The sequence below is a fragment of the Mesorhizobium sp. C277A genome (assembly GCF_040324395.1).
Classification (GTDB): Bacteria; Pseudomonadota; Alphaproteobacteria; order Rhizobiales; family Rhizobiaceae; genus Mesorhizobium.
In genome coordinates, this window is record NZ_JAMYVW010000002.1 from 5,963,860 (window position 1) to 6,009,018 (window position 45,159).

Sequence of the window (45,159 nt, forward strand, 5' to 3'; positions counted from 1 at the left end):
GACCTTCCTGCGCGCTCTCTGGAACCATGATCTCGGCATCAAGGTCAGGCTGCGCTTCGACCCCTATTTCCTCGCCTGGAGCCTGCGCTTCCTGCGCCAGTGCACGGTGGAGCGCCTGCGCGCCAACAGCCAGGTCAAACTGCGCCTGGCGCTCTATTCGCGCGACTGCATCAACGCGCTCTCCGACGCCACCGGCATCCACTATGACGAGCGCAAGAAGGGCATTCTTTATTTCTTCCGCTCGCAGCACAGTCTCGACACCGGCACCGACAACTACCAGTTTCTGGCAAAGCATGGCCTGCCGATCGAGATCGTCGGCCGCGACCGGCTGGTCGAACTTGAGCCCGGGCTCGCCGGAGTGAAGGTAAAGATCGCCGGCGGCGTTTATTCGCCAATCGACCAGACCGGGGATTCCAGGATATTCGTCGATGGGCTGGCCGCCTATGCCGCCGAAAAGCTCGGCGTCAGATTCCTGTTCGACACCACGGTCGAGGGGCTCGACATAGAGGGCGACTGGGTGCGTGCGGTCATGACGTCGGCCGGCCCGGTGACGGGCGACGCCGTCGTCATCGCCATGGGCCCCGAGAGCGGCCTGATCGGCCGCCGCTACGGTATCGACCTGCCCGTCTATCCGGTTAAAGGCTATAGCGCGACCATCCCGCTGGAGGACGAGAGCAAGGGACCGACCATGGGCGGCGCCGACGAGGACCGGCTGGTTGGTTACTCCAGGCTCGGAAACCGCCTGCGCATGTCCTCGACAGCCGAGTTCACCGGCTTCGACCGCAGCTTCAAGCCCAGCGACTTCAAGTCTATGCTGAGCACCGGCAAAGACCTTTTCCCTGGCGCTTTCGACGAGAAGAAGGCGCTGTTGTGGGCAGGTCTGCGGCCGATGATGCCCAACTCGGTGCCGGTCATCGGCAAGGCGAAATACAAGAACCTTTACCTCGACACCGGCCACGGCCATGTCGGCTGGACCATGGCCTGCGGCTCGGGCAAGTTCCTGGCCGACCTCGTCGCCGGCCGCAAGCCGGAGATCGACCCGCAAGGGCTGGTCTACGGGAACTGAGGGAGCTCTAGTCGTCGTGTTGGCATCGAGTCCATTCGCCGTGCACCCATTCGGCAAGCCATCCGCGCTCAAGCTGGCCAATCTGTGCCAAGTTTTCCTGCCTGGAGGTCAAATGGCCGAGACCGATAACTTCGAAATCTCCACAGTCCGCGGGATGATCATGTTCGCCGCAGGTCAGTTGCCACTCACCATCGAAATGATGAACGACCAGCGTCACCGGCCTCTCCGATCGAAAGACGTGCCCACATACAATTGCTCTGGTTTCCAACATTGAGGCCGTCACTGCGCAAAGTTTGACAAATATCGTACGACGATCTGGAAGATGCATCTGGCTGACAGATTCTACAAACCCTGAGTGACGAAATGTCGGGACCGCAAGTCGCTATCGACCTTGGCCGCATCGAGCGCAACGCCCGCACCATCGTCGAGCGCTGCGCGCTGTCCGGCATCAAGGTGTTCGGAGTTACGAAGGGCACATGCGGCATGCCGCAAGTGGCGCGGGCCATGCTGCGCGGCGGTGTTGCCGGCATCGCGGAATCGCGCTTCGAAAACATCCGCCGGCTGCGCGACAGCGGCATCAATGCGCCGGTCATGCTGCTGCGCAGCCCGCCCATGGCGCGCGTAGAGGAGGTCGTGCGCACCGTCGACATCAGCCTGCAGTCGGAACTGACCACCATCCGCGAGATATCGCGCATTGCCGAGCGCATGGGCCGCGTCCACGATATCATGCTGATGATCGATCTCGGCGATCTCCGCGAAGGCATCTGGCCAAGCGACCTGATCCCCACCGTCGAGCAGATCCTACAATTCAAGGGCGTGCGCATCGCCGGCATCGGCACCAATCTCGGCTGCTTCGGCGCCATAATGCCGACGCCGGAGAACCTTGGCCAACTCGTCGCCCATGCCTACAAAACCGAGCGCCTGTCCGGCAAAAGCCTCGACTTCATTTCCGGCGGCGCCTCGTCATCGCTGACGCTGCTGCTCGAAGGCAAGCTGCCGCCCGGCATCAACAATCTGCGCGTGGGCGAGGCGATCCTGCAAGGCGGTGTCGAAACCTTTCGCGACGTGCCGTGGCCCGAACTCGAACCCGATGCCTGCCGGCTGACCAGCGACATCATCGAGGTCAAACTCAAGCCTTCGCGGCCGATCGGCACATCCGGCTACGACGCCTTCGGCAACCAGCCGGTCTTCGCCGACGAGGGCGACCGGCTGCGCGCCATCGCCAATATAGGCCGCGAGGACGTGCTGGTCGAAGGGCTGACGCCGATCGCCAAGGGGGTGAGGGTGCTCGGCGCTTCCAGCGACCATCTGCTGCTCGATGTGCAGGATGCCGATCCGCGGCCTACCGTCGGCGACCGTGTCGCCTTCCGCATGAATTATGGCGCCATGCTTCTGGCGATGACCTCGGAATATGTCGAGAAGGCGCCGATGCACGACGTCGCGGATTTCTCCGGCCGCAAGATGGTGTCGATTTCGGCCGAACCGGAAGCCGGCGGGATTATCGCCCGCGAGGGAACCGGCGCGCGGCTGGAGGCAATGAATTTCGACGTGGTCGAACTCGCCGACGTCGAGCGGCCGCCCTCGGGCCTCGTCCGTCTCGCCGCCGGCGCAGATCGCCGTATCGCCCACAAGGCGCTGACCGCAACGGCGCGCGCCACGCATTCCTTCGGCCTGATCTGGATCGATTCCCTCGCCGCCCTGATGCCCGAGGACGAGGAGGCCGAAGACATGCCTGAAGTCTCGGTGCTGGCCCGCGCGCTCGGTCTCGATCACAAGCCCGGCGCGCTGCAGCCGCAGCTGTCGCCGGAAAATGTCGTCATCGTCGGCCTGCGCCATGCCGATCCGGCGGAGGCAAGGGTGCTCAAGGATTCGCGTGTCTCGGCCTTCACCATGACCGACATCGACGCCATGGGCATGCGCGACCTCATGCACGAGGCGATCCGCATCGCCACCTCGGGCACGCAAGGCTTCCATCTCAGCTATTCGCCGACGGCGACCGAATTCGCCGGCTGGGCTGCGGGCTCGGGCGGGCTGACGGTGCGCGAGACGCATCAGGCAATGGAGGCGATCTCGCTGTCCGGCGGTCTGCTGTCGATGGATGTTTCCGGGCTGACCGCCGGTCTGGAGCCGCGGATCGGCGCCGACGCCATCAACTTCGTCATGTCGGCCTTTGGCAAGCGGATTTTGTGATCAGCCTTGCGCGTCGACTGCCGCGCGCCACGCGGTGACATAGGCCGCCCAGACCGGGTCGGTCTGCGGCTCAATTCTTTCGCCCTTGCCGTGCGTCACTGGCTGATCGGATGCGAGCAGTGCCGCGCCGATGCTGGTGCCGGTGGCCGCCTCGGAGGCGATGACGATGCGCGCGGTCGCTGCCGCCAGCATGCCGACAAAGAGCCGGTTGCGAGCAAACGGTCCTTCCACGGTGGTCGGGCCGTCGGCGCCGATCAGCTCGAGGCAGGTCGCCGTCATCAGTGCTAGATAGAAGGAAATGGCGGCGAACCGCTCGCCTTTGCTGATGCCCTCGGCACCAAGCCATGCCGCGGCATGGTGCGGGAACGGTCCTGATCCCTGCTGGGTAGAAGGCAAAAGCAGCATCTTTTTTGTCAGAACGGCCAGCACCTCGCTGCCGCTGCAGTCCTGCGGCTTGTCCTTGGTCAGCTGGGAAAACTCACGGCCACCCATGAAACGCGCCGAGGGCACGGGGTCGCCCAGCGCGCTGACATTGACCAGCGTGTCGCGCGCAGCATCGAGCGCAATCTCTCTGCCGCCGACCGCCATCGATACCACCCAGGTGCCGGTCGAGACGACCGAGAAGGGCGGCTCGTCGGACAGAAGATGCGGCAATAGGGAGGCGTTGGAATCGTGCAGTCCGCAGAAAACCGGGGTCTGCGGATCGAGCCCGGTGCGCGCGGCAAGCGCCGGCAGGATCGGGCCGAGCTGGTCCCTGGCCGGCCGCACCGGCGCCATCAGCCTGCGCCAATCCAGCCTGTCGACCATCGAGGAAAAGTCCGCCTCCCAAGGGCTCCACAGATCGGTGTGGCAGCCGAGCGAGGTCACCTCGTTGGCGGCAACGCCGGTCAGGCGCAGCGCCCAGTATTGCGGATACATCAGCATCGCGGCGGCCCTGGCGAATTCGGTGGGAAAACGCTTCTCAAGCCAGAAGAATTGCGCACCGAGATTGAGGCCGAGCGGCAGGCGCGGCGTCCCAGTCTCAATGAAGGGCGGACGGATCGCACTATACTCTGTAGCCAGCCTGTCGGGGCCGTCGAACTCATAGTCGAGGACAGGCAGCACCAGTTCGCCCGCTGCGTCGACCAGCACGCCGGTCGCACCATGCGTGGTGATCGAAATCGCTTCGATACGCTGTTCGCGGTTGAGGCTGGCAAGGCTGTTGAGGATGAACCTCCACAGCGACTCGACATCGTGATGCGGGTAGGGCGCTTGCCGCAGCGGCGCGTTCGCCATGCGGCGCAACCCCACTTCGCTCAGCGTGACGAGATCGACCAGCGCCACCTTGGCGTTGGTCTTGCCGATGTCGATGACGGCGATGTGGCGCAGCGCACTCATGCCATATGGAACATTGTTTCCAGGGGGATGGCCACCGGTTGGTTGTCCGGCCTGGTCTCCATGATGTCGGCCATGTGCGCCCACCAGCGCTGCATCACCGGGTGCTTCGGCAGGTCGGCCATGCCATGGTCGTCGCGCCGCCACAGCACGCCGAACAGGATGTTGGTGTCTTCATCGAGATGGATCGAATAATCGGCGACGCCGGCCTCTCTCAGCAGCGCCACCAGCGACGGCCAGATCTCATCGTGGCGCTTTTTGTACTCGGCTTTCATGCCGGGTTTGAGCTGCATCTTGAAGGCGTATTTCTCAGGCATCAGCTGTTACCACGCAGCTGTCGCCAGACGATCGGCAGCGCGATGACGACGATCAAGAGCAGGCCGATGAAGATCGACATGACGATGCCGGGCACGTTCAGCAGGCCGAGGCCGAAGGTCACCAGCCCCATGATAAAGGCGGCGAGCACGACGCCAACAATGCTGCCGGAGCCACCCAGAATGCTGACGCCGCCCAGCACCACCATCGTGATGACCTCAAGCTCGTAACCCTGCGCGATGGACGGTCGCGTCGAGCCGAGCCGCGAGGTGATCAGCACCGAGGCGATGCCGGCCATCAGCCCTGTCAGGCAAAACAGGATGAATTTGATGCGGCCGACGCGAACGCCGGAAAACTGTGCCGCGACCGGATTGTTGCCGATGGCAAAGACACGGCGGCCGAAGCTGGTGCGATGCAGCAGGAACCAGTAGGCGACGGCCGCGATGAGGAAGAGCACCAGTTCGAACGACACCACCCACCAGACGTAACCCTGGCCGAAGAAGGCGAAGCTCTCGGGATAGCCTTTGTAGGCCTGGTCACCGAGGATGATGAAGGCAATGCCGCGAAACAGGCTCATCGTGCCGATGGTAACGACGATGGACGGCAGGCCGAGCCTCGTCACCAACAGGCCGTTGAAGGCGCCGCAACCGAGCCCGACGACGATGCCGATAGCCACCAGCACCGGCGTGTCGGCGCCGGCCTGTACCGCCATGCCCATCATGGTCGAGGCGAGCGCGATGATGGCGGCGACCGACAGGTCGATCTCGCCCGAAATGATCAGCAGCGCCATGGCGAAGGCGATCAGGCCTTTCTCGGTGAAATTGAAGGTCAGGTCCGACAGCGAATAGGCATCGAGGAAATAGGGCGATGCGAAGCTGTTGATGGCGAAGATGGCGACCGCCACGAAGACCAGCAGCGCTTCCCAGGAAAAGATCGCTGAAGAGAGCGGCTTGTCGAGCCGGTCGGGAATGTGGCGCGGGGCGGGGGTGTCGGTCATGCCGCCTCCGCCTTCCTCAGAATGATCCGCCCCTGCTGGCGTTCGCCGCGCGCGTTGAGCACGACGGCCAGGATGATGGCGCTGCCTGAAATCGCCATCTGCCAGAAGGGCGAGATGTTGATCACCGGCAGTGCGTTGGAGATGATGCCGAGGAACAGCGCCCCTAACACCGCGCCCCCGACCGAGCCGATGCCGCCGGCAATCGAAATGCCGCCGATGACGCAGGCGGCGATGATATTGAGTTCATAGCCATTGGCGACCTCGACCGAGGCGATGACATAACGAGAAATCCAGAGATAACCGGCGAGCCCGCCGATCATGCCGGAAATGCAGAAGACGATGAATTTGGTTCGGCCGACATCGATGCCGGCATAGACCGACGCCGTCGGGTTGACGCCGATGGCATAGATCGAACGGCCAAGCGCGGTTCGCGTCATCACCACGAAGAACAGCGCGATGACCAGTATGGCGATCCAGGACAGAACCGGAATGCCCAGGAAAGCTGCGCGCTGGAAGCCGATGAAGTCCGGGCTCATCTTGTCGGCATTGACCCAGGCGCCGCCGGAGAGGACGAAGGTGGCGCCGCGATAGATGGTGAGCGTGCCCAATGTCACCACGATCGAAGGGATGTTCAGCCGCCACACCAGCAGGCCGTTGATGGCGCCGAGCACCAGTCCGACGGCCAGCGCAATGACGATCAGCAGCGGGATCGGGATCGCCGGATGTGCGGCGTTCAGCATCGCCACCACCATGCCGGTGAAGCACAGGTTGGAGGCCATCGACAGGTCGATCGAGCGGGTCAGGATGACGACCATCTGTCCCAGCGCCAGGATCATCAGGATCGAGGTGTCGTTGAACACCTGGGCGAGATTGCCGGGGTCGGCAAAGGCCGGGAAGCGCGTCGAGATCAGAGCAATCAAAACGACGATCGCCGCTGCCAGCCAGATCTCGCGGAATTTCAGGAGAGCCTTCATGCCGCGATCCCCGCTGCCGTCCGGACCAGCGTTTCGGCGTCCAGCCCCTTACTATCGTAGACCGCCGCAACCAGCCCTTCGCGCATGACGACGACGCGGTCGGACATGCCCAGAATCTCCGGCAGTTCCGACGACACCATGATCACCGACAGGCCCTGCGCGACGAGCTCCGCCATGAAGCCGTGCACGGCGGCCTTGGAGCCGATGTCGATGCCCTTGGTCGGCTCGTCCAGGATGATCACCTTGGGCGCTGTCGCCAGCCATTTGGCGATGACGATCTTCTGCTGGTTGCCGCCCGACAGCGTGCCGACATCCTGGCTCAGCGACGAGGCGCGCAGGTCTAGCCGCTCGGTGTAGGAGCGGGCGAGCGCGAATTCGTCCGACAATCGCAGCAGGCCGGATTTGGAGGTGCGCTTGAGCGAGGGAAGCGAGACGTTTTGGAAGATCGGCAGGCCGATCACCACGCCCTGCTTGCCGCGTTCCTCCGGCACGTAGACGATGCCGGCTTCGATGGAATCCGCCGCCGATTTCGGCGTGATCGTCTTGCCTTCCAGCGTGATCGTTCCACCCGATATGCGGGTGATGCCCGATATCGCCTGCATCACCTCTGACCGCCCGGCGCCGACAAGGCCGTAGAAACCGAGGATCTCGCCCTTGTGCAGTTCGAAGCCGATGTCGTTGAATTCGGTCGGGTGCGAAAGGCCAGCGACCGACAGCACAGGCGCGCCGATCTCGGCCTTGCGTTGCGGAAAGATGTGATCGACCGAGCGGCCGACCATCATGCGCACGATCTGGCTCTGGCCGGTATCCTTGATAAGGCCCTCGCCAACCATCTCGCCGTCGCGGAACACGGTGTAGCGATCGGCGATCCGATAGATCTCGTCGAACTTGTGGCTGATGAACAGGATCGCCTTGCCTTCCTCCTTGAGGAATTCGATCAGCAGGAAAAGCTCCTCGATCTCCTTCATCGAAAGGGCTGCGGTCGGCTCATCCATGATGACGATCTGCGCATCGATCGACATCGCGCGAGCAACCGCTACCAGATGCTTGTTGGCGATGCCGAGGTCTTTCAGCCGCGCATCGGCGTCGATATGGCCGGCATGCATGGTGTCGAGCACTTCGCGCGCGTGTTTTCGCATGGTGCGCCAGTCGATGGTGCCTAGCCGCGTGCGCGGCGCATGGCCGAGAAAAATGTTTTCGGCGACGCTCAGATCGTCGAACAGCACGGTTTCCTGATGAATGGCAGTGACGCCGTGGCCGAAGGCGGCATGCGCGCTGGGCAGGGTGACGGCCTGGCCGTCAATGCTGATCGTGCCGGCGTCCGGCTGGTAGATGCCGGTCATGATCTTGACCAGCGTCGACTTGCCGGCGCCGTTTTCACCGATCAGCGCCGTAACCTGGCCGGGGTAAAGCGACAGGCTGACATTGTGCAGCGCGCGCACGCCGGGAAAGCTTTTGGAGACGCCGGACAGCGTCAGGCGCGGGGCAGGACCCGTGGGCTCCTCCTTCGCAATGCCGTGCTGGGCTGTCGTGTCCATATCCGTATCAAGCCCTGAAACAAGGTCCGTTTAAAGTCGCGGCGGGATTTTGGTCCCGCCGCGCTTGGTCCGAGACGTCCGAGATCAATAGATCTTGGAGAACTTTTCGATGTTGGACTTGTCGAACTGGAAGGGCGGAGCCATCGCAGCCGAGTTGCTGTCATCGAGCGTGACCTTGCCGACGCGGCCGATCGACAGCGTTGCGCCCGGCTTTGCCTCTTCCTTCTTCACCGCCAGATCATGAGCGAGGTAGACGGCGGAGTAGCCGAGGTCGATCGGATTCCAGAGGGCAACCGCCTGGCTGGAACCGTTGTCGATGAACTTCTTGAATTCCGACGGCAGCGCGAGACCGGTGACATTGACCTTGCCGATCAGGTTCGCGTCGGTGACGACCTGGGCAGCGGCAACGACGCCGACGGTGGTCGGCGCGATGATCGCCTTGAGGTTCGGATAGGATTTCAGCAGGCCCTTGGCTTCGTCGGTGCTCTTGGCCGAATCGTCATCGCCGTAGACGGTGGCGACGAGTTTGATCTTGGGGAATTTATCCGGCAGGATTTTCTTGGCCGCGTCGATCCAGGCGTTCTGGTTAGTCGCGGTGGACGAAGCCGACAGAATGGCGACTTCGCCGCCTTCCGGCAGATAGTCGGCGGCAAGCTTGATGATGGTCTCGCCGATCAGGCCGGTGTCGGACGGGTTGAGGTGCAGCTGGCGGCCTTCCTTGGCGACGCCCGAATCCCACGAGATGACGGTGATGCCGCGCTCCATCGCCTTCTTCAGCACCGGCACCAGCGCGTCGGCGTCATTGGCCGAAATCGCAATGGCGTTGACCTTCTGCGCGATCAGCGAATTGACCACTTCGATCTGCGCTTCGGCGGTCGCCTTGGTCGGGCCGGTGTAGATGATGTCGACATCGCCGAGTTCCTTGGCCGCCTCTTCGGCGCCCTTGTTGGCGGCGTCGAAGAAGCCGTTGCCGAGCGACTTCACCACCAGCGCGATCTTGACGTTCTCGGCATAGGCGGCATTCACGAACATGGCGGCCGAGAACGCGGCCGTCACCATCAATTTCTTCAGAAAGCTCATCGTATTTCCTCCCTTGAGCGTTGCATTCCATCGTCGCTGCGGTTGGCCTCAGGCCTGCAGCGAGGATTCTTCCTTTGCCGACTTGCGGGCGACGATCATCGTCACACCCGCGGCCTCCAGCATGTTGGCTTCGCGATCCTCGATGCCGTCATCGGTGATGACGGTGGCGATGCGCTTCAGCCCGCACAGGATCAGGCTCGAGCGCTGGCGGAATTTCGATGAGTCGACCAGCACCACCAGTTCGTCGGCCTGGTCGATCAGTTTCTGCTCCGCCTGGATCAGCAGCGGGTCGCCTTCCATCAGGCCAAGCGGCCCCAGCCCTTGAGCGCCCATGAACATGCGGCGCGCGTAGAAATTACGCGTCACGTCATTGTCGAAGGGCGAGAGGATGATGTTCTGCTCGCGGTAGATGGTGCCGCCCGACAGCATGACGGTGTTCTTCGAATGCTTGAGCAGGTGCTCGGCGATGGGGAACGAATTGGTGAAGATCGGCATGCGGCGTCCGGTCAGGAAATGCACCATCTGGAAGGTGGTGGTGCCGCCATTGATGATGATCGGCTCGCCGTCCTTGCACAGCTCCACCGCTTCGCGCGCAATCGCGCGCTTCTGCGAAGCATTAAGCGTTTCGTTGACGGAAAAGGGCCGGCCGGCGAGGCCGATGAACTGCGGTGGCGAGATCGCCTCGGCGCCGCCGCGCACGCGGCGCAGGCGCTTTTGCACATGAAGAGCCGCGATATCGCGCCGGATCGTCGCCTCGGAGGAGTCCGTCAGGTCGACCATCTCCTGCACCGTCACCACAGGCTTTTCCTGGACGGCGGACAGAATGATCCTGTGGCGCTCTTTTTCGTGCATGGTTCCTCCCTGCATGGTCATGAGGCACTAGAAAACCACCAGTGTCAATCATTTTCGCTCATATAATTTCATTGTGCAGTGCAATATGATCGATCTTGATCGTTTATGATTGACAACCGAGATGCTTGCGTAGACATTTCCGGCAAAATGGACCGCGCCTTTTGCGTCCCAGGGAGGATAATCATGCTCGACAAGCGCTCCGGCTCGCGCCTTGCCAACCTTTGGGACGATGCGAAAGCCAAGGGGCTGAGCGAGCCTGAGCTTCTGGTCTATCGCTCCAACACGCTCGGCTCCGACAAGCGTGTCACCAATTATGGCGGCGGCAACACCTCGTCCAAGATCCGGCAGAAGGACCCGCTCTCCGGCGCCGAAGTCGAAGTGCTATGGGTCAAGGGCTCGGGCGGCGACAGCGCCTCGATCAAGCTGGACGGTTTCGCCACGCTCTACATGGACAAACTGCAGGCGCTGAAAGGCCTCTATCGTGGCGTCGCGCATGAGGACGAGATGGTGGGCTATCTTCCCCACTGCACCTTCAATCTCAACCCGCGCGCGGCCTCGATCGACACGCCGCTGCACGCCTATGTGCCGAAGCCGTTCGTCGATCACATGCATCCCGATGCCATTATCGCGATTGCCGCGGCCAAGGATTCCAAGGCGCTGACCAAGGAAATCTTCGGCGACGCCATCGGCTGGCTGCTATGGAAGCGGCCGGGCTTCGAACTTGGCCTGTGGCTTGAGAAATTCTGCGTCGAACACCCCGAGGCCAAGGGCGTCATCCTCGAAAGCCACGGCTTGTTCACCTGGGGCGACACACCCAAGGAGTGCTACGAAACGACCATTTCGGTCATCAACCAGGCGATCGAATGGTTCGAGCGCCGCTCCGAGGGTCTCGCCATCTTCGGCGGCGAAGTCGTCAAATCGCTAGACGCCGCTGAGCGCCGCGCCATCGCGGCGAGACTGATGCCGAGGATCCGCGGCCTGATTTCGGAGAAGAGCCACAAGCTCGGCCATTTCGACGATTCCGCCGCCGTGCTCGAATTCGTCAACTCCAGGGATTTGCGCCCGCTGGCGGCACTCGGTACCTCATGCCCGGATCATTTCCTGCGCACAAAAATCCGCCCGCTGGTTATCGAGTTCGACCCAGCGAAGCCCGACGTCGAAGCCGTAATTGCGCGCCTCGCCGACGATATCGCTGAGTACCGTGTCGGCTACCAGGCCTATTACGACAGCTGCAAGCATCCGGACTCGCCCCCGATCCGCGATCCCAACGCCGTGGTCTACCTGATGCCCGGCGTCGGCATGTTCACCTTCGCCGGCGACAAGGCCACCGCCCGCATCTCTGGCGAATTCTACGTCAACGCCATCAATGTCATGCGCGGCGCCTCGACCGTTTCGTCCTATGTCGGCCTGCCGGCGCAGGAGGCCTTCGACATCGAATACTGGCTGCTCGAGGATTTGAAGCTGCAGCGCATGCCGAAGCCGAAGTCGCTCGCCGGCCAAATCGCGCTGGTCACCGGCGGCGCCGGCGGCATCGGCCGCGCCACCGCCAGCCGGCTGCTGCGCGAAGGCGCCTGCGTCGTGCTGGCCGATATCGACGAGACCGCACTTGCCAACGCCAACGACGAACTGGCGAAAGCCTATGGCAAGGACTTCGTCCGGCCGGTGCTGATCAACGTCACCGCGGAGGAGCAGGTGATTTCCGGCTTCGCCCAGACAGCCGTCGAGTTCGGCGGCATTGATATTCTCGTCTCCAACGCAGGCCTCGCCTCCTCGGCGCCGATCGAGGAGACAACGCTGGCGCTGTGGAACAAGAACATGGACATATTGTCGACCGGCTATTTCCTGGTCTCGCGCGAAGCCTTCCGGCTGTTTCGCGCCCAGAAGATCGGCGGCAATGTCGTCTTCGTCGCCTCCAAGAACGGCCTTGCCGCGTCACCCAACGCCGCCGCCTATTGCACCGCCAAGGCCGCCGAAATCCATCTCGCCCGCTGCCTCGCGCTGGAAGGCGCGGAAGCCCAGATCCGGGTCAATGTCGTGAATCCGGACGCCGTGCTGCGCGGTTCGAAGATCTGGACCGGCGAGTGGAAGGAACAGCGCGCCGCCGCCTACAAGATGTCGACCGACGATCTGGAAGAACACTACCGCTCGCGCTCGATGCTGAAGCGCTCGGTGTTTCCGGAAGACATTGCCGAAGCGATTTATTTCCTGGCGTCCGACATGTCGGCCAAATCCACCGGCAACATCATCAACGTCGACGCCGGCAACGCGCAGAGCTTTACGCGCTGAGTTAAGGGCGGAGCGCTTCTCTTCTCCCCGTCACTATAAGGGGAGAAGGTGGCCCGAAGGGCCGCATGAGGGGCAGCGCTGACTGAACGCATTGGGAGGAATAGCACTTGTCCGAAACCATCATCGCCGCCGATCTCGTCTCCAGCCACAACGCCCAGCGCAAACCCGACCTCGAGCGCGACTACGCCTCTCTCGGGGAACGCCTCGACCGTCGCGGCATCGCCATCGACGCCATCCGCGGCAAGGTCGAGAAATTCGCCGTCGCCATTCCGTCCTGGGGCGTCGGCACCGGCGGCACACGCTTTGCCCGCTTTCCCGGCGCCGGCGAGCCGCGCGACATTTTCGACAAGATCGAGGACTGCGCAGTCATCAGCCAACTGACGCAGGCGACACCGACCGTCTCGTTGCACATCCCGTGGGACAAGGCCGATCCGAACCGGCTGAAGCAGGCCGCCTCGCGCTTCGGCCTCGGCTTCGACGCCATGAACTCCAACACCTTTTCGGATGCCAGGGATCAGACGCTCTCCTACAAATTCGGCTCGCTTTCGCATGCCGATGCCGGCACGCGCCGCCAGGCCGTCGAGCACAATCTCGAATGCATCGAGATCGGCAAGACGCTGGGGTCCAGGGCGCTGACAGTGTGGATCGGCGACGGCTCGAATTTCCCCGGCCAGGTCAATTTCGCCAAAGCCTTCGAGCGCTATCTCGACGCCATGAAGGAGATCTATGCCGGACTGCCCGCCGACTGGAAACTGTTCACCGAACACAAGATGTACGAGCCGGCTTTCTACTCCACGGTCGTGCAGGACTGGGGCACCAATTACATGATCGCCAAGGAGCTGGGCGACAAGGCCTACTGCCTGGTCGACCTCGGCCACCATGCGCCCAACGTCAACATCGAGATGATCGTGTCGCGGCTGATCCAGTTCAAGAAACTCGGCGGCTTCCACTTCAACGATTCCAAATATGGCGACGACGACCTCGATGCCGGCTCGATCGATCCCTACCGGCTGTTCCTGGTCTTCAACGAACTGGTCGATGCCGAGCTGTCCGGCGCCGAGGGTTTCGATCCCGCCCACATGCTCGACCAGAGCCACAACGTCACCGACCCGATCGAAAGCCTGATGCTGTCGGCAGTCGAGGTGCAGCGCGCCTATGCGCAGGCGCTGCTGGTCGACCGCAAGGCGCTCGAAGGTTTTCAGGACGGCAATGATGCGCTGATGGCGACGCAGACGCTGAAAGCTGCCTACCGCACCGATGTCGAGCCGATCCTGGCCATGGCGCGGCTGAACACAGGCGGCGCCATCGATCCAGTCGCCGCATATCGCGCGGCGGGCTACCGGGCGAAGGTCGCGGCGGAACGGCCGGCGGTTGTGGCCGGTTCAGGCGGGATTGTTTGAGATTGGCTAATCTCCACCACAGGGGGGAGATCAGCTTGCCTCCGCCAGCAGGCGAACACCAATGTTCGCTCACATTGATGATGGACTCGGCCGCTCCATGTAGGTCTTCTAGGCACACTGCACTTGGAGCACCGCCATGCCCTTGACCCGCCGGACGCTGATTGGCGTCACCCTTTCGCTCGCAATTGCGCTCGCGCCATCCGGCGCGCTCCATGCCGCCTCGCCTCAACCGGCGAAGGGCGAGCACGGCATGGTCGTCACCGCCCAGCATCTGGCGTCGGAAGCCGGCGTCGAGGTGCTGAAGAAGGGCGGCAATGCCGTCGATGCGGCGGTCGCCGTCGGCTATGCGCTCGCCGTCGTCTACCCCAATGCCGGCAATATCGGCGGTGGCGGGTTCATGACCATCCGCTTCAAGGACGGCAAATCGACCTTCCTCGATTTCCGCGAGCGCGCGCCGCTGGCGGCAACCAAGACCATGTATCTCGACAAGGACGGCAATCCGGTGAAGGGCGCCAGCCTTGATGGCTACCTCGCGGTCGGCGTACCGGGCTCCGTGGCAGGGTTCGAGATGGCTCGTGAAAAATATGGCACGCTGCCACGCCAGGATTTGATGGCGCCGGCAATTGCCTATGCCAAGGATGGCTTCATCCTCGACCAGGGCGACGCTGCTTCATTCGCAAGCAATGTCGCACGGCTGGCGAAGGACCCTGCCGCCGCCGCCATCTTCCTGAAGCCGGACGGCAAACCCTATGGCGCCGGCGAGCGTCTCCTCCAGCCCGATCTTGCAGCCTCGCTCGCCGCCATCTCCGAAAAAGGCGCCGACGCCTTCTACAAAGGCGCCATTGCCGACGCCATCGTCAAGGCGAGCGGCGCCAGGGGCGGCATTCTGGCCAAGGCAGACTTCGAGCAATATAAGATACGCGAGCTGCAACCGGTGAGCTGCACCTATCGCGGCTATGAGATCACGTCCTCGCCGCCGCCAAGCTCCGGCGGCGTTATCATCTGCGAAATCCTCAACGTGCTGGAGGGCTACCCGCTGTCCTATCTCGGCGCCGGCTCGGCCGAGACGGTGCATGTCATGGTCGAGGCGATGCGTTACGCCTATGTGGACCGCAACTCGGCGCTCGGCGATCCCGATTTCGTCGACAATCCGGTCTCGAAACTGCTCGACAAGGGTTACGCCAAGGAGACCCGCGACAAGATCGACCCGTTCCGCGCCGGCGTCTCGCAAAATTTGATGCCGAAGGGCTTCGGCGAGTCGAAGGAAACGACGCACTATTCGATCATCGACGATGACGGCAATGCGGTCGCGGTCACCTATACGCTGAACGGCTCGTTCGGCGCCGGCGTGGTCGCGGACGGCACCGGCATCCTGCTCAACAACGAGATGGATGATTTCACCCAGAAGCCTGGCGTGCCCAACCTCTACGGTCTCGTGCAGGGAGAGGCCAATGCCATCCAGCCGAAGAAGACGCCGCTGTCATCGATGAGCCCGACCATCGTCGCCAAGGACGGCAAGCCGTTCATGGTTATCGGCAGCCCCGGCGGCTCGCGCATCATCACCATCACGCTGGAAGCCATCGTCAACGTCATCGACCACGGCATGAACATCCAGGAGGCGATCGACGCATCGCGCATCCACCATCAATGGCTGCCCGACACGATCTATGTCGAACCCTTCGGCCTGTCGCCCGACACGGAAAAACTGCTGGCCGGCATGGGCTACCACCTCGATCTCGCGGATTCTACCTGGGGTCAGGCTGCCGGCATTCTTGTCGGCGGCAAGAGCCTGGCGGAAATCGAGAAGGGCGGCGGCGCCCGTTACAACGGCGCCATCGACAGCCGCGCCGCATCCGGCGAGGCGATTGGCTACTGATCAAAACAAGAGATTGATCAGAGGACGAGCGTAAGCGTCGACCCGACGAGCATCAGCGCCGCGATCACAACGAACGCCGCGTAGATGCGGGGACGGTCGAGGAGCAGCGCATTGCCCGATATCCAGGCCGCGGTTGCGCCGCCAAGCGCAAACAGGAAGCCGTTCCGGTGACCAAAGGTCATGGAAGCGGCCATCAGCCCGCCAATGATCAGCGCGCCGAAGACGATGATCACGGCAACGGCGTATTTCTCGAAGTCGTTGCCGCCGCCCATGGCCGGGCCGATCGCGTTCAAATTCGTCAGATCGTCCGGATCGAACGGGTTGGTCGATCCATATTCATCTTGACCGACAGGTTCTCGCATCATTCATTCTCCGCTGACCGGCAACAAATCATCAACATCTGCCGAGCGCAACCGGATCGCGCCGTGCCGAAGGCCGCCGATGCGGTCTTCAACACTTTCTGATGCCGACTTGCCACGGTTTTTTTGCGCCGGTTCACAATATCTACCCTGCTTTCGGTTCCACAGGCCTGAATTACCTGGAAAATGAATTACCTGGAAAAATCGCTGCGCACGATGCCGTGCCGCTGCAGCTTGTCGTAGAAGGTCTTGCGCGGAATGCCGAGCGCTTCGATCGTGCGCCGGACATCGCCGTCATTGCGGCCAAGTGCCTCGCGGATGACATCGGCCTCATAGCGTTCCAGCCGTTCCGGCAATGAACTGGCGTCATCCGGCTCCGCCGATGCGGCAGGTGGCGCTTGCGCCGCTTCCTCCAGTCCCAGCACGAAACGCTCGGCGAAATGCGCGAGTTCACGCACATTGCCCGGCCAGTCGTGCTGGCTCAGATGGCGGTGCACTGAGGCAGGCACTGCTGGCATTTGCCGGCGGAAGCGGGCGGCTGCACGCTCGGCGAAGTAGAAGAACAGCAGGGCGACGTCGTCGCGGCGTTCGCGCAGCGGCGGGATCGAGATCGTCACCACATTGAGCCGGTAGTAGAGATCCTCGCGGAAGGCGCCGCGCCGGCTGGCATCGCCGAGATCGACCTTGGCGGCGGCGACGACGCGCAGGTCGACCGGCCGGATTTCATTGGTGCCGAGCGGCGTCACCTCGCGCATTTCCAGCACCCGCAGCATCTGCACCTGGGTCGAGGCCGGCATGCTTTCGATCTCGTCGAGAAACAGCGTGCCGCCGCTCGAATGCTCGATGCGGCCGATGCGCTTCTTCTGTGCGCCGGTGAAGGCGCCGGCCTCATGGCCGAACAGTTCGCTTTCGATCACCGTGTCCGGCAGCGTGCCGCAATTCAGCGCCACGAAATTGCCCCTGGCGCGGCGGCTCCAGCGATGCAGCAGGCTCGCCACCACCTCCTTGCCGGAGCCGGTCTCGCCGGTCACCAGAACGTCGACATCGGTATCGGCGATTTGCCGCAGCGTCCGGCGCAATCGCTCCATCGCCGGCGTCTGCCCGATCAGCGGCAGGCCGTCCTGCGCCTGTTCGGCGCTTTCGCGCAAGGCGCGGTTCTCCATCACCAGCCGGCGCTTTTCCGCCGCCCGTGCCACACTTTGCGCCAGCCGGTCGGCGGCGAAAGGCTTGGTGATGAAGTCGTAGGCCCCATCCTTGATCGCCTTGACCGCAACCGCGATGTCGCCATGCCCGGTGACCAGGATTACCGGAATATCGGCATCGAGCTGCAAGACGCGGTCGAAGAGCTGCAGGCCGTCAATGCCGGGCATGCGGATGTCGGACACCACCACGCCGGGAAAATTGGCGTCGAGCCCGGCCAGCGCCTCGGCCGCCACCGCAAAGGCCGAGACGGAAAAACCAGCGAGTTCCAGCGTCTGCCGAGTGGCCCTCAGCAATTCGCTGTCGTCGTCGATCAATACGACCGGTGCGGTGTCCATCATGCTGCCCTGGCGAGGTGAACGGTGAAGCGCGTGCCGTCTCTGCCGCTCGCCACCTCGATGCGCCCGCCATAATCGGCGACGATGTCCTGCGAGATGACGAGGCCGAGCCCCAGGCCTTTTTCCTTCGAGGTGTTGAACGGCGTGAACAATGACTTGAGGATGGCAGGCGAAATGCCCGGCCCATTGTCGGCGACGGCAAGCGCCACGCCGTCGGCCGTCTCCTGGGCCGACACCTGCACCCTGGCGCCGTCGCGCCCGTCCAGCGCTTCCAGCGCATTCTGGAACAGGTTGATCAGCACCTGTTCGAGCCGCAGCCGGTTGCCCATCACCTTGAGCGTTACCGGCGGCAGCGTGATATCGAGCGCGTCCAGCCGGCCGGCAAAGCGGCTTCTGAGCAGCACCACGGCGCCCTCGATGACGCCGCGCAGTTCGACCGGTTCGGCTGCCGTGCGCCCCTTGCGGGCAAAGACCTTCAACTCTTCGGTGATGCCGCCGATGCGCTCGGTCAGCGCGGCAATCGCTCCAAGGTTCTCCTCGGCCGAGGCGGTCTGCTTGCGCTCCAGGAACACACGCGCATTGTCGGCATAGGCGCGGATGGTCGCCACCGGCTGGTTGATCTCATGCGCGACGCCGGCGGCAACCTGGCCGAGGGTAGCAAGACGGTTGGCCTGCACCAATTCCTGCTGCATGACCTGCAGCTTGGCTTCGGTGCTGCGGTGATCGGTGATCTCGGCCTGCAGCCGGTCGCGAGCCAGGCTGAGGTCATGCGTACGCTCGACGACGCGGCGCTCGAGCTCTATGCGCGCTGCCTGTTCGGCGGCGATGCGCATCTGCGCCGACTGACGGCGCCACAGGAGGTAGCCGGCCAGCGCCAGCAACGGCACCACGACGCCCAGCGCCAGCAGCCGCATCTCACGCACCGCAGCCGCGATCGGCGCTTCGACCGGCACGAGATAATCGAGCCGCCATGGCGTCGATTGGACCAGTGTCGAAAGCCTGAGATATTCGGCATCGCTGCCGCCCGGTGTTATCGCATGCACCATCGACACGTCAGGGCTCAATGCCTCGGGGCGTGTGATCGGCAAGGGGATCAGCGGCGCGTTGCCGAATTGCTGGCTGCTCCGGATGGCGGCAGCCACCGGGCCGGTCAGCGGCGCGGTGGTCATGAAGCGCCAGGACGGCACGCTGGTGATCAGCACGACGCCGTGGTCGTCGCTGACATAGGCCGGCCGGTTGGCCTCATGCCAGTCGGCTTCAAGCTGGTCGAATTCCATCTTGACGACGACGACGCCGAGCGGTGCCGCCGCATTGCCGACGCGACGCGAAATATAGAGGCCCGGGCGCTTGCTGATGTTGCCCAGCGCAAAATATTCGGCCGTTCCCGATTGCATGGCGCCGGAGAAATAGGCGCGGAAACCATAGTCGTTGCCGACGAAGCTGGTTGTTTCGCGCCAGTTGCTGGAGGCGATCGCAAACCCGTCGACGCCGGTGACGTAAAGCACCGAAGCCTTGGTGCCGGAGACCAGCCCTTCGAGCTTGCGGTTGAGCACGTCGATCGTGACAGCGCCCTTGTTCTGCAGGGCGTCATGCACCTGCTGGTCCTCGGACAAGAGCAGCGGCAGCGCCCGCGGGCTTTCCAGCACGGCGCGCAGCAACGCAACCTTCAGATTGGCATCGGTGCGGCCTTGCGCCGCCAGTGCCGCGACCTCGGCGCGGCGCGCGTAGAGGCCGGCGCCGGTGAGCGCCGTGGCAACGATCACCAGCGCGATCGCCGCAAACAGCAGCCAGGCGCGACGCGCGCGTTTGCCGAGTTGCTCGGGCGTCGGCGACAGGACCGCGACAGGGCGTTGCAGCATTCCCTATTTGTGCATGATTTCGCACAAAGCACAATTCAGTCATGCGGATGTCCGCACTTGCGTTGAGCGGCAGCAGCCTCGATCGGACGAATACTCAACAAAATCAATGGCTGCGGTATGCCGCACAGTCTGGCACGGCAGTTGCAGTGACCAATACGGCAGTCGCAAGGCTGCGGAAAACAACTGCCCCGGGAGGTCGAGCTTTCGATCGGGGCGCCATGGAGGACGTCATGCAGCCAGCATTCGCTGCCGCCGAACCGCGCGGCAAGCTACCCTTTTACCGTCATCTCTACGTGCAGGTCCTGACGGCGATCGCCGCCGGCGTGCTGCTCGGTCATTTCTATCCCGAACTCGGTGCTTCGCTGAAGCCGCTCGGCGATGCCTTCATCAAGCTGGTCAAGATGGTGATCGCGCCGGTCATCTTCCTGACGGTGACCACCGGCATTGCCGGCGTCTCCGACCTGAAAAAGGTTGGCCGCGTCGCCGGCAAGGCGATGATCTATTTCCTGGTCTTTTCGACCCTGGCGCTGGTCGTCGGCATGGTCGTCTCCAACGTCGTCCAACCGGGCGCCGGCATGCACATCAATGCGGCGACGCTCGACCCCTCGAAGGTCGCCACCTTCACCGAGAAGGCGCATGACACGACCATCGTCGGCTTCCTGCTCAACATCATCCCCGACACCATCACCGGCGCCTTCGCGCAAGGCGACATTCTGCAAGTGCTGTTCTTCTCGGTGCTGTTCGGCATCTCTCTCGCTCTGGTCGGCGAGCGCGGCCGCCCGGTCGTCGATTTCCTGCAGGCGCTGACCTCGCCTATCTTCCGCCTGGTCGCCATCCTGATGAAGGCCGCCCCCATCGGCGCCTTCGGCGCCATGGCCTTCACCGTCGGCAAATACGGCATCGGCGCGATTGCCAACCTCGCCTTTCTGATCGGCACCTTCTACCTGACGTCGCTGCTCTTCGTGCTGGTCGTGCTCGGCGCTGTCGCTTGGTACAACGGCTTCTCGATCCTCGCCTTGATCCGCTACATCAAGGAAGAGCTGCTGCTGGTGCTCGGCACCTCGTCCTCGGAAGCCGCTCTTCCCGGCCTGATGGCCAAGATGGAGCGCGCAGGCTGCAACCGCTCGGTGGTCGGCCTGGTCATCCCGACCGGCTATTCCTTCAACCTCGACGGCACCAACATCTACATGACGCTGGCGGCGCTGTTCATCGCCCAGGCGACCGATACGCCGCTCACCTATGGCGACCAGATCCTGCTGCTGCTCGTCGCCATGCTGAGCTCCAAGGGTGCCGCCGGCATCACCGGCGCCGGCTTTATCACGCTGGCCGCCACGCTCTCGGTGGTGCCTACTGTGCCGGTCGCCGGCATGGCACTGATCCTCGGCGTCGACCGCTTCATGTCGGAATGCCGGGCGCTGACCAACTTCGTCGGCAATGCAGTGGCGACGATCGTCGTGGCGCGCTGGGAAGGCGAACTCGACCAGACCAAGTTCGCCGCCGCCATGGCCGGCACATTGTCCGAGGAAGCCGACCTGGCGCTGTCGGGCGATCTGCAGCCCGCCTGACCGCTCCGGGCACTGACGTTTGAGCACAAGGCCGCAGCCGATTCGGTTGCGGCCTTTCCTTTTCCGCCTGCACGTGGCTGGCGCTGGCCGGGCCCTCCCGGGTAGGGTGCGGACGTAAAACCGAAAGGCCGGCGCATGAGCAATCCGTACCCCGAAATCTACCTCGTCCGTCACGGCGAGACGGAGTGGAGCGCTTCGGGAAAACACACCGGCCGCACCGACATACCGTTGACGGCAAAGGGCGAGGCGGCAGCTCGCGGCGTGGCGGACCGGCTCAAGGATCTGTCCTTCCAGGCGGTGTGGTCGAGCCCGTCGCAGCGAGCCTTCAGCACCTGCACGCTTGCCGGCTTCGGCGCTGCTGCCGTCAAGAAGGACGACCTGCAGGAATGGGACTATGGCGCCTATGAGGGCGTTAAGACCAAGGAGATTCTTGTGCAGCGCCCCGGCTGGCAATTGTTCCATGACGGCTGTCCCGACGGCGAGTCGGTAGCGGATGTTGGTGCCAGGGCCGACAGGATCATCGCCGGGCTGCGGGCAATCGAGGGCAATGTGCTGGTGTTTTCAAGCTCGCATTTCCTGCGCGTGCTGGCCGCGCGCTGGCTCGGTCTGCCACCCGAAGGCGGTGCGCACTTCGTGCTTGATACCGCGAGCCTCAGCATCCTCGGCTATGAGCACGATCTGAGCGAGCCGGTGATACGCAGGTGGAACCAGAAGTAGTGTTTCTCAGCAAGCCTGCCTCTTAACGCGCGAGCACCGCCAATTCCTCCGATGTCAGATGCCGCGCCTTGCCCATGGCGAGCTCGCCGAGCTGCAAACCGCCGATCGCCACCCTGACCAGCCTCAGCACCTCGATATCGAAGGCGCCGAGCAGGCGGCGGATCTGGCGGTTGCGGCCCTCGTCGAGCACGATTTCCAGCCATGCGGTGCGGCCGCCGCTGCGCAGCAGCTCGATCGAACTTGCGGCCAGCAGCTCGCCATCGACGATCGCGCCGTCGCGAAACCGCTTCAGCATCGCTTCGTCTGGCGCGGCACCGATCTGCACATGATAGGTCTTGGCGACATGCGAGGCCGGATCGAGCAGGCCGTTCGCCCAGCGCGTGTCGTTGGTCATCAGCAACAGACCTTCGCTGGCCTTGTCGAGGCGCCCGACCGGCGACACGAAAGGCAGCTCGAGCCCGGTGAGGCAGTCATAGACGGTGCCGCGATCCTGTGGGTCGTCGCGGGTGGTGACCAGCCCGCGCGGCTTGTTGATCATCAGGTAGACTTTTGCCTCGGCGACGATCTGCTCGCCGTCGACGTTGATGCGGTCGCGGCCGAGATCGACGCGCAGCGACGGATCGCGCACCACCTTGCCGCCAACCCGCACGCGCCCTTCGGCGATCAGCAGCTCGGCCTGCTTGCGCGAACACAGGCCGAGTTTGGAAAGCGCCCGGTTCAGGCTGACGCCTGCGCTCGCGGTCTGGTGTTGGGCGGTGTCTGGTGGCCGTGCCATGTCCTGCTTGCCATCCCAATGATCGGCATCGACAAATGCCACGCCCCGCATTGGCTTCGCAACCTGCCGCGGCATCAACATCACGGGTCGCGGGAGCGGGGCTGTTCTCAAATACGATGTGTCAGGGGGTCGGGCTCAACAGCCCGCCATGGAACGCTGCCCCGCGACGGACGTTGTTGCCGACGAGCGATTTGTCGCGAAAGGCACCGCCATGAAGAAAATCTACCAAAAGCCGACGCTCGTGAAGCGAGGCAGGCTCACCAGCCTGACGGCTCAGATCGTCGCTTCTGGGGTCATTCTGGGGAATGATCCCCCAGATAACGGAAGGGATAAATCGATGAGCGAGCGCGGCGTTGATTTCCTGCAGGGCTGGATCCACGAGCACCTGCCGGGCGAACTGCCTGCCGACAAGGCAACGGCTCGAACCCTAACCACGCGAGCTGCCCTGGATGCTCGGCATTTAGGCCTTGAGGTCAGCGAGATCGAAGAGGATCTCGGTCCGCTGGAACGGGTGATTTTCGAGGCGCTGGATCAGCCCGATATCTGAGCCCCCGATATGAGCCCATTGCAGGCGATATTGGCCCATCGCCATCCTGGCGGGGGCTTTTCCGTGATGGCATCCGTGGGTGCGCAGCCCTAGGCAGCCCGCGCAGCTGACGCTCCCCGTGCCGGCGGCAATTCGAACACAGTGGCGCCGTCCCGTGGAACCGAACTTGCCTCCCCCGAATTGACTCGCGATCGCGTTCGGGAGGGGAAGCATGCAAGATCAGCATTTCGATGAGCCGGTTCGCGTGGCGCTCGGCAGGTCCAGAAACACGATCTACAAGGTGGAGCGTGTCGCGCAGGCCGCTGACATCCTCATGAACCGATGGCCCGTGAAGACAGGCGGCTATCACGTCGCCGCCCGCAAAGCCTGCCTTGGCGTTCTGGAAGGCCTTCAAGAGGCGCGCTATGCCCGCGCCGCCTTCGTCAACGCGGCGATCGAGGCCGATATACTGCTCGAGCGCGACCGCGAGGGTTGAGCGGTCCATCGCCTCTTTGTTTGGCGTGAGGTAAACTGGCAGACCGGTCGGGAGCCTTCCATGTGCAACGACTATGAGCAGCATATTCTCTGGGCTGAATATTGCCGGATGCTGGAGTCGCTGGCACTCGAGATCCCGACCCATCAGACCGAACTTGACCTGCCGCGGGTTGATGACATCCATATCAACGATCCAGCCCCGATCATGCGCGCCGCCGGCGACACTGGCGTTGTTGAACTGACGTCGATGACGTTTGGATTTCCGCCGGCCGGCCCGAAAGGCGGACCAGTGTTCAACTTCCGCTCCGAAGGCCGGCAATTCGCCGGCAGCAAACGCTGCCTCGTGCCGGCATCCGCCTTCTTCGAGTTCACGGGCACGAAGTATCCGAAGGCAAAGCATCGCTTCACGCTCAACGGCTCGCCGTTCATGGCCATCGCAGGGCTTTGGCGTGAAGCTGCCGGCAACAAGCCGCCAACCTTCACCATGCTGACAACCGAGCCTGGACCGGATATTGCGCCCTATCACAGTCGGCAGGTCGTGGTGCTTCGGCCTGAGAATTGGTCCGCCTGGCTCAGTCTGACGAAGCCGGAAGCCGAACTGCTGCAGCCGCTTCCAGCCGGCTCGCTGCGCGTGGAGACCGTGCGCCCCGAAAGTTCATAACTCGGTTGCGCAGGCTTGCCGGCACAGCCGGCAGGCCGAAATCAGGAATCCGTCGGTGCGGCGCCAGGAAGTCAAGCCCTTGATGTTCAGAGAAAACTGGTGCCCAGAGGCGGATTCGAACCACCGACACGCGGATTTTCAGTCCGCTGCTCTACCAACTGAGCTATCTGGGCCTCGCCGGCAAACGAGACATCGCCTGACCGGATTTCAGGAAAGCGCCGTGGGGCACCCCTTGAAAGCGCGTGGGTTATAGCACGGGAATCCGGCCTGTCCAGCGCCTAAGCGCTGATTTTCCGGGGCAATTGTCGCAGACAATACCGACGCCGGCAAAGCAGCAATTGCGTAAGGTCGGCGAAGTGGAATTGCGCGGCCGGCACCGCCCAAACCCTACTTCGGCTCGTCGCTCTCGTCCTCGTCATCCCGCGCGGTGATGACATAGGCGCCCTTCAGCCAGCGGTTGAGGTCGATGTCCTTGCAGCGCTTCGAGCAGAACGGATAGGTCTCGCGCGCCGACGGCTTGCCGCATTCGGGGCAGGGGCGCTTCGGGCGCAGTGGTGTGACCTTATCGTCCAGGCTCATGGCCGCGCGGTATGCCAGCTGGTGTGGACCTTGAAGCCTTCGCCCGAAAGCAGCGCCACCGTCTCGTAGAGCGGCAGGCCGACAATGTTGGTATAGGAGCCGACCAGCTTGACGACGAACGAACCGGCGAGACCCTGGACGGCATAGCCGCCGGCCTTGCCGCGCCATTCGCCGGAGGCGACATAGGCGTCGATCTCCTCGCGTGGAAGCCGCTTGAAGCGTACCCTGGATTCAACCAGCCTTTGGCGCAGCTTGCCGCCCGGCGTAATCAGGCAGATGCCGGAATAGACCCGGTGCGAACGGCCCGAAAGCAGTCCAAGGCAATTGGCGGCGTCGTCCAGCGTCTCGGCCTTGGGCAGGATGCGGCGTCCGACCGCGACCACCGTATCGGCGGCCAGCACGAAACTTGGCGCATAGTCTTCCTCGCTTTTCAGCGAGGCCAGCGCCTTCTCGGCCTTTTCCTTCGACAGCCGCTTGGCCAGCGAGCGCGGATGTTCGGCGCGCAGCGGCGTTTCGTCGACATCGGCCGGCAGCACGCGGTCCGGCTCGATGCCGGCCTGTTGCAACAGTTCGATCCGGCGCGGCGAACCAGAGGCAAGCACGAGCTTCTGCAGGATGCTCATCGCGGTTCGCGCCGGACTGTTACTTGAAACGGTAGGTGATGCGGCCCTTGGTCAAGTCATAGGGCGTCATCTCGACCAGGACCTTGTCGCCGGTCAGCACACGGATGCGGTTCTTGCGCATGCGGCCAGCCGTATGGGCGATGATCTCGTGTTCGTTTTCGAGCTTCACCCGGAACATCGCGTTGGGCAACAATTCCGTCACGACACCCGGAAACTCGAGGACTTCTTCCTTCGGCATTCGATACCTTTGCTTGGATTGCAGTTCCGGCGCCCTGGAGCGCCCAGGCCGGAATTTCGGCGGAACCTATATGATAATCGTGCGCTTGTGAACACGCTTAGATCGCGTCATATGCGACGCGCTCCACGCTTTCGTTTTATGCATGTCGTTGTCTCAAAACCGGGACCGCTTATGAGCGAGATGCATCAATCCGCCGCGTTTTTTACCTCCGGAAGCAGAAAACGTCGGCTGATGCGCGCTTTCAGCCGTTCTCTCACGTCGCGATAGCTGGCCATGATCTGCTCGCGCCTGCCGCCGACATCGGTCGGATCCGGCATCGGCCAGTATTCGACGTCGACGGCAAGCGAGCGGGTGAGCTCGAGCGCGGCGTGGTGGGCTTCCGGCGCCAGGGTGACGATCAGGTCGAAATAATCGTCCTCGAGATCGTCCATCGAGCGCGGCTGGCGCTCGCCCAGCGTCAGGCCCTCTTCGGCCAGCACCGCGTCGACGAACGGATCGCGCTCGCCCCTGTGCACGCCGGCAGAGGCGACGAAAGTGGCCGGCGGCAGCATGCGCCGCGCCAGCTGCTCGGCCATCGGCGAGCGCACGGCGTTCATGCCGCACAAAAACAGGATCGAGCGGGGCGCCCCAGTCAGGTCTAACCCCGCCAGTGCAGCACGCAGACCAGCGTGAACAGCCGCCGCGCCGTGTCGAAGTCGATGTCGATCTTGCCTGCCAGCCGGTCCATCAACGTCTGGGAGCCTTCATTGTGCAGGCCGCGCCGGCCCATGTCTATCGCCTCGATATGGCTCGGCGTCGAGGAGCGGATGGCGTCGTAGTAGCTTTCGCAGATCAGGTAATAGTCCTTGACGATGCGCCTGAGCGGCGTCAGCGACAGGATATGGGTGACGACATCAGCACCATCCTCGCGGGCGACCGCAAACACCAGCCGGGATTCGGCCAGCGAGAGCTTCAGCCGATAGGGCCCGGCGCCGTCATCATTGACCGGCTGAAAGCTGTTTTCTTCGATCAGGTCGAAGATCGCCACCGCGCGCTCATGTTCGACATCGGGCGTCGAACGGCCGATCGACTCGTCGAGCTCGACATCGATCAGCCTTGCGCGGGTTTGATCGCCGTCCGCCATCGCCGCCTACATGTTCAGCCGGATGGCGACGGAGCGGCCATGCGCGTCGAGGCCTTCCGCCTTGGCCAGCGCAATCGCCGCCGGCGCAAGTGCTCTCAGCTGCTCCGGCCCGAGCTTCAGGATCGAGGTGCGCTTGACGAAATCGAGCACCGACAGGCCCGAAGAGAAGCGCGCCGAACGCGCCGTCGGCAGCACGTGGTTGGAGCCGCCGACATAGTCGCCGATGACTTCGGGCGTATGGCGTCCCAGAAACACAGCACCCGCATTGCGCATCCTGGCCAGGAAGCCCTCGGCATCGTCGATGGCGAGTTCCACATGTTCGGCGGCGATGCGGTCGACCAGCGGCAGCGCGGCCTCGATGGTCTCCACCAGGATCACCGCACCGAAATCGCGCCAGCTGGCAGCCGCCGTCTCGGCGCGCGACAGGCTCTGCAGCTGCCGCTCGACCGCCTGTTCGACGGCCTTGCCGAAGGCCGGATCGTCGGTGATGAGGATCGACTGCGCCGACACGTCATGCTCGGCCTGAGCGAGAAGATCAGCGGCAATCCAGTCGGGGTCGTTGCTGCCGTCTGCCACCACCAGCACTTCAGACGGTCCGGCGATCATGTCGATGCCGACCGTGCCGAACACCTGGCGCTTGGCGGCGGCGACATAGGCATTGCCGGGCCCGACGATCTTGGCGACCGGCCGGATCGTCTCGGTGCCATAGGCAAGGGCGGCAATCGCCTGCGCGCCGCCGACGCGGTAGATCTCCGAAACGCCTGATATATCGGCGGCCACCAGCACCAGCGGGTTGATGACACCGCCTGGCGCCGGCACGACGATGACGATGCGCTCGACGCCTGCCACCCTGGCCGGCACGGCGTTCATCAGCACCGAGCTTGGATAGCTCGCCGTGCCGCCGGGCACATAGAGCCCGACCGCCTCGATCGCTGTCCAGCGCGAGCCCAGTTCGACGCCGGCGGCATCGGTATAGCGGTCGTCTTGCGGCTTTTGCCGTTCGTGATGGGATCGGATGCGGTCGCGGGCGAACTTCAGCGCCTCGACCGTCTGCGGATCGGCGTCTTTGTAGGCCTGAGCGATGTCGTCCTTCGACACGGCGATGCCGAGACTATTGAGGTCGGCCTTGTCGAATTTCAGCGTGTAGTCGACCAGGGCAGCGTCGCCCTCGGCACGAACCCGCGCAATGATGGCGCGCACGGCAGTGTCGACGTCCTCCGATACCTCCCGCTTGGTGGTCAGGAAGGCGGCGAAACGCTGCGCGAAACCGGCATCGGACTGGATAAGCGTAATGGCCATCGGCTGCGTCTAGATCATGGTGAGATTTGGTTGAAATCTCATCATGATCTAGCCCTTTGTTGGAGCATGATCTCTGGACAAACGATTCCCGTTTTGTCCAACAAAAACCGGCACCCACTTTTTGGGATCATGCTCTAGACCCTATGCACCGGACGCGAGGTGGCTTCCCAGGCGCCGCCTATGTCGGCAAGCCGTGCCTCGATGCATTCGACGTCGAGCATGATCGCGCCGCCGCCGGAAAAGACCAACTCGACGATGCCGGCCGGCTTGCTGATTTCGATAAAGCTGATTGCCAGAAGCGACAGCACCTCGGCCGGCCGATCGCGGGCAATGCCGCTGGTCTTGGCGCCGAGCACGCGGTCGAAATGCAACACCGCCTGGCGCCGCTCATTGTGCTTGCTGAACAGTCCGGATTTCGCCTCCCAGACGAAGCGGTTCATGGTCAATATGAAACGCTTGGCCGAAGGCAGGTATTCGAGGTCGGAGACCTTCATTACGGCGTCCTGGACGTGAGCCGAGACGATGCTCAGATCCTGATCGTCGAGCGCAATGAGTTTGAGGGCTGCCATGCCGAATGCACACCTGAAAGTTGGTTTCAGCCTTCTGTTAGGCGGTCTTTCCGGTCCGTGCAACCGCGACACAAATTCAACCCGAGGCTAGCGCCTCGGGTTTGAAGTGTTGGCGGTGAATGAAGGCAGCACCAGACGCCTGTCTGTCTGAAGCAACTGCCGTGCGGTCAAGCTGAAATCCGCTCGATCACCGCGCCGCAATTGGAGAGCTTTTCTTCCAGCCGCTCAAAACCGCGGTCGAGGTGGTAGACGCGGTTGACCGTCGTTTCGCCTTCGGCCGCCAGACCGGCGATGACCAGCGACACCGAGGCGCGCAGATCGGTCGCCATCACGGGTGCGCCCTTCAGCTTGGCGACGCCGTCGACGATCGCCGTTTGGCCGGACAGCGTGATGTGGGCGCCGAGCCGGGCCAGTTCCTGCACATGCATGAAGCGGTTTTCGAAGATGGTCTCGGTGATGCGCGACTTGCCCTTGGCCATGGTCATCAGGCCCATGAACTGCGCCTGCAGATCGGTCGGGAAGGCCGGGAACGGCGCCGTCATGACGTCGACCGGCGAAATGCCGGCGCCGTTGCGCCGGACGCGAATGCCGGAATTGGTCGGCGTGATCTCGGTACCGGTCTGGGCAATCACATCCAACGCGGTCTGCAGCAGCTCGGGGCGGGCGCCTTCGAGCACGACATCACCGCCGGTCATGGCCACCGCCATGGCATAGGTGCCGGTCTCGATGCGGTCGGGGATGACGCGCACGCGCGCGCCCGACAGCGACTCGACGCCATCGATGGTGATAACAGGCGTGCCGGCGCCGGAAATTTTGGCGCCCATGGCGTTGAGGCATTCGGCGAGGTTGACGATTTCGGGCTCGCAGGCGGCGTTTTCCAGCACCGTCTCGCCCTTGGCCAGCGCCGCCGCCATCATCAGCACATGGGTGGCGCCGACCGAGACTTTCGGGAAGACATAGCGATTGCCGACGAGGCGGCCGTTCCTGGTCTTGGCCAGCACATAGCCGGTGTCGACATCGATGTCGGCGCCCAGCGCCTGCAAGCCCTCGAGGAACAGGTCGACCGGCCGCGTGCCGATGGCGCAACCGCCGGGAAGCGACACTTTCGCCTCGCCCATGCGGGCCAGCAGCGGGCCGATCACCCAGAACGATGCCCGCATCTTCGACACCAGCTCGTAAGGCGCGGTCGTGTCGACGATGTTGCGGGCCGAGAAATTGATGGTGCGCGAATAGCCCTCATTCTGCTTCTCGCGGCGGCCGTTGACCGAATAGTCGACGCCGTGATTGCCGAGAATGCGGATCAGCTGCTCTACATCGGCCAGATGCGGCACGTTTTCCAGCGTCAGCGTGTCGTCGGTGAGCAGCGAGGCGATCATCAGCGGCAAAGCGGCGTTTTTCGCGCCCGAAATCGGAATGCTTCCGGCGAGCTTGTTGCCGCCGACAATTCTGATGCGATCCATGAGAGAATGTCCCCTCGGCCCGATAGGCCGGTTTTCGTCAGTTTGAGTATCGGCCCGTCTAGACCATTGGCCGGCTTGGTTCAAGAAATAGGATTTCTGAGCCCCTTTGGCCAAGGTGACCGGCCAGTGTGGCTGATATCGGTCAGTCCTTGTGCATTTTTTCAGCAGCCGGCAGTCCTTCGGGCCGCTGGTCAGGATCACCGGTGCGCCGCGAGCGCGCTTGCGTCTTGCGCTTCGTGAGATTGGCGCGCAGCTGCTCGGCCAGACGGTCCTTGCGGTCAGTCCCGTCCTTTTTTTCCGGATCAGCCTTTTTCGGTGGAATTGTCTTGTCGTCCATCGTTCCGTCCCGCCCGCGACTGGCAGGGCCTGCTGTTCAAGGGATAGCTAGCATTGTGGCGCCGCCGTGTCAGCGAAACTTGTCTGGCAAAGCCTTTCACAGACGCCTTGCGCTTGCCGGTTCTATATGGCAGAAGCCCCGCCATCAGCGGCTGCGGTAGCTCAGTGGTAGAGCACTCCCTTGGTAAGGGAGAGGTCGAGAGTTCAATCCTCTCTCGCAGCACCAGTTCATTCCTTCGATTTTAAAAAGATGCGTCGCGAAGTCGGGGTCTCGTTGCGGACCAAAAAAGCCGGCTGACGCAAAAGTGCCAATCCCGCGCATCCAACCGTGGCCCCCTCGCCCGGAAACATTGAGAGAAAGAGGCTCTACGGGCCGGACGACTGCTCAACAAGTCCGGACCTGTCCACTCATGAACAGGCCGGACTGGCCGTATCCGGCATGCTGAACACTACCGCTCGCACGCTGAAAGCCAGCCGCCTCGTACGCATATCCACCACAAGAACACAGCTCGCCCAAGGACTTGCCATCAGCCGGCCATCATGATGCCATCTCGGCTGCGGAAGATATCGCCGGGTTTGGGATAGACGATGCTCTTTGGGCGAACAGCAGGTGCGATGGGGCGCGCGTGTGCGGCGATAGCCGCGGCACTGCTGCTGTGCCTGTGCACGCTTCTCCCTGCGTGGGCTGAAGAGCCGAAGGCGCTGAAAGGCGTGGCGCTGGTCATCGGTCAGTCCGGCTACCAGCATGTCGGCAAATTGCCCAATCCGGAAAACGACGCCCGCGCCATCGAGGAGATGCTCGACAAGCTCGGCTTCGAGACCGATGTCGCCACCAACCGCGACGCGCGCAAATTGCGGCGCGATCTCGAAGGCTTCGTCGACGACGCCGAGGGAGCAGACGTCGCCATCATCTACTATTCGGGTCATGGCATCGAAGCCGGCGGCGAGAATTATCTGTTGCCTGTCGATGCCGACATTTCGGCGCTCGACGACGCCGGCGAGAAGCTGGTGCCGCTGTCGGCCATCGTCGCCGAACTGAAGGCCAAGGTGCCGGTCACCATCGTGTTGCTCGACGCCTGCCGCAACGATCCGTTCCCGCCGGGCACGCTCTTGAAGCTGGCGCCGGATGATGAAGGCAAGCCGATCGGCGCGGGCGGCCTCGGCGAAACGCGCGGCGTCGTTGCGTTCAAGTCGGGAGACCAGGCCAAGGGCTCTGCCGACGACAGCCTCGGCCAGGTCATCGCCTTTGCCGCCGAACCCGGTAAAGTTGCGCTCGACGGTCCGGCCGACGGCAACAGCCCATATGCGGCGGCGATCCTGCGCCACATCGACACGATGGGCGGCGAGGAATTCGGCACCGTTTTGCGCATGATCGGCGAGGAGGTCTATCTCAAGACCAATGGCCAGCAGCGGCCCTGGGTCAATGAGAGCCTGCGCCGGCTGCTCTATTTCGGTACCCCCGCCGAGGCGCCGAAAGGTGATGAGGGCGAAATCCTCAGGGAGCGGCGCCAGCTCCTGCTGACCATCTCGACGCTACCCGAGCCGGAGCGCCGCCAGATCGAAACCATATCGCGTGACGGCAAGGTGCCGATGGATGGGCTCTACGCCATGCTGAAGGCGCTCGGGGTCGACATACCCAAGGATCCGGCTGAGCTCGACAAGCTGCTGCGTGGCCAGACCGAACGGCTGAAACACGTGTTGGCTGAACGCGAGACTTTGAAAAACCCGGACCCCGAAATTGCCAGGCTATCGAAACTCGCCGAACAGGCGGTTCAGGAAGGCGCGCTCGAAGCGGCGCAGAAATTCAACGAGCAGGCCAAGGCCCGCATCGGCGAACTTTCGTCTACGGTCGACCAGGCCGAGGCCGAGCTGAAGGCAAAGCGGCTGGAATTCGCAAAGGTCTTCGCCAGCAGTGCCAGGACTTATGAAATCTCCTTCAACTTCAAGGAGGCGGCGCAGGATTACGCCAAGGCCTTCGAGCAGGCTGCCAAATGGAGCGACGAAGACGCGTTCTACTACAAGGCGGCAGAGGCCAACGCTCTGTCGGAACAAGGGACTTCTCCGGCGACAATGCGTATCTCGCCCAGGCCCTGACAGCCTATGAACAGGCATTGACCTATGTCACCCGCGAAAAGTTGCCGCTACTTTGGGCGGCCACCCAGAACAATATGGGCGCCACGCTTGCTACGTTGGGCGAACGGGAAGCCGGCCGCGAAAACCTCGACAAGGCAGCTGCCGCTTATGAGCAGGCGCTGACCGTCTATACGCATGACGCCTACCCCGACGACTGGGCATCGACCTATGGCAATCTGGGCACGGTCTACTGGCGGCTCGGCCGGCGCGAGAACGGGACGGCGCTTCTGGAGCGGGCTGTCGCGGCATTCCGCTCGGCGCTCGAGGTGCAGTCGTTGAAGAAACTACCGCTGGAATGGGCGGCGACGCAGAACAATCTCGGCATCGTGCTGTCCGAAATCGGCGACCGCCAGACCACATCGGACAGTTTCCGCGCGGCGATCGAGGCGCATCGTGCGGCATTGACGGAATACAACAGAGAGCGCGTACCGCTCGACTGGGCATTGAGCCAGATCAATCTGGGTGTCGTTCTGGCGAGCCTCGGCGCGCGCGAAAAGGATGTACCGACGCTTGAGCAATCGGTCGCGGCCTTCCAGGCGGCGGCTGAGGAGATGACCAGGGAACGCGCGCCGGCGCAATGGGCGACCATCCAGAACAATTTGAGCACCGCATTCGAGTCGATCGGCGAGATCAACGGCGATATCGCCGCGTTGCAGCGCGCGCGGGAGGCGGCGGAGGCATCGCTTACGGTTTGGACGCGCGAGCACGCCGCGGCGAGCTGGGCCAACGGCCAGCTGACGCTCGGCAACGCCTTGCAGCGCCTCGGCGCCAAGCAGAAGAACAAGGAACTGCTGCTGCAGGCAGCCACCACGTACCAGGCCGCTCTGTCCGAATATCCGCGTGAGAAACTGCCGCTCGACTGGGCTTCGCTGCAGCAGAATCTGGGATCGGTCAACGACACGCTCGGCGATCTCGATACGGGAACCGATTACTACATTCAGGCGGTGACCGCGTATCGTCAGGCATGGGAGGTCTATACCGCAACCGCCGCGCCGGGCGAGTTCGCTTCGATTGGTTACAGCCTTGCAGGCACGCTATCGAACTGGGGCGAACGCGCGGGGGACATCTCGACCCTGCGGCAGGCGATCGATGTCTACGGTCAGGTGCTCAGGGTTCGCACCCGCGACAAGGACCCAGCCAATTGGGCCAAGACGGAATTCCGCCTCGGCTGCGCGTTGATGATGTCAGGCAAGCTGGCCTCTGACGATCAACTGCTGCAGCAATCGGTCAACGCGCTGCGGGCGGCGCTCGACGGGCAGACGAAAGGCGGTGATGTCACGGAGATCGGCCAGACGCGGCGCGTGCTCGGCCAGACCCTGTCGATCCTGGGCGACAATACATCCAACCTGGACTTGCTGGCGCAAGCAGCCGACATGCTGGAAGCCGCGCTCCCCGCCTACTCCAAGGACGCCGACCCGGAGGAGTGGGCCAATATCAATTACGACCTCGGCTTTGCCCTCTACAGCCAGGGCCGGATTGGTGGCGACGCCACGTTCTACGCCAAGGCCGTGCAGAGCTTCGAGACGGCAGCGCGGATCTACGACGGTTTTCCCAACCGCATGCAATGGGCGCGCACCAAGGGCGATATCGGCAATGCCTTGCTGATGGCCGCGGACGGCAAGGACGTCGAGTTGCTCACCCGCGCGATTGCCGCCTATGACGCAGCGCTCAGCGTGGTAACGCGCGAGAATGCGCTGGCTGTCTGGGAGAACAATCAGAACAATCTCGCCGGCGGGCTGTCGAGTCTTGGTTACTGGGCGAACGATGTCGGCAAGCTGAAACGAGCCGCTCAGATCTACCGCGACCTCGCCACGGTGCGAACGATCACCCGCGATCCCGATCTCTGGATCACCAACCAGACCAGTCTCGCGCAGACGCTGAGCATGATCGCGGCCCGCGAGCCTTCGGCTGAATTGTACGAGGAGGCGATTGTCGTCAACCGGGCGCTTGCCGAGCAGCTCGGTCGCGACCGCGATCCCGAACGTTGGGCCAATGCGCGCAACGAGATGGGCTATGCCTTGACCATGGCCGGCCGCGCCGAAAACAATGTCGCGCATTTCGAGGAGGCGGTGTTGGTCCTGCGCGAGGCGATCGTGGTGCAAAAGAAGATCAATTCGGTGCCGGCTGTCGCCTTCACGCAGGACAGCCTGTGCGACGTGCTGGTCGATCTGGGCGCCGCCCACAAGGACAAGGCGATGGCACAGGAAGCGATCGCCGCATGCCAGGACGCGCTCGTCATCTTCCGTGACAAGAAGATGGACGATCTCGCCGCCGGTTCCGAAAAGAACCTCGCCGAGGCACAGGCGTTGCTGGCCGAGTTGCATTAACCCGAGCCCGCGCTCCCGGATGCGGGCGAATGGTGGGCACGCCAGCGTTCACGCTGTTGCGCAAGCAGATGTCACCGGCTCGCCATGGCATGACAGAGATGCGATGTGGCAGTATCGGCTTGTGCGCCGGTCGCCACCCGTCATTCAGGACGACAGGTAATCATATTCCGTTGGAGCGCCAGATGACCCTATTCACCCGCCGCAGGCTTTTGAAAACGGCCGCGGTTGCCGGCGCTGGCGGGGTTGGCCTTGCAGCGATGGCCAGGCTTGGTGACTGGGCCGCGGCCGCACCGGAGCCGGTGGTTCTCAAGACGGCAAAGATCCAGGCCAGGTTCATGGATATCGGCCAGACCCGCGATGTGCTGACTTATGGAGAGGCCAAAATGCCGCCGGTGCTCAGGATGAAAAAGGGCGAGCCTTTCGCCGCACGGCTTGTCAACGGCATCGACGATCCGACGACCATCCACTGGCACGGCATTCGCGTTCCAAACAAGATGGACGGTGTTCCTTTCCTGGTTCAGCCTTACGTCTACACCGGCGATCATTTCGACTATGCCTTCACGCCGCCCGACGCCGGCACGTTCTGGTATCACCCGCATTGCAACACGCTGGAGCAGATGGGCCACGGCCTGACCGGCGTGATCGTGGTCGAAAACCCGGGCGATCCGAAATTCGATGCGGAGGCGGTCATCAATCTGCGAGACTGGCGGCTCGGCGACGACGCCCAGTTCATCCAGCAGTTCCGGCCGCGCGATGCCGCGAAAACCGGCACCTATGGCACGGTGCGCACCGCCAACTGGCTCGACCAGCCGCAATTCGACGCGCCGGCCGGCGGGTTGGTGCGGCTGCGGGTCGCCATCACCGATGTCACCCGCATCTACGCCTTTCGCGTCGAGGGTGGGGAGGCCGCGGTCATCGCGCTGGACGGCAATCCGGTGCCGCAGCGTTTTGCGCCCGATGCTTTGCTGCTCGGACCGGGGCAGCGCATGGAGCTCGCCATCCGCATGCCTGACCAGGAGGGCGCGATCGTCAGCCTGGGCGACATCAGAGGCACCAAACCCAAGGTCCTCGCCACCTTGCGCGCCACCGGCAGCTCGCTCAGCGCGATTTGCGAGACCTCGCACCGCTGGAAGCCAACCCGGTGCCGAAGGTGGATCTCGCCAGCGCGAAACACATCGCGCTCTCGCTCAGCGCCACGGCGGAAAACGTGCCGAGCGACAGCATATGCGGCACGCTAGGCTACTCCTTCTGGGCCATCAACAAGGTACCGTGGCCGGGCGACACGCCGGATCCGACCGCGCCTTTGGCCGAGCTGAAGCTCGGCAAAAACTATGTCATCGACATGGAGAATTTGACGCCGCAATCGCATCCGATGCATCTGCACGGCATGAGCTTCAAGGTGCTGTCGTCGTCGACACGCCAGGTTCAGCCGGTCATCTCCGACACCTATCTCATGCAGCCCAACGAGAAGGTTCAGCTCGGTTTCGTCGCCGACAATCCCGGCGACTGGCTGCTGCACTGCCACATCATCGAACATCAGAAAACCGGCATGACGAGCTATATCAGGGTGGTTTGACGCCGAGGCGGGTCAATCAGCCTCTACCGGGGTTGGCCTCACCGGCCGGGCCTGTTGCCGGAGAAATTGCCGGTGCTCGCCGGTTTCGTTGGCAAAGCGGCGCCGTTCCCTGCTATTCCCGCCTGCAAATCAAGAAGCCGTGGACACGCTTGCATGACCAATGTCGCCCTGACCGGACTGGCCCGCGATCTCGCCAGGCGCGCCGCCGAGGGACGCCCGGTGCGCATCGGCGTCATCGGCTCCGGTGAAATGGGCACCGACCTGGTCACGCAAGGCATGCTGATGCCGGGCATCGAGGTCTGCGCCATCTCGACGAGGCGCCCGCACACCGCGCGTGACGCTATCCGCATCGCCTATGGCGACGAGGCGATGGCGGCCGAGACCGACACGCAATCGAAGGTCATGGCGGCGATCGAGGCCGGGAAAATCGCCATCACCTCAAACGAGATGCTGGTCACCAATCCGCTGATCGACGTCGTCATAGACGCCACCGGCAAGCCTGGTGTCGCCGCCGATTTCGACTTGAAGGCGATGGAGCACGGCAAGCACCTGGTGATGATGAATGTCGAGGCCGACGTCACAATCGGCTGCTACCTCAAGCAGCAGGCAGACCGGCTCGGCGTCGTCTATTCGGTCGGCGCCGGCGACGAGCCGTCGAGCTGCATGGAGCTGATCGAGTTTGCCTCCGCGCTCGGCTACACCATCGTCTCGGCTGGCAAGGGCAAGAACAACCCGCTCAACCACGATGCCGTTCCGGATGACTATCGCGAGGAAGCCCTTCGCCGCAACATGAACCCGCGCATGCTGGTCGAGTTCGTAGACGGCTCGAAAACCATGGTCGAGATGTGCGCCATCGCCAACGCCACCGGGCTGGTGCCCGATGTGCCGGGCATGCACGGCCCAAAGGCCGACCGCGATCAGCTGGCCAAGGTGCTCATCCCGAAGGCGGATGGCGGCATCCTGTCGAAGAAGGGCGTTGTCGACTACACCATCGGCACGGGCGTGGCGCCCGGCGTGTTCGTCATCGTCGAGGCGACGCATCCGCGCATCGTCGAGCGCATGGACGACCTGCACATAGGCCACGGCCCCTACTACAGCTTCTTCCGGCCCTACCATCTGACCTCGCTGGAAGTGCCGCTGACGGCAGCGCGTATCATGCTCTACGGCCGCCCCGACATGGTGCCGCTGCCGAAGCCGGTGGCCGAGGTCTGCGCGGTCGCCAAGCGCGATCTCGCCATGGGCGAGACCTTCGATGCCATCGGTGAGACCTGCTACCGCTCCTGGACAATGACCGTCGAAGAGGCCCGCGCCGTCAGCGCCGTCGCGGTCGGCCTGCTCGAAGGCGGCAAGGTGCTGAAGCCGGTCAGGAAGGGCGAGCTCATCACCACCGACAACGCCACACCCGACCGCACGACCAGGCTGTTCGCTTTGCGCAAGCTGCAGGATGAGATGCTGTACGGGAGCTGAGATTGGACGACAGGCCAGTCGGGCTGGCCTTGTCATGACAACTCCCTATGTTGTAGTGGCACCGAACGGAGGCTTCTAGGATGAATCTCCAGATCAGAGACCCGCGCGCCCGTGACCTCGCCCGGCAGCTTGCCGAAAAGCGAAAGATTCCAATGACCGAGGCGGTGATCGAGGCGCTCGAATCCGAGCTTCAGCGCGAACGTGAACGAGTTCCGCTGGCTGAGCGGCTGGCCGCCATATCGAACGATCTGAAGGCCAAGGCGGGAAGCGGCGGCAGGGATCTGACTAAGGATGAGATCGACGAGATGTGGGGACATTCCTGATGTTCATCGACACCTCGGTGGTGATCGCTGTCCTCGCCGCAGAGGAAGACGCCGCCAATTGGAGCCGCCGGATCGGGCAGGCCTCGATACGGATAACATCTCCGCTGGTCGTGCTCGAAGCGGCGATGCGGCTTTCGTCGAAGTTGGTGGTGGAGCCGCTCTCGCCGAAAGGGCAATAGGAGACTTCCTGCGCGAAGCCGCGATCGAGGTGGTTCCGATCGAAAGAGGTGATGCCAAGCTCGCGATCCAGGCTTTTTCGAACTATGGCAAAGGTCGCGGCCACCCGGCTCAGCTCAACCTCGCTGACTGCCTGTCATACGCCTCGGCAAAAAGCCGTGGGATGCCCTCGCTCTACAAAGGGAAAGGCTTTTCCCACACCGATCTGGCCTGATCCTACTCCCCCAGTTCCACGATTCGGTCAGCAGCTTCGTCAGCCGCTCCCGCCCAGCAGGCCAAATGCTGCCGCGGTCGCGCCATGGGGCTGTTGACCTGCTCGCGCAACACGCCTGATCATTGCGCTCGTGCTGACGATGCAGACCATCTGTCTTTTTGATCCGGGTTTTTCAAACGATGCCGAGATGCCAATCTCCGAACGATCAGTTGAACCCCATTGAGGTTGAAATCTTGCAAACCATTTGGACAAGACGCGAAACAATGAAAACCCTTCTGGCAACGGGCATGGTTGCCATGCTTCAGCCTCTGGCTTTTGCAGCCAAGGCCGCCGCCAAGCTGGAATGGACCTATTTTCAGGCTGACGAGAGGGGTTTCCGCCGCACGCCGGTGCTGCTGACCGGTGAGAAGGAAGCCATCCTCCTCGATGGCGGATTTACGCTGTCGGATGGCCGTGCGGTCGCGGATGCGATCAAGGCGACGGGCAAGACTCTGACCACGATCTACGTCAGTTGCAGCGACCCTGACTATTATTTCGGCCTGCGTCCCGTCGCGGATGCTTTCCCCGACGCCAAGATCATCGCAGCCGCTGCGACGGTGGCTGCCATCAAAGCCAATGTGCAAGCCAAGCTGGATGTCTGGGGCCCGCAGCTCAAGGACAATGGACCGAAGGTCCTGGCGGATGTCGTCATTCCCGAGGCATCCGATATCACCTCACTTGAAATCGAAGGAAACAAGATCGAGATCGTCACCGTCGCCGATCTGAAAGACCGGCGGTATCTCTGGGTGCCCAGCCTTGAAGCGGTGTTCGGCGGCGTGCTGATCTCGTCCGGCGTACATGTCTGGGTTGCCGACGAGCCAACCGTAGACGACCGCAAGAAATGGATTGCCGCGCTCAACGAAATCGCGTCCCGCAAACCCAACATCGTGGTGCCGTCCCATCAGGTAGCCGGTGCACCGGACGGTCTGGCGGCCGTGGAATTCACCCGCGCCTACCTCGAAGCTTTCAATAAGGAAGCCGAAAAAGCGAAATCCAGCGTCGAGCTGATTGCAGCGATGAAGCGGCGCTATCCCGATCTTCTTGACGTCTCGTCCCTGGAACTGGGCGCAAAGGTCGCCAAGGGTGAGATGAAGTGGGGCTGATACGGCCCGCGAGCGTCTCGGCTACTTCCCCAATTCCACCGACCGCAGCCGCGCGGCTTCCACCGCCTCGGTCAGCAGCTTCGTCAGCCGGTCTTCGCCCATCAGCACGGCAAGGGCGGCTGCCGTGGTTCCGTTGGGGCTGGTCACCTGCTGGCGCAGGACGCCGGGCTCCTCGCCGCTTTCGGCAGCGAGTGCAGCAGCGCCATAGACGGTCTGCATGGCAAGCAGCCTGGCGGTCTCGGTCGGCAGCCCCGCCTTCTCGGCTGCAACCGTCAGCGCCTCGATGAAATGGAAGATGTAGGCCGGACCGGACCCCGAAACCGCCGTCACCGCGTCCATCAGGCCTTCGTCGTCGATCGTCGTCACCACACCGCTCGCCGACAGCAGCTCGGCAACGAAACGCCTGATGTCGTCGGTCACCAGCGGGTTGGAATAGACCACCATCATGCCCTTGCCGATCGCGGCCGGCGTGTTGGGCATGCAGCGGATAACAGGCGCGAGATGGCCGAGGATGTGCTCGAAGGTGGCGACCGGCGTGCCGCGGCGATGCTGACGAAGGTGGTCCTGCCGTCGCCGAAGCGCTTGTAGGCGGCGGTGACGTCGCGGATCACCTGCGGCTTGACGGCGATGACGACGAGGTCGGGCTCTGCGTCGGCGGGGATCCCGTTCGCGTCCGCGGCGACACTGCAACCGAGGTGCTCGGCGCGCTTGCGCAATTCGGCATTGGGCTCGACCACGAACACGGCTTGCGGGGGCAGCTTGCCGGATTTCAGCCAGCCCGCAAGCATGGCGTAACCCATATGCCGCAACCGGCGAGAACAAGCCTGATCGTCATTGAGAGCCCTCCGAGACAAGGGTTCTCCTAGACGCTAGCGGGCAGACGGGAAAGCCCTCAAGGGGTGCTGGATCAGGCAGCCGGTCAAGGTCGCCGGCGCACCGCGATCGGCCGCAGCGACACTTGCCGCAAGCCAAGCACGCCGAGCACGAGAGCAGCCACACCGGGTCGCCGCGATGGAAGAAGAAGCTTTCCAGGAACGCGTTCAGCGCCGTGAACAGCACCACCATCATGAAGAAGTCACCGAGATAGATGTTCTCCTTGCGCGGCGGGATGCGCATGTAGTCGCGCAGCGGCGCGATCACGAAGTGTAGACGGCAACGCACAGCGCCGGGATGCCCATCAGCACCGCAATGTCGAGATAGCCGTCATGGCCATGCACGATGGTCCGGATGTCCCAGGCCCGGTCGAAAGGCTGGTCCTGGCTCAGCAGCAGCGGCGTGCCCCAGAAGCTTTCATAGCCGTAGCCGGTCCAAGGCTTCTTCGCCAGCATCTCGCCGGAGAACTCCCACAGCGTCGTGCGCCCGGTATAGGTGAGGTCGGGGAAATAGGTGCCGCCAGCTCTTTCACCGGCGGGATGAAGACGATGCCTAAGGTACCGATGGCCGTCGCAATGATCGCCAGTGCAAACAGGATCGGCGTGCCGAACCGCATGCCGATCAGGCCCGGCAGCACGACGATCAGGATCGAGAACGGCACCAGGCCGGCCGTCGTCTTGGATCCGGTGTGCAGCATGAAGATCATCGCCGCGCGAAGATCGCCACGCCCCAGAATTTCTGGCCGCGCCGGAAGAGATAGAGGCCGGCGAAGCTGAAGCAGGCCATGATTGGTCCGGCAATGTTCTTGTGGGCGAACACACCACGCACAGGCCGGCATGTTCGGGCTCCTGCGAATCGGCCGTATGCAGGGCCTCATGCGGAAAGACGATGAGGCCGACATAGGACAGGCCGATAACGACGATCGCGCAGAATATGATGACTTTCGAAAAACTGTCGGCATCGCGCGGCAGCACCAGGACCGTCGCTATCGTCAGAACGCCAAGCAGCGTGAAGAAGGCCGCGCGCATGGCCGAGGACGGGTCGTCGCGTCGATGACCGAAAGCATGAAAAAGCCGAGCATCAGAATCCAGGACGGGCTGAGCAGCGAGCGCACCACCTTGGGGTCGGCGAACGTCAGCAGTGAGAAGATCGAAATGGCGCCGAGCGAACTGAAGCCGAGCTGGTTGACGATGTCGCCGCCGTCGCCGGTCAGTTCCGCGCCGGCTGAAACGGCGGAACGACACGATGACGACGGCAAACAACAGCGCGGCAATCGCCGTCGCCACGCCGTCGCGGGTGACGATGCCGCCCAGCAGCAGCTCGTCAGTTCTTCTCAGGCTGCCTGTATTGCATTGGCGTATCCGAATTCGGCAAGCACGCGGCCGAGCGAGACATAGACGGGGTAAAGCGCCGTCGACAGCGATCCTGTCCGCGCCAATTTGATTGCCCGCGCACGGGCGAGGCTATCAGCAGCGCCAGGCTTTTTGCAAACACCTTGGCGCCGGCGAATGGCGTGCCGGCGCGCTTCTTCTTTCGACCAGCGTCGAGATTACACCGTTGCGTAAGGATCGGGCGCGGATCCAGTCAGCCTCGACGCGCCGGGCCGGAACGCCTTCGCGCACCTTTGCCTCGGCGCACCAGCCAAGCACGAAACCTTTCTGCGCCGAGCGGCTGAGGAAGTCGGAATCGCGCCGCCCATGAAGTTGAACCGCAGGTCGAGGAAGGGTGGCCCCATGATGGTGAGCACATTGCGCCCGACCAGAAGGTTGCCCGAGGAATAGAGTGCGGCCACGCGCCCGGTCTGGCGATAGGGCGGCGCAAACACCGGGTGCTCGGCCCATTTGGCGTGAGCAGGATCGGTAAACACCGGCACTTGCGGGCCACCGACAATGTCGGCGCCAAGCGTCTCCGCCGTCCTGCACATGCGCTCCAGCCAGTCCGCGTCGGCGATCTCGTCATCGTCGATGACCAGCAGGTGGCGGAAATCCGGAAAATGCAGGATCGCCGTCTGCCAGCCAGCATTGTAGGCACTGCAATTGCCCCGCTCATGCGCGATGATGACCATGCCCTTCATATCGTCGCGTTCGAACAGCGGCACGGCCGCCTGGGCGCCCTCACGCGCCTCGGCCTCGTTTTCGATGACGATGACGGCGAAGCGCCGGCTGGTTTGCTGTGCCTTGAGCGACGCCAGCGTTTCGAGCAGCAGTTGCGGCCGCTTGAAGGTCGGCAGCGTGACGACGGCTTCGATCGTCTCTGCGGCGAGCCCCGGAGAGCGTCCGCAATCGATACCGAACCGTCCGATGGCAAAGGGATCATCCGCTCCAGCCGCATGTTTTGAATCTGGCTTTCGATAACACCGCGACGATAACGTTTCGTTAATCACCTTTCGCAGCGGCGCCTGCCGGTCCGCGCCTTTCAGCCGTTGCGTTGCGTGATTTAATCAAGGGTTCACCCAGCTTTGCTAGTCGCTGACGCCTGGATAGGTGAGATGCATCTGCTGTTCGCCACATCGATCGTGCCCGACGGCGCTCTCGCTTCGGGCTATGAGATCGCCAATGCTGCGATCATCGCCGCCTTGCGGCGCGCCGGCGTGCGCGTCACCGTCATCGGCTTCATCTGGCCGGGCAAGGCGCCCAGCGACCCCGAAAACACCATCGTGCTCGGCGCCGTCGACGTGCGCACGGAAAGCGCCTCGGCGCGGCAGAAGCTCGCCTGGCTTGGCAAGGCGGTGCTGTCAGGGCTCACCTTCGCTTCCGTGAAGCTGCGCGCGGTTTCCGACAGCGAAGTCCGTGCCGCGATCGAGCGCGCCGGTCCCTTCGACGGCTATGTCCTGAATTCGGTGCAGTTCGCCGGCGCCTTTGACAAACTGTTCGCCGACCGTCCCTCGATTTTCGTCGCCCACAATGTCGAACATGGTTCGGCCAAAGAGAATGCGGCAGCAGCAACAGTCGCTTCCAGCGCCTGCTGTTGCCCGCGAGGCCAGGCTGCTCAAGACCATGGAGGAGCGGCTCTGCCGCCGGGCTCGCTTCGTCTTCACGCTGGCCGAGGAAGACCGCGCCGCACTCGGCGTTGCCAGCGACGACCGCTCGGCGGTGCTGCCGCTGGTGACCACTGCCACGGCGCCAAAGCCGGTCAAGCCGCGCCGCATCGATTGCGACGCGGCGCTGATCGGCACTTGGACCTGGCAGCCGAACCGCATCGGCCTCGACTGGTTCCTGGAAAAAGTCGTGCCGCATCTTCGCCGGAGCTTTCGCATCAGGGTCGCCGGCAACATGCCGTCGGATATCACCTCTGCCCATCCCGGTGTCGAATTTGTCGGCCGCGTGTCCGACGCCCAGAATTTCGTGCGCGGAGCCGCCGTCATTCCACTGATCAGCACCGCGGGCAGCGGCGTTCAGCTCAAGACCATCGAGACCTTCGAGCTCGGCCTGCCGTCGGTCGCCACCAGCCGTTCGCTGCGCGGCATCGATCATCGCCCGGCAAATTGCTTCGTCACCGACGATCCGGCCGCCTTCGCCGGCGCGCTGGAGGCAGCGGCGGCCGATGTCAAGGATGTCGATGGCAGCGCCTTTCACCGCCGGCAGATCAAGGCACTGGATGCCGCCATCAGGCTCGGCCTGGAAAAGCTCGGGTCGGTGGGGGAGGAGGTGTCTGCATGAACATGCACACCGCCCGCGCCGCCTTCGGGCTCGATACGCTGAAGACGATCCTCGGCATTTCGGTCCTTGCCATCGGCTGGGATGACGCGATCGCGCTGCTCGCTCGTCTGATTGCCGAGCGGCGCTTCACCAAGGTCAGTTTTCTCAACGCTCACAACGCCAACATCGCCTCTACCGATCCGGTCTTTGCCGAGGCGCTCGACGATTTCCTCATCCTGCCTGACGGCGTTGGCGTCGATCTGGCGGCAAAGCTGCTCTACGGCGGCGCCGTTCCCGGACAATCTCAACGGCACTGATCTCATTCCGGCCTTTCTGCAGGCATCGGCGAGGCCGCTGACCGTCGGGTTGCTTGGCGCCACCGCGCCAACGCCGAGGCGGCGTCGGTCAGGCTAGCCGCTCTGGCGGTGCAGCACGAATTCGTCGTCATCCATGACGGCTATTTCTCCCCCGCCGAAGAGCAGGCGATCGTCGATCGCATCGAGGCATTGCGGCCCGACGTGCTGCTTGTGGCCATGGGCGTGCCGCGCCAGGAATTGTGGATCGCCCGTCATATCGATGCCCGCCACTGCACGCTGCCGATCGCCGTCGGCGCGCTGCT

Annotated in this window: 38 protein-coding genes, 2 tRNA genes and 6 pseudogenes (1 of these 46 only partly in view); 21 read left to right on the top strand and 25 right to left on the bottom strand. The window is 63.4% G+C overall.

Annotated features, from left to right (window positions below):
* Positions 1–1,066: the 3' portion of a D-amino acid dehydrogenase gene (locus NKK52_RS29280; protein WP_023681930.1), read on the top strand. It extends 185 nt beyond the left edge of the window; the window shows 1,066 of its 1,251 coding nt (coding positions 186–1,251); its start codon lies beyond the left edge, outside the window; its stop codon occupies positions 1,064–1,066.
* 7 nt (positions 1,067–1,073) lie between these two features.
* On the opposite strand, the gene NKK52_RS29285 is transcribed toward NKK52_RS29280, so the two are convergent.
* Positions 1,074–1,283: a hypothetical protein gene (locus NKK52_RS29285; protein ID WP_031203497.1), complete on the bottom strand. Its 210-nt coding sequence runs from the start codon at positions 1,281–1,283 to the stop codon at positions 1,074–1,076.
* Positions 1,284–1,429: 146 nt separating this feature from the next.
* On the opposite strand from NKK52_RS29285, the gene NKK52_RS29290 reads away from it, so the two are divergent.
* The gene (locus NKK52_RS29290) at positions 1,430–3,256 is read left to right on the top strand and encodes an alanine racemase (protein ID WP_023681929.1); all 1,827 of its coding nucleotides are present in this window, start codon (positions 1,430–1,432) and stop codon (positions 3,254–3,256) included.
* Here the strand turns inward: NKK52_RS29290 and NKK52_RS29295 are convergent, their stop codons facing one another.
* From NKK52_RS29295 to NKK52_RS29325, 7 genes are all read right to left on the bottom strand, one after another.
* A complete protein-coding gene (locus tag NKK52_RS29295; protein ID WP_023681928.1) occupies positions 3,257–4,633 on the bottom strand; it encodes an FGGY-family carbohydrate kinase in 1,377 nt (458 codons plus the stop codon).
* Positions 4,630–4,947: an L-rhamnose mutarotase gene (rhaM, locus tag NKK52_RS29300; protein ID WP_023681927.1), complete on the bottom strand. Its 318-nt coding sequence runs from the start codon at positions 4,945–4,947 to the stop codon at positions 4,630–4,632. Before rhaM ends, NKK52_RS29295 begins: the two co-directional genes overlap by 4 nt.
* Entirely contained in the window at positions 4,947–5,942 is a 996-nt protein-coding gene (locus NKK52_RS29305) for an ABC transporter permease (protein WP_023681926.1), read from the bottom strand. The genes rhaM and NKK52_RS29305 overlap by 1 nt, the downstream gene beginning before the upstream one ends.
* A complete protein-coding gene (locus tag NKK52_RS29310) occupies positions 5,939–6,916 on the bottom strand; it encodes an ABC transporter permease (protein WP_023681925.1) in 978 nt (325 codons plus the stop codon). The genes NKK52_RS29305 and NKK52_RS29310 overlap by 4 nt, the downstream gene beginning before the upstream one ends.
* On the bottom strand, positions 6,913–8,454 hold the full coding sequence (locus NKK52_RS29315; protein ID WP_023681924.1) for a sugar ABC transporter ATP-binding protein: 1,542 nt from the start codon (positions 8,452–8,454) through the stop codon (positions 6,913–6,915). The genes NKK52_RS29310 and NKK52_RS29315 overlap by 4 nt, the downstream gene beginning before the upstream one ends.
* 84 nt (positions 8,455–8,538) lie before the next feature.
* Positions 8,539–9,534: a rhamnose ABC transporter substrate-binding protein gene (gene rhaS, locus NKK52_RS29320; protein ID WP_023681923.1), complete on the bottom strand. Its 996-nt coding sequence runs from the start codon at positions 9,532–9,534 to the stop codon at positions 8,539–8,541.
* A 48-nt stretch (positions 9,535–9,582) separates the two neighbouring features.
* Positions 9,583–10,386, bottom strand: coding sequence for a DeoR/GlpR family DNA-binding transcription regulator (locus NKK52_RS29325; RefSeq protein WP_023681922.1), 804 nt, complete (start codon positions 10,384–10,386; stop codon positions 9,583–9,585).
* A 183-nt stretch (positions 10,387–10,569) separates the two neighbouring features.
* Here NKK52_RS29325 and NKK52_RS29330 point away from each other — a divergent pair, with 183 nt between their 5' ends.
* The 3 genes from NKK52_RS29330 to ggt all read left to right on the top strand — a co-directional run bounded on the left by NKK52_RS29330 (position 10,570) and on the right by ggt (position 15,948).
* Positions 10,570–12,672 (top strand): bifunctional rhamnulose-1-phosphate aldolase/short-chain dehydrogenase, encoded by a 2,103-nt coding sequence (locus NKK52_RS29330; protein ID WP_023681921.1) that lies wholly within the window; start codon positions 10,570–10,572, stop codon positions 12,670–12,672.
* Between the two features lie 107 nt (positions 12,673–12,779).
* On the top strand, positions 12,780–14,072 hold the full coding sequence (rhaI, locus tag NKK52_RS29335) for an L-rhamnose catabolism isomerase (RefSeq protein ID WP_023681920.1): 1,293 nt from the start codon (positions 12,780–12,782) through the stop codon (positions 14,070–14,072).
* 136 nt (positions 14,073–14,208) lie between these two features.
* Positions 14,209–15,948 carry a gamma-glutamyltransferase gene (ggt, locus tag NKK52_RS29340; protein WP_023681919.1) on the top strand — a complete coding sequence of 580 codons (1,740 nt, stop codon included), beginning with the start codon at positions 14,209–14,211 and terminating at the stop codon, positions 15,946–15,948.
* Positions 15,949–15,965: 17 nt separating this feature from the next.
* Here ggt and NKK52_RS29345 read toward each other — a convergent pair whose 3' ends face one another.
* The 3 genes from NKK52_RS29345 to NKK52_RS29355 all read right to left on the bottom strand — a co-directional run bounded on the left by NKK52_RS29345 (position 15,966) and on the right by NKK52_RS29355 (position 19,704).
* A complete protein-coding gene (locus tag NKK52_RS29345; protein WP_032885862.1) occupies positions 15,966–16,313 on the bottom strand; it encodes a hypothetical protein in 348 nt (115 codons plus the stop codon).
* A gap of 185 nt (positions 16,314–16,498) precedes the next feature.
* The gene (locus NKK52_RS29350; RefSeq protein ID WP_023681918.1) at positions 16,499–17,848 is read right to left on the bottom strand and encodes a sigma-54-dependent transcriptional regulator; all 1,350 of its coding nucleotides are present in this window, start codon (positions 17,846–17,848) and stop codon (positions 16,499–16,501) included.
* A complete protein-coding gene (locus tag NKK52_RS29355) occupies positions 17,845–19,704 on the bottom strand; it encodes a sensor histidine kinase (RefSeq protein WP_023681917.1) in 1,860 nt (619 codons plus the stop codon). The genes NKK52_RS29350 and NKK52_RS29355 overlap by 4 nt, the downstream gene beginning before the upstream one ends.
* Positions 19,705–19,934: 230 nt before the next feature.
* Here NKK52_RS29355 and NKK52_RS29360 point away from each other — a divergent pair, with 230 nt between their 5' ends.
* Both NKK52_RS29360 and NKK52_RS29365 read left to right on the top strand, forming a co-directional pair.
* Positions 19,935–21,269, top strand: a complete 1,335-nt coding sequence (locus tag NKK52_RS29360; RefSeq protein WP_023681916.1) for a dicarboxylate/amino acid:cation symporter — start codon at positions 19,935–19,937, stop codon at positions 21,267–21,269.
* A 135-nt stretch (positions 21,270–21,404) separates the two neighbouring features.
* Complete coding sequence (locus NKK52_RS29365) at positions 21,405–21,986, top strand: histidine phosphatase family protein (protein WP_023681915.1); 582 nt, start codon at positions 21,405–21,407, stop codon at positions 21,984–21,986.
* A 22-nt stretch (positions 21,987–22,008) separates the two neighbouring features.
* On the opposite strand, the gene NKK52_RS29370 is transcribed toward NKK52_RS29365, so the two are convergent.
* Positions 22,009–22,761 (bottom strand): pseudouridine synthase, encoded by a 753-nt coding sequence (locus NKK52_RS29370; protein ID WP_023681914.1) that lies wholly within the window; start codon positions 22,759–22,761, stop codon positions 22,009–22,011.
* Between the two features lie 148 nt (positions 22,762–22,909).
* Here NKK52_RS29370 and NKK52_RS29375 point away from each other — a divergent pair, with 148 nt between their 5' ends.
* The 3 genes from NKK52_RS29375 (at position 22,910) to NKK52_RS29385 (ending at position 24,443) form a co-directional block, all read left to right on the top strand.
* Entirely contained in the window at positions 22,910–23,308 is a 399-nt protein-coding gene (locus NKK52_RS29375) for a hypothetical protein (RefSeq protein WP_352630427.1), read from the top strand.
* A gap of 211 nt (positions 23,309–23,519) precedes the next feature.
* On the top strand, positions 23,520–23,783 hold the full coding sequence (locus tag NKK52_RS29380; protein WP_023681913.1) for a DUF982 domain-containing protein: 264 nt from the start codon (positions 23,520–23,522) through the stop codon (positions 23,781–23,783).
* Between the two features lie 60 nt (positions 23,784–23,843).
* Positions 23,844–24,443, top strand: a complete 600-nt coding sequence (locus tag NKK52_RS29385; protein ID WP_023681912.1) for an SOS response-associated peptidase — start codon at positions 23,844–23,846, stop codon at positions 24,441–24,443.
* Between the two features lie 97 nt (positions 24,444–24,540).
* Here the strand turns inward: NKK52_RS29385 and NKK52_RS29390 are convergent.
* From NKK52_RS29390 to NKK52_RS29435, 10 genes are all read right to left on the bottom strand, one after another.
* Positions 24,541–24,616: transfer RNA gene (locus NKK52_RS29390), tRNA-Phe, on the bottom strand.
* Positions 24,617–24,830: 214 nt separating this feature from the next.
* Positions 24,831–25,022 carry a DNA gyrase inhibitor YacG gene (gene yacG, locus NKK52_RS29395; RefSeq protein ID WP_023669280.1) on the bottom strand — a complete coding sequence of 64 codons (192 nt, stop codon included), beginning with the start codon at positions 25,020–25,022 and terminating at the stop codon, positions 24,831–24,833.
* Positions 25,019–25,645 carry a Maf-like protein gene (locus NKK52_RS29400; RefSeq protein ID WP_023681911.1) on the bottom strand — a complete coding sequence of 209 codons (627 nt, stop codon included), beginning with the start codon at positions 25,643–25,645 and terminating at the stop codon, positions 25,019–25,021. Before NKK52_RS29400 ends, yacG begins: the two co-directional genes overlap by 4 nt.
* A gap of 19 nt (positions 25,646–25,664) precedes the next feature.
* Positions 25,665–25,883: a translation initiation factor IF-1 gene (infA, locus tag NKK52_RS29405; protein ID WP_006200926.1), complete on the bottom strand. Its 219-nt coding sequence runs from the start codon at positions 25,881–25,883 to the stop codon at positions 25,665–25,667.
* 185 nt (positions 25,884–26,068) lie between these two features.
* On the bottom strand, positions 26,069–26,533 hold the full coding sequence (locus NKK52_RS29410; RefSeq protein ID WP_081725519.1) for an arsenate-mycothiol transferase ArsC: 465 nt from the start codon (positions 26,531–26,533) through the stop codon (positions 26,069–26,071).
* Positions 26,521–27,006, bottom strand: coding sequence for a UPF0262 family protein (locus NKK52_RS29415; RefSeq protein WP_023669283.1), 486 nt, complete (start codon positions 27,004–27,006; stop codon positions 26,521–26,523). The genes NKK52_RS29410 and NKK52_RS29415 overlap by 13 nt, the downstream gene beginning before the upstream one ends.
* A 6-nt stretch (positions 27,007–27,012) precedes the next feature.
* A complete protein-coding gene (hisD, locus tag NKK52_RS29420) occupies positions 27,013–28,305 on the bottom strand; it encodes a histidinol dehydrogenase (RefSeq protein WP_023681910.1) in 1,293 nt (430 codons plus the stop codon).
* A gap of 134 nt (positions 28,306–28,439) precedes the next feature.
* On the bottom strand, positions 28,440–28,874 hold the full coding sequence (locus NKK52_RS29425) for a DUF2948 family protein (RefSeq protein WP_023681909.1): 435 nt from the start codon (positions 28,872–28,874) through the stop codon (positions 28,440–28,442).
* Positions 28,875–29,041: 167 nt separating this feature from the next.
* Entirely contained in the window at positions 29,042–30,334 is a 1,293-nt protein-coding gene (gene murA / locus NKK52_RS29430; protein WP_023681908.1) for a UDP-N-acetylglucosamine 1-carboxyvinyltransferase, read from the bottom strand.
* Between the two features lie 142 nt (positions 30,335–30,476).
* The gene (locus tag NKK52_RS29435) at positions 30,477–30,671 is read right to left on the bottom strand and encodes a hypothetical protein (RefSeq protein WP_023681907.1); all 195 of its coding nucleotides are present in this window, start codon (positions 30,669–30,671) and stop codon (positions 30,477–30,479) included.
* Positions 30,672–30,821: 150 nt separating this feature from the next.
* On the opposite strand from NKK52_RS29435, the gene NKK52_RS29440 reads away from it, so the two are divergent.
* From NKK52_RS29440 to NKK52_RS29480, 9 genes and pseudogenes are all read left to right on the top strand, one after another.
* A tRNA-Thr gene (locus tag NKK52_RS29440) sits at positions 30,822–30,896 on the top strand.
* Between the two features lie 389 nt (positions 30,897–31,285).
* Positions 31,286–32,764 (top strand): caspase family protein, encoded by a 1,479-nt coding sequence (locus tag NKK52_RS29445; protein WP_352630432.1) that lies wholly within the window; start codon positions 31,286–31,288, stop codon positions 32,762–32,764.
* Positions 32,765–32,781: 17 nt separating this feature from the next.
* Positions 32,782–35,130: a tetratricopeptide repeat protein gene (locus NKK52_RS29450; RefSeq protein ID WP_352630434.1), complete on the top strand. Its 2,349-nt coding sequence runs from the start codon at positions 32,782–32,784 to the stop codon at positions 35,128–35,130.
* Between the two features lie 182 nt (positions 35,131–35,312).
* A pseudogene (locus NKK52_RS29455) lies at positions 35,313–36,706 on the top strand (multicopper oxidase family protein).
* Between the two features lie 153 nt (positions 36,707–36,859).
* Positions 36,860–38,173: an NAD(P)H-dependent oxidoreductase gene (locus NKK52_RS29460; protein ID WP_023681904.1), complete on the top strand. Its 1,314-nt coding sequence runs from the start codon at positions 36,860–36,862 to the stop codon at positions 38,171–38,173.
* 80 nt (positions 38,174–38,253) lie between these two features.
* Positions 38,254–38,496 (top strand): type II toxin-antitoxin system VapB family antitoxin, encoded by a 243-nt coding sequence (locus NKK52_RS29465; protein ID WP_023681903.1) that lies wholly within the window; start codon positions 38,254–38,256, stop codon positions 38,494–38,496.
* The gene (locus NKK52_RS29470) at positions 38,496–38,675 is read left to right on the top strand and encodes a type II toxin-antitoxin system VapC family toxin (protein ID WP_280940305.1); all 180 of its coding nucleotides are present in this window, start codon (positions 38,496–38,498) and stop codon (positions 38,673–38,675) included. Before NKK52_RS29465 ends, NKK52_RS29470 begins: the two co-directional genes overlap by 1 nt.
* 29 nt (positions 38,676–38,704) lie before the next feature.
* A complete protein-coding gene (locus tag NKK52_RS29475) occupies positions 38,705–38,887 on the top strand; it encodes a type II toxin-antitoxin system VapC family toxin (RefSeq protein WP_280806608.1) in 183 nt (60 codons plus the stop codon).
* 242 nt (positions 38,888–39,129) lie between these two features.
* Entirely contained in the window at positions 39,130–40,029 is a 900-nt protein-coding gene (locus NKK52_RS29480; RefSeq protein ID WP_023681902.1) for an MBL fold metallo-hydrolase, read from the top strand.
* Positions 40,030–40,050: 21 nt separating this feature from the next.
* Here NKK52_RS29480 and proC read toward each other — a convergent pair.
* The 3 pseudogenes from proC to NKK52_RS29495 form a co-directional block, all read right to left on the bottom strand.
* Positions 40,051–40,864: pseudogene (proC, locus tag NKK52_RS29485) on the bottom strand (pyrroline-5-carboxylate reductase).
* A gap of 84 nt (positions 40,865–40,948) precedes the next feature.
* Positions 40,949–42,239, bottom strand: a pseudogene (locus tag NKK52_RS29490) (O-antigen ligase family protein).
* A pseudogene (locus tag NKK52_RS29495) lies at positions 42,226–43,218 on the bottom strand (glycosyltransferase family 2 protein). The pseudogenes NKK52_RS29490 and NKK52_RS29495 overlap by 14 nt, the downstream one beginning before the upstream one ends.
* A gap of 172 nt (positions 43,219–43,390) precedes the next feature.
* Between NKK52_RS29495 and NKK52_RS32280 the strand changes: the two are divergent.
* Positions 43,391–44,561: pseudogene (locus tag NKK52_RS32280) on the top strand (glycosyltransferase family 4 protein).
* A 2-nt stretch (positions 44,562–44,563) separates the two neighbouring features.
* Positions 44,564–45,159: pseudogene (locus NKK52_RS29515) on the top strand (WecB/TagA/CpsF family glycosyltransferase); the annotation flags it as partial.

What these genes read in the sequence shown, in the direction of transcription:
- NKK52_RS29370 (WP_023681914.1), bottom strand. Translation starts at nt 22,761, where the DNA reads ATGGCACGGCCACCAGACACCGCCCAACACCAGACCGCGAGCGCAGGC.
- NKK52_RS29435 (WP_023681907.1), bottom strand. Translation starts at nt 30,671, where the DNA reads ATGGACGACAAGACAATTCCACCGAAAAAGGCTGATCCGGAAAAAAAG.
- NKK52_RS29290 (WP_023681929.1), top strand. Translation starts at nt 1,430, where the DNA reads ATGTCGGGACCGCAAGTCGCTATCGACCTTGGCCGCATCGAGCGCAAC.
- rhaM (WP_023681927.1), bottom strand. Translation starts at nt 4,947, where the DNA reads ATGCCTGAGAAATACGCCTTCAAGATGCAGCTCAAACCCGGCATGAAA.
- NKK52_RS29295 (WP_023681928.1), bottom strand. Translation starts at nt 4,633, where the DNA reads ATGAGTGCGCTGCGCCACATCGCCGTCATCGACATCGGCAAGACCAAC.
- NKK52_RS29460 (WP_023681904.1), top strand. Translation starts at nt 36,860, where the DNA reads ATGACCAATGTCGCCCTGACCGGACTGGCCCGCGATCTCGCCAGGCGC.
- yacG (WP_023669280.1), bottom strand. Translation starts at nt 25,022, where the DNA reads ATGAGCCTGGACGATAAGGTCACACCACTGCGCCCGAAGCGCCCCTGC.
- NKK52_RS29345 (WP_032885862.1), bottom strand. Translation starts at nt 16,313, where the DNA reads ATGATGCGAGAACCTGTCGGTCAAGATGAATATGGATCGACCAACCCG.
- hisD (WP_023681910.1), bottom strand. Translation starts at nt 28,305, where the DNA reads ATGGCCATTACGCTTATCCAGTCCGATGCCGGTTTCGCGCAGCGTTTC.
- NKK52_RS29380 (WP_023681913.1), top strand. Translation starts at nt 23,520, where the DNA reads ATGCAAGATCAGCATTTCGATGAGCCGGTTCGCGTGGCGCTCGGCAGG.
- NKK52_RS29415 (WP_023669283.1), bottom strand. Translation starts at nt 27,006, where the DNA reads ATGGCGGACGGCGATCAAACCCGCGCAAGGCTGATCGATGTCGAGCTC.
- NKK52_RS29325 (WP_023681922.1), bottom strand. Translation starts at nt 10,386, where the DNA reads ATGCACGAAAAAGAGCGCCACAGGATCATTCTGTCCGCCGTCCAGGAA.
- NKK52_RS29305 (WP_023681926.1), bottom strand. Translation starts at nt 5,942, where the DNA reads ATGACCGACACCCCCGCCCCGCGCCACATTCCCGACCGGCTCGACAAG.
- rhaS (WP_023681923.1), bottom strand. Translation starts at nt 9,534, where the DNA reads ATGAGCTTTCTGAAGAAATTGATGGTGACGGCCGCGTTCTCGGCCGCC.
- NKK52_RS29375 (WP_352630427.1), top strand. Translation starts at nt 22,910, where the DNA reads ATGGAACGCTGCCCCGCGACGGACGTTGTTGCCGACGAGCGATTTGTC.
- NKK52_RS29445 (WP_352630432.1), top strand. Translation starts at nt 31,286, where the DNA reads ATGGGGCGCGCGTGTGCGGCGATAGCCGCGGCACTGCTGCTGTGCCTG.
- infA (WP_006200926.1), bottom strand. Translation starts at nt 25,883, where the DNA reads ATGCCGAAGGAAGAAGTCCTCGAGTTTCCGGGTGTCGTGACGGAATTG.
- NKK52_RS29310 (WP_023681925.1), bottom strand. Translation starts at nt 6,916, where the DNA reads ATGAAGGCTCTCCTGAAATTCCGCGAGATCTGGCTGGCAGCGGCGATC.
- NKK52_RS29385 (WP_023681912.1), top strand. Translation starts at nt 23,844, where the DNA reads ATGTGCAACGACTATGAGCAGCATATTCTCTGGGCTGAATATTGCCGG.
- NKK52_RS29470 (WP_280940305.1), top strand. Translation starts at nt 38,496, where the DNA reads ATGTTCATCGACACCTCGGTGGTGATCGCTGTCCTCGCCGCAGAGGAA.
- NKK52_RS29330 (WP_023681921.1), top strand. Translation starts at nt 10,570, where the DNA reads ATGCTCGACAAGCGCTCCGGCTCGCGCCTTGCCAACCTTTGGGACGAT.
- NKK52_RS29400 (WP_023681911.1), bottom strand. Translation starts at nt 25,645, where the DNA reads ATGAGCATCCTGCAGAAGCTCGTGCTTGCCTCTGGTTCGCCGCGCCGG.
- NKK52_RS29350 (WP_023681918.1), bottom strand. Translation starts at nt 17,848, where the DNA reads ATGATGGACACCGCACCGGTCGTATTGATCGACGACGACAGCGAATTG.
- NKK52_RS29425 (WP_023681909.1), bottom strand. Translation starts at nt 28,874, where the DNA reads ATGGCAGCCCTCAAACTCATTGCGCTCGACGATCAGGATCTGAGCATC.
- ggt (WP_023681919.1), top strand. Translation starts at nt 14,209, where the DNA reads ATGCCCTTGACCCGCCGGACGCTGATTGGCGTCACCCTTTCGCTCGCA.
- NKK52_RS29365 (WP_023681915.1), top strand. Translation starts at nt 21,405, where the DNA reads ATGAGCAATCCGTACCCCGAAATCTACCTCGTCCGTCACGGCGAGACG.
- NKK52_RS29465 (WP_023681903.1), top strand. Translation starts at nt 38,254, where the DNA reads ATGAATCTCCAGATCAGAGACCCGCGCGCCCGTGACCTCGCCCGGCAG.
- NKK52_RS29355 (WP_023681917.1), bottom strand. Translation starts at nt 19,704, where the DNA reads ATGCTGCAACGCCCTGTCGCGGTCCTGTCGCCGACGCCCGAGCAACTC.
- NKK52_RS29315 (WP_023681924.1), bottom strand. Translation starts at nt 8,454, where the DNA reads ATGGACACGACAGCCCAGCACGGCATTGCGAAGGAGGAGCCCACGGGT.
- NKK52_RS29360 (WP_023681916.1), top strand. Translation starts at nt 19,935, where the DNA reads ATGCAGCCAGCATTCGCTGCCGCCGAACCGCGCGGCAAGCTACCCTTT.
- murA (WP_023681908.1), bottom strand. Translation starts at nt 30,334, where the DNA reads ATGGATCGCATCAGAATTGTCGGCGGCAACAAGCTCGCCGGAAGCATT.